At 66.7% G+C, this 56,133-nt stretch carries 57 protein-coding genes (2 of these 57 only partly in view); 21 read left to right on the top strand and 36 right to left on the bottom strand.

Going from position 1 to position 56,133, the window contains the following annotated elements; all coding sequences use genetic code 11:
- The 4 genes in view from HB681_RS19550 to HB681_RS19535 are tightly spaced (at most 1 nt apart) and all read left to right on the top strand, a layout consistent with a single transcriptional unit that may run on beyond the window.
- Positions 1-61, top strand: partial view of a branched-chain amino acid ABC transporter permease gene (locus tag HB681_RS19550; protein ID WP_213956537.1) — the 3' portion only. Its footprint begins 812 nt before the window's first position; only the last 61 of its 873 coding nucleotides appear in the window; its start codon lies beyond the left edge, outside the window; its stop codon occupies positions 59-61.
- Positions 61-1,011, top strand: coding sequence for a branched-chain amino acid ABC transporter permease (locus tag HB681_RS19545; protein WP_256735012.1), 951 nt, complete (start codon positions 61-63; stop codon positions 1,009-1,011). Before HB681_RS19550 ends, HB681_RS19545 begins: the two co-directional genes overlap by 1 nt.
- Positions 1,008-1,754: an ABC transporter ATP-binding protein gene (locus HB681_RS19540; protein ID WP_213956536.1), complete on the top strand. Its 747-nt coding sequence runs from the start codon at positions 1,008-1,010 to the stop codon at positions 1,752-1,754. The genes HB681_RS19545 and HB681_RS19540 overlap by 4 nt, the downstream gene beginning before the upstream one ends.
- Position 1,755: 1 nt before the next feature.
- Positions 1,756-2,457 carry an ABC transporter ATP-binding protein gene (locus HB681_RS19535; protein WP_213956535.1) on the top strand — a complete coding sequence of 234 codons (702 nt, stop codon included), beginning with the start codon at positions 1,756-1,758 and terminating at the stop codon, positions 2,455-2,457.
- 33 nt (positions 2,458-2,490) lie between these two features.
- Here HB681_RS19535 and HB681_RS19530 read toward each other — a convergent pair whose 3' ends face one another.
- Positions 2,491-3,777, bottom strand: coding sequence for an aminotransferase class V-fold PLP-dependent enzyme (locus HB681_RS19530; RefSeq protein ID WP_213956534.1), 1,287 nt, complete (start codon positions 3,775-3,777; stop codon positions 2,491-2,493).
- A gap of 108 nt (positions 3,778-3,885) precedes the next feature.
- On the opposite strand from HB681_RS19530, the gene HB681_RS19525 reads away from it, so the two are divergent.
- Positions 3,886-4,788, top strand: coding sequence for a LysR family transcriptional regulator (locus HB681_RS19525; RefSeq protein ID WP_213956634.1), 903 nt, complete (start codon positions 3,886-3,888; stop codon positions 4,786-4,788).
- Between the two features lie 4 nt (positions 4,789-4,792).
- Here HB681_RS19525 and HB681_RS19520 read toward each other — a convergent pair whose 3' ends face one another.
- From HB681_RS19520 to HB681_RS19495, 6 genes are all read right to left on the bottom strand, one after another.
- Positions 4,793-5,686, bottom strand: coding sequence for a transporter substrate-binding domain-containing protein (locus HB681_RS19520; protein WP_213956533.1), 894 nt, complete (start codon positions 5,684-5,686; stop codon positions 4,793-4,795).
- A gap of 122 nt (positions 5,687-5,808) precedes the next feature.
- Positions 5,809-6,144: a hypothetical protein gene (locus HB681_RS19515; protein ID WP_213956532.1), complete on the bottom strand. Its 336-nt coding sequence runs from the start codon at positions 6,142-6,144 to the stop codon at positions 5,809-5,811.
- A 128-nt stretch (positions 6,145-6,272) separates the two neighbouring features.
- Positions 6,273-7,379, bottom strand: coding sequence for an adenylate/guanylate cyclase domain-containing response regulator (locus HB681_RS19510; protein WP_213956531.1), 1,107 nt, complete (start codon positions 7,377-7,379; stop codon positions 6,273-6,275).
- Entirely contained in the window at positions 7,376-7,756 is a 381-nt protein-coding gene (locus HB681_RS19505) for a response regulator (protein WP_213956530.1), read from the bottom strand. The genes HB681_RS19510 and HB681_RS19505 overlap by 4 nt, the downstream gene beginning before the upstream one ends.
- Positions 7,756-10,644, bottom strand: a complete 2,889-nt coding sequence (locus HB681_RS19500) for an ATP-binding protein (protein ID WP_213956529.1) — start codon at positions 10,642-10,644, stop codon at positions 7,756-7,758. Before HB681_RS19500 ends, HB681_RS19505 begins: the two co-directional genes overlap by 1 nt.
- Positions 10,641-10,793 (bottom strand): hypothetical protein, encoded by a 153-nt coding sequence (locus HB681_RS19495; RefSeq protein ID WP_213956528.1) that lies wholly within the window; start codon positions 10,791-10,793, stop codon positions 10,641-10,643. Before HB681_RS19495 ends, HB681_RS19500 begins: the two co-directional genes overlap by 4 nt.
- A 174-nt stretch (positions 10,794-10,967) precedes the next feature.
- Here HB681_RS19495 and HB681_RS19490 point away from each other — a divergent pair, with 174 nt between their 5' ends.
- Entirely contained in the window at positions 10,968-11,246 is a 279-nt protein-coding gene (locus HB681_RS19490; RefSeq protein ID WP_213956527.1) for a hypothetical protein, read from the top strand.
- Positions 11,247-11,415: 169 nt separating this feature from the next.
- Here the strand turns inward: HB681_RS19490 and HB681_RS19485 are convergent, their stop codons facing one another.
- Entirely contained in the window at positions 11,416-13,656 is a 2,241-nt protein-coding gene (locus tag HB681_RS19485) for a beta-propeller fold lactonase family protein (RefSeq protein ID WP_213956526.1), read from the bottom strand.
- A 295-nt stretch (positions 13,657-13,951) separates the two neighbouring features.
- Between HB681_RS19485 and HB681_RS19480 the strand changes: the two genes are divergently transcribed.
- Positions 13,952-14,260, top strand: coding sequence for a hypothetical protein (locus tag HB681_RS19480; RefSeq protein ID WP_213956525.1), 309 nt, complete (start codon positions 13,952-13,954; stop codon positions 14,258-14,260).
- An 18-nt stretch (positions 14,261-14,278) separates the two neighbouring features.
- Here HB681_RS19480 and HB681_RS19475 read toward each other — a convergent pair whose 3' ends face one another.
- A complete protein-coding gene (locus tag HB681_RS19475) occupies positions 14,279-15,037 on the bottom strand; it encodes a slipin family protein (protein WP_213956524.1) in 759 nt (252 codons plus the stop codon).
- Positions 15,034-16,437, bottom strand: coding sequence for a nodulation protein NfeD (locus HB681_RS19470; RefSeq protein WP_213956523.1), 1,404 nt, complete (start codon positions 16,435-16,437; stop codon positions 15,034-15,036). Before HB681_RS19470 ends, HB681_RS19475 begins: the two co-directional genes overlap by 4 nt.
- Positions 16,438-16,789: 352 nt before the next feature.
- Between HB681_RS19470 and HB681_RS19465 the strand changes: the two genes are divergently transcribed.
- Genes HB681_RS19465 through HB681_RS19450 form a run of 4 tightly spaced genes read left to right on the top strand, consistent with a single transcriptional unit; the run spans position 16,790 to position 21,416 of the window.
- The gene (locus tag HB681_RS19465; protein WP_213956522.1) at positions 16,790-17,914 is read left to right on the top strand and encodes a sugar ABC transporter substrate-binding protein; all 1,125 of its coding nucleotides are present in this window, start codon (positions 16,790-16,792) and stop codon (positions 17,912-17,914) included.
- A 12-nt stretch (positions 17,915-17,926) separates the two neighbouring features.
- A complete protein-coding gene (locus tag HB681_RS19460) occupies positions 17,927-19,450 on the top strand; it encodes a sugar ABC transporter ATP-binding protein (RefSeq protein ID WP_213956521.1) in 1,524 nt (507 codons plus the stop codon).
- Entirely contained in the window at positions 19,450-20,451 is a 1,002-nt protein-coding gene (locus HB681_RS19455; protein ID WP_213956520.1) for an ABC transporter permease, read from the top strand. Before HB681_RS19460 ends, HB681_RS19455 begins: the two co-directional genes overlap by 1 nt.
- Entirely contained in the window at positions 20,448-21,416 is a 969-nt protein-coding gene (locus HB681_RS19450) for an ABC transporter permease (protein WP_213956519.1), read from the top strand. Before HB681_RS19455 ends, HB681_RS19450 begins: the two co-directional genes overlap by 4 nt.
- Positions 21,417-21,422: 6 nt before the next feature.
- On the opposite strand, the gene HB681_RS19445 is transcribed toward HB681_RS19450, so the two are convergent.
- The 5 genes from HB681_RS19445 to HB681_RS19425 all read right to left on the bottom strand — a co-directional run bounded on the left by HB681_RS19445 (position 21,423) and on the right by HB681_RS19425 (position 26,820).
- A complete protein-coding gene (locus HB681_RS19445; protein WP_213956518.1) occupies positions 21,423-21,980 on the bottom strand; it encodes a DedA family protein in 558 nt (185 codons plus the stop codon).
- Between the two features lie 518 nt (positions 21,981-22,498).
- On the bottom strand, positions 22,499-22,759 hold the full coding sequence (locus HB681_RS19440) for a hypothetical protein (RefSeq protein ID WP_213956643.1): 261 nt from the start codon (positions 22,757-22,759) through the stop codon (positions 22,499-22,501).
- Positions 22,760-23,035: 276 nt separating this feature from the next.
- Positions 23,036-24,349 carry a chromate efflux transporter gene (gene chrA, locus HB681_RS19435; protein WP_345944704.1) on the bottom strand — a complete coding sequence of 438 codons (1,314 nt, stop codon included), beginning with the start codon at positions 24,347-24,349 and terminating at the stop codon, positions 23,036-23,038.
- A 147-nt stretch (positions 24,350-24,496) separates the two neighbouring features.
- Entirely contained in the window at positions 24,497-25,747 is a 1,251-nt protein-coding gene (locus HB681_RS19430) for a divalent metal cation transporter (RefSeq protein WP_218628260.1), read from the bottom strand.
- Between the two features lie 215 nt (positions 25,748-25,962).
- Entirely contained in the window at positions 25,963-26,820 is an 858-nt protein-coding gene (locus HB681_RS19425; RefSeq protein WP_213956515.1) for a LysR substrate-binding domain-containing protein, read from the bottom strand.
- 87 nt (positions 26,821-26,907) lie between these two features.
- On the opposite strand from HB681_RS19425, the gene HB681_RS19420 reads away from it, so the two are divergent.
- Positions 26,908-27,876 (top strand): DMT family transporter, encoded by a 969-nt coding sequence (locus HB681_RS19420; RefSeq protein ID WP_213956514.1) that lies wholly within the window; start codon positions 26,908-26,910, stop codon positions 27,874-27,876.
- Between the two features lie 14 nt (positions 27,877-27,890).
- Here HB681_RS19420 and HB681_RS19415 read toward each other — a convergent pair whose 3' ends face one another.
- The 16 genes from HB681_RS19415 to HB681_RS19340 form a co-directional block, all read right to left on the bottom strand.
- Positions 27,891-28,754, bottom strand: a complete 864-nt coding sequence (locus tag HB681_RS19415; RefSeq protein ID WP_213956513.1) for an intradiol ring-cleavage dioxygenase — start codon at positions 28,752-28,754, stop codon at positions 27,891-27,893.
- Positions 28,738-29,811 carry a branched-chain amino acid ABC transporter permease gene (locus tag HB681_RS19410; protein WP_256735011.1) on the bottom strand — a complete coding sequence of 358 codons (1,074 nt, stop codon included), beginning with the start codon at positions 29,809-29,811 and terminating at the stop codon, positions 28,738-28,740. Before HB681_RS19410 ends, HB681_RS19415 begins: the two co-directional genes overlap by 17 nt.
- Entirely contained in the window at positions 29,808-30,668 is an 861-nt protein-coding gene (locus HB681_RS19405; protein WP_213956512.1) for a branched-chain amino acid ABC transporter permease, read from the bottom strand. The genes HB681_RS19410 and HB681_RS19405 overlap by 4 nt, the downstream gene beginning before the upstream one ends.
- Before the next feature lie 15 nt (positions 30,669-30,683).
- Positions 30,684-31,385 carry an ABC transporter ATP-binding protein gene (locus HB681_RS19400; protein ID WP_213956511.1) on the bottom strand — a complete coding sequence of 234 codons (702 nt, stop codon included), beginning with the start codon at positions 31,383-31,385 and terminating at the stop codon, positions 30,684-30,686.
- Positions 31,382-32,101, bottom strand: coding sequence for an ABC transporter ATP-binding protein (locus HB681_RS19395; protein WP_213956510.1), 720 nt, complete (start codon positions 32,099-32,101; stop codon positions 31,382-31,384). Before HB681_RS19395 ends, HB681_RS19400 begins: the two co-directional genes overlap by 4 nt.
- Positions 32,102-32,107: 6 nt before the next feature.
- Entirely contained in the window at positions 32,108-33,367 is a 1,260-nt protein-coding gene (locus tag HB681_RS19390) for an ABC transporter substrate-binding protein (RefSeq protein ID WP_213956509.1), read from the bottom strand.
- 23 nt (positions 33,368-33,390) lie between these two features.
- Complete coding sequence (locus tag HB681_RS19385; protein WP_213956631.1) at positions 33,391-34,458, bottom strand: iron-containing alcohol dehydrogenase; 1,068 nt, start codon at positions 34,456-34,458, stop codon at positions 33,391-33,393.
- An 8-nt stretch (positions 34,459-34,466) separates the two neighbouring features.
- A complete protein-coding gene (locus tag HB681_RS38140; protein WP_213956632.1) occupies positions 34,467-35,930 on the bottom strand; it encodes an aldehyde dehydrogenase family protein in 1,464 nt (487 codons plus the stop codon).
- Positions 35,931-35,971: 41 nt separating this feature from the next.
- Positions 35,972-36,433 (bottom strand): nuclear transport factor 2 family protein, encoded by a 462-nt coding sequence (locus HB681_RS19375; RefSeq protein WP_218628259.1) that lies wholly within the window; start codon positions 36,431-36,433, stop codon positions 35,972-35,974.
- A gap of 15 nt (positions 36,434-36,448) precedes the next feature.
- A complete protein-coding gene (locus HB681_RS19370) occupies positions 36,449-36,826 on the bottom strand; it encodes a c-type cytochrome (protein WP_213956508.1) in 378 nt (125 codons plus the stop codon).
- A complete protein-coding gene (locus tag HB681_RS19365) occupies positions 36,823-38,565 on the bottom strand; it encodes an FAD-dependent oxidoreductase (protein ID WP_213956507.1) in 1,743 nt (580 codons plus the stop codon). Before HB681_RS19365 ends, HB681_RS19370 begins: the two co-directional genes overlap by 4 nt.
- A 148-nt stretch (positions 38,566-38,713) precedes the next feature.
- Positions 38,714-39,721 (bottom strand): hydroxyquinol 1,2-dioxygenase, encoded by a 1,008-nt coding sequence (locus HB681_RS19360; RefSeq protein WP_213956506.1) that lies wholly within the window; start codon positions 39,719-39,721, stop codon positions 38,714-38,716.
- Between the two features lie 37 nt (positions 39,722-39,758).
- Positions 39,759-40,271: a hydroxyquinol 1,2-dioxygenase gene (locus HB681_RS19355; RefSeq protein WP_213956505.1), complete on the bottom strand. Its 513-nt coding sequence runs from the start codon at positions 40,269-40,271 to the stop codon at positions 39,759-39,761.
- A 128-nt stretch (positions 40,272-40,399) separates the two neighbouring features.
- Positions 40,400-40,987, bottom strand: a complete 588-nt coding sequence (locus HB681_RS19350) for a hypothetical protein (RefSeq protein ID WP_213956504.1) — start codon at positions 40,985-40,987, stop codon at positions 40,400-40,402.
- Positions 40,988-41,995: 1,008 nt separating this feature from the next.
- Positions 41,996-42,367 carry a hypothetical protein gene (locus tag HB681_RS19345; protein ID WP_213956503.1) on the bottom strand — a complete coding sequence of 124 codons (372 nt, stop codon included), beginning with the start codon at positions 42,365-42,367 and terminating at the stop codon, positions 41,996-41,998.
- A gap of 22 nt (positions 42,368-42,389) precedes the next feature.
- Entirely contained in the window at positions 42,390-42,707 is a 318-nt protein-coding gene (locus HB681_RS19340; RefSeq protein ID WP_213956502.1) for a hypothetical protein, read from the bottom strand.
- A gap of 123 nt (positions 42,708-42,830) precedes the next feature.
- Between HB681_RS19340 and HB681_RS19335 the strand changes: the two genes are divergently transcribed.
- The 3 genes from HB681_RS19335 to HB681_RS19325 are packed head-to-tail and all read left to right on the top strand — an operon-like array spanning position 42,831 to position 45,682.
- On the top strand, positions 42,831-43,760 hold the full coding sequence (locus tag HB681_RS19335) for a DUF6502 family protein (RefSeq protein WP_256353984.1): 930 nt from the start codon (positions 42,831-42,833) through the stop codon (positions 43,758-43,760).
- Positions 43,757-45,145 carry a DUF5666 domain-containing protein gene (locus tag HB681_RS19330; protein WP_213956501.1) on the top strand — a complete coding sequence of 463 codons (1,389 nt, stop codon included), beginning with the start codon at positions 43,757-43,759 and terminating at the stop codon, positions 45,143-45,145. The genes HB681_RS19335 and HB681_RS19330 overlap by 4 nt, the downstream gene beginning before the upstream one ends.
- 54 nt (positions 45,146-45,199) lie before the next feature.
- Positions 45,200-45,682 (top strand): cyclic nucleotide-binding domain-containing protein, encoded by a 483-nt coding sequence (locus HB681_RS19325; RefSeq protein ID WP_213956500.1) that lies wholly within the window; start codon positions 45,200-45,202, stop codon positions 45,680-45,682.
- Positions 45,683-45,709: 27 nt separating this feature from the next.
- Here HB681_RS19325 and HB681_RS19320 read toward each other — a convergent pair whose 3' ends face one another.
- Positions 45,710-46,477 (bottom strand): metallophosphoesterase, encoded by a 768-nt coding sequence (locus HB681_RS19320; RefSeq protein ID WP_213956499.1) that lies wholly within the window; start codon positions 46,475-46,477, stop codon positions 45,710-45,712.
- Positions 46,478-46,664: 187 nt separating this feature from the next.
- Here HB681_RS19320 and HB681_RS19315 point away from each other — a divergent pair, with 187 nt between their 5' ends.
- Positions 46,665-47,939 carry a cytochrome P450 gene (locus HB681_RS19315; protein ID WP_213956498.1) on the top strand — a complete coding sequence of 425 codons (1,275 nt, stop codon included), beginning with the start codon at positions 46,665-46,667 and terminating at the stop codon, positions 47,937-47,939.
- Positions 47,940-47,968: 29 nt separating this feature from the next.
- On the opposite strand, the gene HB681_RS19310 is transcribed toward HB681_RS19315, so the two are convergent.
- Genes HB681_RS19310 through HB681_RS19295 form a run of 4 tightly spaced genes read right to left on the bottom strand, consistent with a single transcriptional unit; the run spans position 47,969 to position 51,079 of the window.
- Positions 47,969-48,916, bottom strand: coding sequence for a LysR family transcriptional regulator (locus tag HB681_RS19310; RefSeq protein WP_213956497.1), 948 nt, complete (start codon positions 48,914-48,916; stop codon positions 47,969-47,971).
- Entirely contained in the window at positions 48,903-49,556 is a 654-nt protein-coding gene (locus HB681_RS19305) for a phosphoribosyltransferase (RefSeq protein WP_213956496.1), read from the bottom strand. Before HB681_RS19305 ends, HB681_RS19310 begins: the two co-directional genes overlap by 14 nt.
- On the bottom strand, positions 49,543-50,409 hold the full coding sequence (locus tag HB681_RS19300) for an alpha/beta hydrolase (protein WP_213956495.1): 867 nt from the start codon (positions 50,407-50,409) through the stop codon (positions 49,543-49,545). The genes HB681_RS19305 and HB681_RS19300 overlap by 14 nt, the downstream gene beginning before the upstream one ends.
- Before the next feature lies 1 nt (position 50,410).
- Positions 50,411-51,079 (bottom strand): TetR/AcrR family transcriptional regulator, encoded by a 669-nt coding sequence (locus HB681_RS19295; RefSeq protein ID WP_213956494.1) that lies wholly within the window; start codon positions 51,077-51,079, stop codon positions 50,411-50,413.
- A 181-nt stretch (positions 51,080-51,260) separates the two neighbouring features.
- Here HB681_RS19295 and HB681_RS19290 point away from each other — a divergent pair, with 181 nt between their 5' ends.
- The 5 genes from HB681_RS19290 to HB681_RS19270 all read left to right on the top strand — a co-directional run.
- Positions 51,261-52,127 (top strand): fumarylacetoacetate hydrolase family protein, encoded by an 867-nt coding sequence (locus HB681_RS19290; RefSeq protein ID WP_213956493.1) that lies wholly within the window; start codon positions 51,261-51,263, stop codon positions 52,125-52,127.
- A 2-nt stretch (positions 52,128-52,129) separates the two neighbouring features.
- The gene (locus HB681_RS19285) at positions 52,130-52,927 is read left to right on the top strand and encodes an alpha/beta hydrolase (RefSeq protein WP_213956492.1); all 798 of its coding nucleotides are present in this window, start codon (positions 52,130-52,132) and stop codon (positions 52,925-52,927) included.
- 2 nt (positions 52,928-52,929) lie between these two features.
- Entirely contained in the window at positions 52,930-54,219 is a 1,290-nt protein-coding gene (locus HB681_RS19280) for an amidohydrolase family protein (protein ID WP_213956491.1), read from the top strand.
- Positions 54,220-54,234: 15 nt separating this feature from the next.
- A complete protein-coding gene (locus HB681_RS19275; protein ID WP_213956490.1) occupies positions 54,235-55,518 on the top strand; it encodes an amidohydrolase family protein in 1,284 nt (427 codons plus the stop codon).
- Between the two features lie 85 nt (positions 55,519-55,603).
- Positions 55,604-56,133, top strand: the 5' portion of a protein-coding gene (locus HB681_RS19270) for a branched-chain amino acid ABC transporter permease (RefSeq protein ID WP_213956489.1). 412 nt of this gene lie beyond the right edge of the window; only the first 530 of its 942 coding nucleotides appear in the window; its start codon is at positions 55,604-55,606; its stop codon lies beyond the right edge, outside the window.

The following is a 56,133-nucleotide window of genomic DNA, read 5'->3' as shown; positions in this document are numbered from 1 at the left end:
CGTGCTCATGGCGATCGTGCTGATCTGGCGGCCCGAAGGCTTGATGGGGCGGAAGACATGATGAGTCGCCTCAATCACATCCTGCCGCTGGCCTGTGCGTTGCTGCTGGCCGTGATCGGGCCGATGTTGAGCCCGTATGCGTCGGACTTCATCGTCAAGGTGATGATCCTCTCGATCTTCGCGTTGAGCCTGGAACTGCTGGTCGGCATGACCGGGCTGGTGAGCCTCGGCCACGCGGCGTTCTATGGCATCGGCGCCTATGCCACGGTGCTCGCCTCCGGAAAGGACGGCGGCTCGATCGCGATGCTGCTGCCGCTGGCCATGGGAAGCGCCGCGGCCTATGCGCTGGTCGTGGGCGCGCTCAGCCTGCGCACGCGCGGCGTGTACTTCATCATGGTGACGCTGGCGTTCGCGCAGATGGCTTTCTTCGTCTTCCACGACACCAAGTTCGGCGGCGGCAGCGACGGCATCTACATGTACATCCGGCCTGCGCTGGGCTCGATCGACATGGACAACCGTTATGTGCAGTTCTATGCGGTGCTGGGCTCGCTGGTGTTCAGCTACGGCCTGCTGGCGCTGATCCGCCGCTCGCGCTTCGGCGCCGCGCTCGCCGGCATCCGCGTGAACGAGCAGCGCATGCGGGCGGCCGGGTTCCCGGTGTATGGCTACAAGCTCGCGGCCTTCGTGCTGGCCGGCGCGCTGGCCGGGCTGGCGGGTTTCCTCTTGGCCTCGCGCGATGGCGTGGTCAACCCCGAGCTGCTCGCCTGGCACAACTCGGGCGAAGTGCTGCTGATGATCATCCTGGGCGGCCTTGGCCACCTGCGCGGTGCGGTGATCGGCGCCGTGGCATTCACGCTGCTGAAGGAACTGCTGTCCACGCAAGCCTTCGTCGGGCCGCTGGCGGACCATTGGCAGCTGACGCTGGGCCTCGCGATCATCGCGTTCGTGGCCTTGCTGCCGAAGGGCATCGTCGGCATCGCTTCGCGGCTTTCCCCGAAGGCATCCACATGAGCGCATTGCTGGCCGTCGACAAACTCACGCGCCGCTTTGGCGGCCTGGTGGCGGTGAACGCGGTGAACATCGACCTGCATCGCGGCGAGGTGCATGCAGTGATCGGCACCAACGGCGCGGGCAAGTCGACGCTGATCAACATGCTCTCCGGCGAGATTGCCGCATCCGAAGGCCGCGTCACGCTCGAAGGCGAGGACATCACGACGCGCGCCCAGTCGCGCCGCGCACGAGAAGGCGTCGGCCGCAGCTACCAGCGCACGACGATCTTTCCGGAGTTCTCCGTGCACGAGAACTGCAGGCTGTCGGCGCAGGCGTCGGCGCCGCGTCCATGGGCCATCTGGGAAGCCTCTGCGCGCTGCGCCGCCAGCAATGCCGCCGCCGACGAAGCCCTGGCCGCGGCCGGCCTTGCAACCGACGCGCAACGCATCGCCGGCACGCTGAGCCACGGCGCCAAGCGACAGCTCGAAGTCGCGATGTGCCTCGCCACGCGACCACGCGTGTTGCTGCTGGACGAGCCGCTCGCCGGCATGGGCGCCGAGGAAACCGAACGCATGCTCGCGCTGCTGACCCAGCTGAAGTCCTCGCATGCGATCCTGCTGGTGGAGCACGACATGGATGCGGTGTTCCGCATTGCCGACCGCATCACGGTGATGGTCAACGGCGCCGTCATCGCGACGGGCGACCCGGATGCGATCCGCAACAACGCCGAGGTTCGCACCGCGTACCTGGGTGAGGACCATTGAGATGTTGCAAGTCACAGGCATCAACACCTACTACGGCGACAGCCACATCCTGCGCGGCGTCGATGTCGAGTTGCCGGCATCGACATCGGTCGGCCTGCTCGGACGCAATGGCATGGGCAAGACCACGCTGATCCGCACGCTGATGGGCTATGTGCGCCCTGCCTTTGGCCAAGTGAAGCTCGACGGCCAGGACGTGACCGGCTGGGTGCCGGAGAAGATGGCACGGCGCGGCATCGGCTATGTGCCCGAAGGCCGCGGCATCTTTCCGAACCTCTCCGTCAAGGAGAACCTGCTGATGAGCGCCCGCGCCGGCATCGACGGCCAGCGCGCGTGGACCTTCGACCGCGTGATGGCGACCTTCCCACGGCTCACCGAGCGACTGGGTCACGGCGGCCAGCAGCTTTCCGGCGGCGAGCAGCAGATGCTGTCGATCGGCCGCGCGCTCATGACCAACCCACGCCTGCTGATCCTCGACGAAGCCACCGAAGGCCTGGCGCCGCTGATCGTGGCCGAGATCTGGCGTGTGATCGCGGACATCCGCAGTACCGGCATCGCCACGCTGATCGTGGACCGCGACTGGCGCAAGGTGCTGGCGCATACGGATCGCGCGGTGGTGATGGAGAAAGGCCGGATCGTGCTGGCCTCGGAATCGGCTGCGTTGGTGGCTGCACCGGAGGCGCTGTCGACCTTGCTGGGCGTTTGACCCGCGCGTGCCCATGCGCTTGCCCGCCCTTGATCAAGCGGTGGCAAACACCTGGCTGATCTCCCTCGTTACTTGCAGGAAGCGATCGATGTCGGCCGCGGAATTGCAGTGCAGCGGAGACACGCGAATCGCGCCTTCAAGCCCGAAGGACTGCAGCATGCGCTTCGAATACAAGCTCGTCGCCACACGTTCATAGACGATCACGCCGCGCTTCTCGTACTCCCGCACCGCCTGCGCGTGCTCCAGGTTGTCGATGCCGATCGCGAGGATCAGGTCGCGCTTCGTGAGGTCTTCGTAGTCGAGGAAGACCTGCACGTTGTCCATGCGGCGCAAGCCAGGGTTGTTGTCGTCGCCATCGAGCAAGCGGGCGAGCAATGCACGCTCATGCAGCTCGATGCCATGGATGCCCGCGGCGAACAGTTCGCGCCGGTCCTGGCTCTGGCTGAACTGCCCGCCGAGCCAGCAGACGTAGTTGACGATCTCGGTGACCACCGCGAACTGCCAGGGCGCCGCGCTGCCCAGGTCCCAGAAGTCCTTCTTCTTGCCGGCCAGCTTGTGATGCGGCAGCACCGACGCACGATCCGACACCCACGACATGCCCGAGCCCCTGCAGCCGAAGAACTTGTACGGCGCGATGTTGATGCCGTCCACCGGCGTCTTCTGCAGGTCGATCAACCCATGCGGCGCGTGCTGCACCGCGTCCACGATGATGTAGAGGTCGGGCTTGATGGCGCGTGTGCGCTTCACGATCTGCTCGATGTCCAGCTTGGCGCCCGAAATGTTGGACGCGTAGATCACGCTCAGCAGCGACGTATCCTGGTCGACCAGGCCCACGATCTCGTCGACATCGACGCCGCCTGTCACCGGGTTGGACTGCGCGACCCGCAGCGTCTTGCCGAGGCGCTCGGCATACAGCGACATCGCGTCGAAGGACGAGGGATGTTCGAGCACGGTGGTCACCATGTTCGTGCCGGGCACGTTCTCGGCCACCGCGCGCACCATGTCGAACATGCCGCCGGACGCGGTGAGCGAAGCGTAGACGCTGCCGCCTTTCGCGTTGAGGATTGTCCGAACGTCGTCTGTGCCCTGGGCCTGCACGCGCTGCAGGAAGATCGCGAGCTCATGGATGCGCTCGGGGCAGTCGGGCAACGCGTCGATGCGCCCCATCTGCTCGACCGCGGCCTTCAACCGGAACGAGCCGCCGGCGTTGTCGAAGAAGAGTCGTTGCCGCCCGTTCATATCGTGGTCGACATAGTGAAACCGGCTCTTGATCTCGTGCATCAGCGCATCGGCGAAGAGCGCGCCTTGATCGGTGTTCATGCTGGATTTCCAGAAAAAATATTGATGAATAGGATTGGGGAGACCCTGATCGCGGCGACGTGATCAGGGAGACTCTCCAGCTGAAGAAATGAACGCGCCTCGGCCATGATGACTTTCAAGCAACTCGAAGCGCTCTACTGGATCGGCCAGCTCGGCAGCTTCGCACTCGCGGCCAACAAGCTGCACACCTCGCAGTCGGCCGTGTCCAAGCGCGTGCACGAGCTGGAGATGGTGTTCGACACCGAGCTGTTCGACCGCACGCAGCGATCCGCCCGCCTCACCGACAAGGGCGAGGAGATGTTCATGCTGGCCAAGAGCCTGCTCGCGCAGCGCGATGCGGCCGTCGAGCAGTTCGGCCGGCAGGACGTGCTCGAGCGCCGTGTTCGCATCGGCGTGACCGAACTCACCGCGATGACCTGGTTCCCGCGCTGGGTCGAGCGGATCCAGTCGCACTACCCGAAGGTCACCCTGGAGCCGGACGTCGACAGCAGCGTCAACCTGCGCGAGAAGGTGCTGGCCGACGAGCTCGACCTCATCGTGGTGCCCGACGCCTTCGCCGACACGCGCATCCCCAGCAAGGCCGTCGGCGCCGTCGAAAGCGCGTGGATGTGCAAGCCCGGGCTCATCCCGCAAGGTGAGCCGGTGCGCCTCCATGAACTGGCGCGCCAGCGCATGCTGATCCAGGGCTCGAAGTCGGGCACCGGCCTGCTCTACGACAGCTGGATGAAGGAGCTCGGCATCCAGCCCGCCAACACGATCGTCATCCACAACCTCGTCGCGCTGATCGGCCTGACCGTCTCCGGCCTGGGCGTGAGCTACCTGCCTCGCCATGCACTGCAGCAGATGGTCGACCAGGGACTGCTCGCACCCATCGACGTCACGCCCGCGCTGCCGCCGGTGACCTACGTGGCGATGTACAAGGGCGAGCATCGGAGTTCGCTGGTGGCTTCGATCGTGATGCTGGCGCAGGAATGCTGCGATTTCACGCAGATGTTCCAGGCGGCGCGTTGACAACTCACACACCCTTGTTGTTCGGGTTCCTGTAGATCTCCTTGACGGCATCCGTCATCGGGAAATTGAGGTTGGCGTTGGTCGGCGGAATCGGCCTGGTGAACCACCTGGCGTAGAGCTGCTCGATGGCGCCCGACTTCATGAGGTCCGTCACCGTCTTGTCGACCATTTCCTTGAACGCCGGATCGTCCTTGCGGTACATGATCCCGTAGGGCTCCTGGCGCAGCGACTCGCCCGTCAGGATCTTGAAGTCGCCCGGCTTCGTCGACGTTGCGATGAGGCCGGCCAGTTGCACGTCGTCGAGGATGTAGGCCACGCTGCGGTCCGACGCCAGCAGCAGGAAGCCGTCCGCCGTGTCCTTGGCCGCCAGTTCCTGCACCTCGACGTTGCCTGCCTTGCGGTACTGGCGCAGGAGCTGGATGCCCGTGCTGCCGGACACGGTCGACACGGTCTTGCCGTTCAAATCGGCCAGGGTGTTGATGCCGGAGTTCTTCTTCACCGCAGCGGTGATGTGGGTGACGAAATGGCTCGGCGCGAATGCGACCTGCTGCTGGCGCTGCACGGTGTTCGTGGTGGTGGCGCAGTCGAGGTCGACGGTGCCGTTGGTCAGCAACGGAATGCGGTTCGTCGAGGTCAGGACCGTGTAGTGCACTTCCAGGTTGGGCATGCCCAGCCTGGCCTTCACCGCCTCGACGATCTTCAGGCAGATGTCGTTGGTGAAGCCGACCGGATCGCCGCCGCCGGCGGGCTTGTACGAGAAGGGGACCTGGCTGTCGCGTCCGCCGATCTGGATGCTGCCGCTGGCCTTGATCTTGGCGAGCGTGTCGCTTTGCGCGAGTACGGGCGAGCACAGGAGGGCTGCGGCCAGGCCGAGCGCCAGGGAGAGACGGGATTGCATTCTGGAAGCCTTCGAGGTGGTGGTGAACGCGATTCTGCGAGCCCCGAAGATCTTCTAAAAGCGATTAATTTTCAGTCGACTGCATTCCTGAAAGAGATATGACGCGATGTCCTGGCGACGTACTAAATTGCCGCCCGCGCTCGGAGCCCGATCGAAAAGCGGAAGGACACCCCGCTCGGCTGCGGCTTTCTTGCGCTCGGCTGCTGCACGGTGACCGGCAGCGTGGCGATAGGCTGATCGACCAGCGTACCTTCGAGTGCCTCCAACTCGATATGTCCCGCCGCGGTCAGGCGCATCAAGGAACGCGGGTCGTTCTCGTCGATTGGCGTGCCGAATTCATAGTCGACCCATTCGGCCCAGCCTTCACTGATCAGCATCTGGCTGGTGGTGGGCGCCATGCCGTTGCACTGTTGGGCATCGAGCAAGGCACCTTTGAGCAGGGAGGGCGACAGGTTCATTGGGTGTCTGAAAATCAGGCCAGTCGTGGATCGGATGTAAGAAATTGTATGTAACACCAACGTGAGCACAATACAACTTAGGTGGTAACTGGTTACGTCGAGTATCAACACCACCCGCCCGTCCCTTGTCAGCCAAATACCAACCGAAATGTCGGCACGGGCCGCTGGAATCCCTTCAGCATCAGCTCACCCGCCGCCTCCGCGTTCAGACGACCGTCGAGCGCGCCCACCACGCGCCGCGACATCAGGATCTCGCCGCCCGCCGCCTCGCCGCAGAGACGTGCCGCGAGGTTGGTCACGGTGCCGATCGCGCCGTAGTCGATGCGGCCCGGGAAGCCGATGCCACCGATGGTGGCAAAGCCCTGCGCCACGCCAACGCCCATCGTCAGGTCGTAGCCGTGCTTCTTCCATGCGGCGCTGAGGACGGCAACCTCCTGCTGCATGGCCAGCGCCATTTCGACGGCGCGCAGGCTGGGGTCCGCGATCGGCACCGGGTCATTGAAGAAGACCATGATCCCGTCCCCCGAAAAGCGCTCCAGCGTGCCTTCGTACTGCAGGATCAGCCGGCCCATGGCGGCGTGGTATTCGGCCAGCACGCCCATCACCTCCTCCGGCTCGGCGGTCTCGGTGAAAGCGGTGAAGCCGCGCAGGTCGAGGAACACGACGGTGATCTCGCGTCGATGGCTTTTCAGTGGGTCGTCGGCGCCCCCGGCCACGATCAGTTCGGCCAGTTGCGGGGAGAAGAAGCGTTTCAGCCGCCCCAGGTTTTCCAGTTCGCGCACGCCCTTGGCAACGCGCTCTTCCAACTGGCGATTCCACTCGGCCAGTTCGGCGCTCTGTCGCTGCACCTGGTCGTACAGGTGCTTGATGCGCAGCAGCGAGCGCACGCGCGCCAGCAGTTCGGCCTGGCTCACGGGCTTGGTCAGGAAGTCGTCGGCGCCCGCTTCGAGGCCCTTGATGCGTTCCTTGCCGGGGTCCAGCGCGGTCACCAGCACCACGGGCAGCATCGCGTGCGCCGGGTCCGCACGGATCGCGGCGCAAACCTCGTAGCCGCTCATGCCGGGCATCATCACGTCGAGCAGCACGAGGTCTGGCTTCTCGGCGGGCAGCAGCGCCAGCGCCTGCGGACCCGACGACGCGGTGACCACCGCGTAGCCCTTGACCGCCAGGATGTCGGCGAGCAGCTTGACGTTGACCGGAACGTCATCGACGACGAGCACCTTGGAAACGCTCATGGCCCTTGCCTCCCCTGGGCCAGGAAACGCTTCACCGTCGCGCGGAACAGCTTCAGGTCGATCGGCTTGGTGATGAAGGCATCGAAACCCGAGTTGATGACCTTCTGCTGCTCGTCCGGCATGACGGATGCGGATACCGCGAGGATCGGGATTGCGTCGAGCGCGGAGTTGGTGCGGATGCGCCGCAGGGCCTCGGCGCCGTCGAAGTCCGGCAGCTGGATGTCCATGAGGATCAGGTCGGGCAGCCTGCCGGTCGCCAGGGCCACGCCCTCGGCGGCGGTGGTCGCCTCCAGCGTGGCATGGCCTTCGAACTGAAGGATGTCGCGCACCAGCTTCATGTTCTTGTCGTTGTCTTCGACGATCAATATGGTGGGCATCAAACAGCCTCCAGTTCGCGTTCAGGCAAATCGAACGCAAAGGTCGATCCCTGGCCCGGCGCGCTTTCGAGGCGCATCGTGCCGCCGTGCAGCTCGACGAAGCGCTTGGCCAGCGCGAGGCCGAGGCCGGTGCCTTCGGCCTTGCGCAGGTATTCGCCGGTGGCCTGCCGGAACTCCTCGAACACCAGCGCCTGCTGATCCGCCGCAATGCCCACCCCGGTATCGACCACGGCGATTTCCACCGCATGGTCGAGCCTGCGCGCGCGCAGGGTCACGCTGCCACCGGCCGGCGTGAACTTGACCGCGTTCGACAGCAGGTTGACCAGCACCTGCTTGAGCTTGCGCTGGTCGGCCACCCATTCGCCGAGGCCTTCGTCGACGTCCAGCGTCAGCGTCAGGCCCTGCCGCAGGGCGCGCTCGCGCACCAGCGTCGTGCTGTTGTCGAGCAGCATGCCCAGGTCGAAGGACGACAGGTCGAGTTCCATGCGCCCGGCCTCGATCTTCGACAGGTCCAGGATGTCGTTGATGAGGGACAGCAGGTGGTGCCCCGAGGTGTTGATGTCATTGAGGTATTCCAGTTGCTTGTCGTTGACATCGCCGAACATCTTTTCCGACAGCACCTCGGAGAAGCCGATGATCGCGTTGAGCGGCGTGCGCAACTCGTGCGACATGTTGGCCAGGAACTCCGACTTGTGCTGGTTGGCCTGCGCCAGCTCGCGGCTGGTGCTGCGGATCTCCTGGATCAGCCGCGCATTGCGGATGGCGATCACCGCCTGGTCGGCAAAGGTCAGCAGCATCGCCGTCTCCTTGGCGCTGAACGGCTCGCGGGTGTGGCGCCCGACCAGGATGGTGCCCAGGCGCCCTTCCTCCGACAGCATCGGCACGATCGCGAGCGACTTGCAGCCGACCAGTTCGCAGCCGCGCCGCAGCGTCTCGGACATGTTGGTCGCGGTGGCCACGTCCGGGAAGTGCGTGACCTTGCGCACCATCAACTCGGACTGCCTGCGCGTCGCCGCTTCGGCTGGCGCCGGATACATCGCCGCCAGCTCTTCGGGATGCGGGCCGGCATAGGCGGCCAGGTGCCAGGCGTTGTCGCTGCCGAGCTGGTCGATCACCACATGCGAGTTGTCGAACAGCCGCTCGCAGCTCAGCAGGATGCTGTCGAACACGGGCTGCGCATCGGCCACCGAACGGCCTATGACGCTGAGCACCTCCGCCGATGCGCGCTGCTGCTCCAGCGCCTCGCGGGTGTCGTTGAACAGGCGCGCATTCTGGATCGCAATGACGGACTGGTCGGCGAAGGTCTTCAGCAGCGCCACGTCCTTCTCGGAGAACGGCCCCGGCTCCGGCCGGCCGATGAAGATCACGCCGATGGCGCGTCCCTCCCAGAGCAAGGGCGCGAGCACCACGGCGCGCGTGCCCACCGCCTCGCTGCTGCGCCGCACGAACAGCGGTACATCCGGCCCGGCTACATCGGGGTATTGCACGACGCGGCGCTGCAGGATGGCCTGGCCCGAGCCGGACTCGGCCGTGAGCGGCACCGGGAAGGTGCTTGCGAAGGCCTCGCGGTTGGCCGAGCCGTGCTGCGCCGCGAGGTGCACCAGCCCGTCCTCGCCGGCCATCGAGATGCCCATGTGCACCGCACCGAACAGCCGCTCGCAACTGCGCAGCACCGCATCGAAGACCGGCTGCGCATCAGTGGGTGATTCGCTGATCACGCGCAGGATCTCGCTGGTCGCGGTCTGGTAGGCGAGCGACACGGTGAGTTCGCTGGTGCGTTCGTCGACCTTGCGCTCCAGGCCGGCGTAGGAGGCGCGCAGGTCGGCGCCCATCTGGTTGAACTGCGCGGCAAGGGTCTCGAGTTCGTCGCCGGTGTGGACGTCGATGCGGTGCTCCAGCTCGCCGGCGCCGAGCCGTGCGGCGCCTTCCTGCAGCGCCTGGATCGGGCGCACGAGCGCGCGGGCGAGAAAGAAGCTCAAGGCTGTCGCCACCAGCAGGCCGGCCAGCAGCAACAGCCCGGTGCGCAGGATGGTCGCGTACAGCGGCGCATAGGCCTCGGCGCGCGGCGACTCGACGAACACGGTCCAGCCCAATGCAGGAATGCGCGCATGCGCCGCGAACACCTCGGCACCCGACAGGTCGCGCGCCACGGGCTGCGCCTGGCCCTCCGGCGCATCGCGCGCGGCCACTTGCGGCAAGGGGCTGAGATCGCTCTTCTTCAGCACCAGGCTGATGTCCGGATGCGCAATCAGCGTGCCGCCCGCATCGACCACGTAGGCCAGCCCGGCTCGGCCGATCTTGATGCGCGAGACCACGTCCCAGACGAACTTCAGGTTCACTTCCGCCGCCGTCACGCCGCCCCCGCTGCCGGCGGCGCGCGCGATCGTCATGTAGGGCTCGGTGCCCTTCAGGAAGTACACCGGGCCGTAGTAGGTCTTGCCGGCCGCGGCCTCGGTGAAGCGCGGGTCGCGCGACATGTCGGCGCCGGTGGCGATCGAGTCCATGCCCAGGCGCGACACGCGCAGTTGCTCCAGTCCGGCAGGGTCCATCCAGACCACTTCGGTGATGGCGGGCGTCTGGCGCAGCAGCTTGAGGTATTCGATGCGGCGCTGCTCCAGCGGGTCGCCGCCGGATTCGACGCGCGGCAGCGCCGTCCAGCTCAACTGGTGCTCGATGTCGAGCATGTACTGCTCGATGCGGGTGGCCGCGCCCTGGGCCTTCTCGAACTGCAACGCGACCAGTTGCGTGCGCGTTTCCCGGTACGAGAAATAGATGCTGATGGCGCCGCTCACCAACAGCACGCCGGCCACCACGGCAATGATCAGCGTCGCGTACTTGGGGAACAGCCGCCAATGCGGGGCGGTCACGTGGGCCAGCGCCGTCCTCATTCGATCACCCTGTGAGCGCGCGTCAGCACCCCGCCTGGCAGGGCCGACACCGCACGCATGGCCGCCAGCAGGCCACCGCCCAGGGTGATCAGGAGGAACCGGCGCTTGTTCACCGGCCGGAATGCTACGCCGGTGGCGGCTTTTCGCAAGCCGCGCACCGTTGTGGTGAGAACGGGCCGTCCACCCTCCGCGCGACCTCACCTACGCCGTTCGGATTGACGCAAGTCACACGAAACCCACGTAACGGGGCTTGACCCGCAGGCCCGTGCACTCGAAGAATGTGATCGTGCGAAGTTGTTCGTCTACCTTGCAAGGAGATCGCAATGTTCAACCTGTTTTCCGGGCCCAAGCAGCACATACGACGAGCCGTCGTGCTGCTGGAGGAAGCACACATGGCGCGCCTGGAACACCAGGCCGCGGCGGAGCATCACAGCGCCCTGGCCAAGATGTATGCCGAACGGGCCAAGCGGCTCGAACGCGAGATCCAGCAGACCCAGATGGTCGCCGCCCCGCCGGGCTCGCTCGGCGATGTCGTCATCGAGCAGCCGGCGCTCTATGCGCTGAACGGCAAACGCGCGAAGAACACCGCGCTGCCCAATTGATCTGAATTCCGGCTTCGTCCGACGCACGGACGAGGCTATCGAAGCGGGCCGCGGCATCCCTTCTCTGCCCTGCGTCGGCCCCAACGCAAACGGTGCGGGAAAGCCCGAAGGCTCGCCCGCACCGTCAAGTGCAATCCACCGGCTGCCCCGCAAGGCAGCCGTTTTTGCTTCAGAGGCCCAGGGCCATCGAGGTGACTGCCGAGGTGGCCAACGTGGACACGGAGGTCAGCGCGCCATTGGCACCGACCGAGTAGGTCGTGACACCCGTTGCCGTTGCGGCAAACAGGAACTTGCCCGACGGATCGATGCTGACGCGCAGCACCGGGCCGCTCAGCGCCGTCGTGTCGCCCAGTGCGGCCAAGGCGCCGGTGCCGGTGTCGACCGAGTAGCGACGCACAGCGCCGTTGGTCATCGCAACGTAGGCGAACTTGCCTGCCGGATGCGCCACCAGCGAGGTCGCCATCTTGCCGCCGATGCCCACCGTGGACACGGACTTCAGCGAACCGTTGGCCTGGATCTTGAAGGCCTGGATCGAGCTGGATGCGATGTTGGCGAGGCTGCTCACGCTGGTGACCGAGTTGAAGTCGATATCGCCGATGAGTGCGAAGACGAAGGTTCCGGTCGGATCGGCGGTCAGCGCCGTCACGAAATCACCCCCAGCCACCGAAGCGATCGAGGTCAGCGTGTCGGCCTTGTATGCCGTGATGCGCGAGCCGATGTCCGGCTGCTTGCCTTCGAACGAGCCGAAGTTGCCCACGTACACGAAACGACCCGACGGCTCAGCGGCCAGTGCCAGCGGGGCCAGGCCCGTAGACACCTTGACAACCGTACCGAGCGCGCCGGTGCTGCTGCCGACCGGGAACGCGTTCAGCGTGCCGTTCGGGAAACCGTCGAACGTGTTCAGCGCAAAGACGTAGCGGCCCCTGGAATCGAGCGCCAGCACGGTCGCCACGTTGTTGCCGTTCACCTTGCCTGGAGACATCGCAGAGACGGCGCCGGTGTTGGCGACGTTGTACTGGTCGATGCCGCTGAACGTGGAGACATAGCCGTGCGTACCGGTCGCGTCCACAGCGATCGAGAGCGGACCGTTGTCGGTGTTGGCTGAGCCTGCGACGAGAGTCAGTTGCCCGGTGACGCCGATGGCGTAGGGCACGACCTTGTTCGCACCGGTCGTCAGGTAGGCATAGCGCGCCTTCTGGCTCGTGCAAGCCACGTTGACGTCCGTCACATCGGCGCTGCCGATGTTGGCCGCACCATTCGTGACGACGCAGTTCTGCGTGACCAGCGTCGGCTGCGTCTTGACCGTCACTGCGTAACCCGTGCCGCTGGCCACCGAGGTGGCGAAGCTGAACGTGCCGTTGGCCGCGATCGTCAGTTCGTCAACACCGTTGTTGAGCAGCTTGAGGCCCACGCCGTCCAGGCCGGACACGGTGCCCTTGACCTTGAAGCTGTTGGCCGCGCAGTTCACGACGACATTGCTGACAGCGCTGTCGACGATGGTGCCGGTGGCGTTGGTGACCGTGCAGGCCTGGCTCGTGCCCGTCGCCGGCGCCACCGCAGATACGGTGTAGGTCGCGTTGCTTGCGACCTTTGCGGGGAACGTGAACGCGCCGTTGGCATTGACGGTGATGGCATCGCCGCCGTTGTTCTTCAGTACCAGGCCGGTGCCTTGCAGGCCCGCCACGGTGCCGCTGACGCTGTAGCTGTTGGTCGAGCAGATCACGGCGACGTCGCTGATCGCCACGTCGCTGACCGTGCCGGTGCCGTTGTTGACCGAACAGGTCTGGAGCGGGTTGGACGGCTGCGTCTTGACGGTGACCGCGTAGTTTGCGCCGCTGGCGATCTCGCCGAAGTCGACCAGGCCACTTGCTGCGACCGGGATGTTATCGCCCGCATTGTTCTGGAGCACCAGGCCGCTGCCTTCCAGGCCCGTCACGGAACCGCTGACATTGAAGCTGGAGGTGGAGCAGACGACGGCGACGTCGACGACGTCGTCCTTGCCGACGGTGCCGCTGCCGCCATTGACCGTGCAGAGTTGCGCCGGGTTGGCGGGCTGCGACTTGACGGTCACGTTGTAGCTGAGGCCTTCAGGCAGGGCCAGGGCGACGGTGATGCTGCCGTTTTCAGACACGGCGAGTTCGTCGGAACCGTTCTGGAGCACCAGGCCGCTGCCGGCCAGGCCGGTGACGGAACCGGTGACCTTGTGCGTCGTGGGGGTGGTCGTGTCGGTCGGGGGCGTCGTCGTGTCGGTCGGGGGGGTGGTCGTGTCGGTCGGCTTCGACGTGCTCGACGGGGTGCCGAAGCTCAACGGGAAGCCACCGCCTCCTCCGCCACCACCGCCGCAAGCGGCGAGCGACAGGACCAGCGCACTGGCTGCCCACGGCGCAATGGCGCGACGGACGCGGCTCATGCGCGAAGGGGTGTTGGATGAACATCCAGCGTCGGCGGTGCCGGCTGGGGCGGATGCACGGAGGAGTGATAAAGTAAGCATGGGTCACAATCGTAACCATTAAGTAACATTATTGTTTCTCTGAGATACACTTTCGTTGTAGGAGAGATACAACTAAAGTCACACTTCGCGGGTGCCTACAGCGCGAAACGGGCTTCGCCGTAGAAGCCTTGGAGCCTCGGCGTACATACCGGGGGCTTCAAAAATCGGAGGCTGATGCCATGGGGTTCAGCGTGGCCCCGTCGAAAGGCCCGATATGAATCCGCTCCTGAAACTCCAGCTCGATGTCGCCTTCGCGGAACGCGCGGCGCGGTATGTGACCTATGCCTATGCCCAGGAGCGCCTGGCGCGCGCCTTCGCGGCGGAGTTGAGCGGCTATGGCGACGGACCTTCGGAGGCCGAGTTCGAACAGCTCGCCACGGCGCTCACGTATTCGCACAACGCCGACGTTGCCTACCTGGCCTTGCTCGGCCAGGCAGCGCGGGAATTGATCGAGCACGTCAAGGCCCCACCGGCGGAGCGCATCACCAACCGGCGCGGCTGGTTCCTGACCCGATACGGCTGACGTTCGGGCTGAAGGCGCCTACTTCCGCTTCAGGGCCTCGATCAGCGGGGCAACGATGTCCATCGGCAACGGGAACACGATGGTCGAGTTCTTGTCGGCGGCGATCACGGTCAGCGTCTCGAGGTACCGAAGCTGGATGGCTTGCGGCTGCTTCGCCAGGATTTCCGCGGCCTGCGCGAGCTTTTCGGAGGCCTGCAACTCGCCCTCCGCATGGATCACCTTGGCGCGCCGCTCGCGTTCCGCCTCCGCCTGGCGGGCGATGGCACGGATCATCGTGTCGTTGAGGTCGACGTGCTTGATCTCGACGTTGGTCACCTTGATGCCCCAGGCGTCGGTCTGGCTGTCGAGGATCTTCTGCAGGTCGAGGTTCAGGCGCTCGCGCTCCGACAGCATCTCGTCGAGCGTGTGCTTGCCGAGCACGGCACGCAGCGTGGTCTGCGCCAGTTGACTGGTGGCGGCCAGGAAATTCTCCACCTGGATCACCGCCTTTTCCGGGTCGACCACGCGGAAGTAGAGCACCGCGTTGACCTTGAGCGTGACGTTGTCGCGCGAGATCACGTCCTGCGACGGCACGTCGAGCACGACGATGCGCAGGTCGATGCGCACCATCTGCTGCACGCCGGGAATGAGGAGCACCAACCCCGGCCCCTTGACGCGCCAGAAGCGCCCCAGCTGGAACACCACCCCGCGCTGGTATTCGCGCAGGATACGCAGCGAACTGGCCGCGACGAGGGCCAGCAAGACCAGCACGGCTGGCAATACGAAGAGTGAAATCATGCGGGGCTCGCTTCCGTGGATGAACTGCCAAGCACAGGCCCGACATGCAGCGTGAGGCCTTCGGCGCGCGAGACACGCACCTGCTGGCCCGGTTGCAAGGGCTGCGTCGCGGTGATGCGCCAGCGTTCGCCGTCCACCAGCGCCCAGCCCTCGCCGCCGCCGAATTCGAGCACCTCGGCCGTCGCGCCGACCATGCGCTGCAGGCCAGCGCGCGCCGGTCGCGCACGCGCCTTGACGGCCATGCGCGCCACGCCGATCACGAAGGCGGCCGAGATCAGCGTCAACACCGCGATCAGCGAGAGCGGAATGCCGAAGCCGGGCACGTCGCTGTCGATCAGCAGCAGCGCGCCGAATGCGAATGCCGTCACGCCGCCAAGCCCGAGCGCGCCGTAGCTCGGCACGAAAGCCTCCGCAGCGAAGAAGGCCAGGCCAAGAAGGATCAAGCCGACGCCCGCGTAGTTGATGGGCATCATCTGCAGCGCCCACAACGCCAGCAGCAGCGCGACGCCGCCGATCACACCGGGCGCGATGAAGCCCGGGTTCATGAACTCGAACAGCAGCCCGTAGACGCCGATCATCATGAGGATCAGCGCCAGCCCCGGATCGCTGATCACCCCGAGCAGCCGCGCACGCCAGTCCGCTTCGATCCTGACGACGGTGGCGCCCGCCGTGGCCAGCTTCACCGCCACTGCGCCGGGGTTGCCGGGCGTCAACTCTCGACCGTCCAGTTGGCGCAGCAGGTCGGCGGTGTCCGTGGCAACCAGGTCGATGACCTTCCGCGCGAGCGCTTCGTTGGCCGCCAGGCTCACAGACTCACGCACCGCCTGCTCGGCCCAGGCGGCGTTGCGACCGCGCAATTGCGCCAAGCTGCGCAGATAGGCGCTCGCGTCGTTGACGCGCTTCGCGGCCATGGTGTCGTCGTGCTCGGCAGGTGCGGAGGCGGCGCCCGTCGGCGGGGCTGCCGGCGCCCTGCCCCCGCCCGTGCCGGGCATGCCGATCTCCACCGGCGTCGCCGCACCCAGGTTGGTGGCCGGCGCCATCGCGGCGACATGGCAGGCATAGAGCAGGTAGGTGCCGGCGCTGGCCGCTCGCGCACCCGAGGGCGCCACATAGCCGGCCACGGGAACCGGCGAGGCGAGGATGTCCTGCACGATGTCGCGCATGGCGTTGTCGAGGCCGCCGGGCGTGTCCATCTCCAGCACGACAAGCTGCGCATGCTCTTGCGCGGCGCGCTGCAGCGAACGCTTGACCTCGGCCGCCGTCGCCGGGCCGATGCCACCCTGGATGCGAACGAGGAACACGGGCGGCACGGCGGCCTGCACAGCGCCGCCGGCAGTTGGCTGCAAGGCAACGGCCAGCAGCAGCGCCAGTACGCACAGCCAGCGGCGGCACATCGTCATGGCGGACTCCGGTGCGGGCTGAAAACAGGGTTGGCGAACAGGCAGAAACGGCTCGGCATTTCGCGCTCCACGTGAGGTATTGCGCTCCCTGGAACAGGGTACACCTGCGCGCCGCGGCGCGCATCGGGCGAGGCCTCTTGAGTCGATGTGTGGGCTCTCGCGGCCCACGCGCAAGCGAAGGCACGCAGGGTATACCCGCAACCCACACCAAACCCGATTTGTATGATGATCCTGCAACTTTGTTAACTGACTGACGGGGCCCGAGCGAGGGGCAGAGTCCCGGCAGCGTGGTCAGGCCCCTCGGCGTGCGCAGCCCTTGCGTCGCGCCGCATCCCACCGAGGAGACAAGGAAATGAGCCATCGCGTTCGTGTTGCCGCTGCCGTCGCAGCGCTCGTGGCGTCTGCCGCAGTGAATGCCGCGGGGCCGGCCGTGGTCAACGGGCCGGGCGAGAACCCCGGCTGCTTCAAGCCCTGGGATGCCAGCACCAAGTACTTCCAGTGGCCGGCCAAGAAGGGGCCGTATCGCGTCGCGCTGGCCAACGGGTTCGTGGGCAACACCTGGCGCATCCAGATGATCAAGATGGCCAAGGCCTATGCGGCCACGCCGGAAATGAAGGAGAACCTCAAGGAGTTCAAGATCGTCTCGACCGGCACCGACGTGGCGGCGCAGATCGCGGCCATCGACAACTTCATCAACTCTGGCTATGACGCGATCGTCACCATCGCGGTGAATCCGACGGCGTTCGCGCCGGTCATCAAGCGTGCCAACGCGGCCGGCGTGGTGGTGGTGCCCTTCGACAACGTGCTCGACAGCACCGAGGTGATGATGGTCAACGAAGACCAGACCGCGATGGGCACGCAATCCGGCGAATGGCTGGTGAAGAACATCCCCAGCAAGAGCGGCAAGCTGCTCGAGGTGCGCGGCGTGCCCGGCAACTCGGTGGACCGCGACCGGCACCTGGGCTTCCGCAAGGTGGTCGAGGCACCGGGCAACAAGTTCGAAGTCGTCGAGGTGGTCGGCAACTGGGACGACGGCACGGCGCAGAAGGCGGTGGCCGATGCGGTCGCCGTGCACAAGAACTTCGACGGCATGTTCACGCAGGGCGGCTCGACGGGCTCGGTGCGCGCGCTGATCGACGCCAAGCACAAGATGATCCCGGTGGCCGGCGAAGCGGAGAACGGCTTCCGCAAGCTGTGTGCCGAACGGGCCAAGGACGGGCTGGTGTGCACCTCGCTCGGGCAGTCGCCGGGGCTGGTGGCGATCTCGATGAAGGCGGCCGTGGCCGCGCTGCAGGGCAAGGTGATGCCGCAGTTGATCTCCGTGCCGATCCCGACGGCAACGCACCCGAACTTCAAGGCCGGCGAGAACTACTTCCCCGACCTGACTGACAACTTCTTCACCACCAACGACTTCCCGCCGTGCGGCGTGAACCTGAAGGCCACCGACATCATGTCGAAGGACGAGAAGAATAATTGACGGCAAAACAGATTGGATCCGATCCTCCAACTGGTCGACGTCTCGAAGCGCTATGGCGGCGTGCGCGCACTTGAACGCGCGCAGTTCGCCTGCGCGCCCGGGCGCATCCATGCGCTGCTGGGCGAGAACGGCGCGGGCAAGTCGACGCTCATCAAGATGATGGCCGGCGTGGTGCAGCCCGACGAGGGGCGCATCGTGCTGCAGGGGACGGAGCGCCGCTTCGCACATCCGCAGGAGGCCGTGTCGGCGGGCATCGCGTGCATCTTCCAGGAGTTGTCGCTGATGCCGGACCTGAGCGTTGCGGACAACATCTGCATCACCAATCCGCCGCGCAAGTTCGGGCTGATCGACCGCAAGGCGCAGCGGCGCATTGCCGAGGCGGCACTGGCGCGCGCGGGCGCGGAAGGCATTCACCCGCTGGCGCCGGTGGGGAGCTTGTCGTTGTCGCGGCGGCAGATGGTGGAGATTGCGAAAGCCCTCGCCCGCGAGCCGCGCATATTGATCCTCGACGAGGCCACATCGGCATTGACCGCCGCCGACGTTGAGCGCGTCTACACGTTGCTCAAGCGGTTGCGCAACGAAGGCCTGGCGATCGTCTACATCTCGCATCGCATGAAGGAGATCGCGGACCTGGCCGATGACTGCTCGGTGTTCCGCAACGGGAAGCATGTGGCGACTTTCGCGGCCGGCACCCAGACCGATGCGCAGACGGTGGAGATGATGATCGGCCGCGACATCGAGCATGCATTTCCGCCCAAGCCCCCGCCGCGGCCGGCCGTGGAGACGGCCGCACCCTCGCTCGACGTGCGCGGCCTGTCATGGAACGGGCGGCTGCATGACATTGCGCTGAGCGCGCGGCCCGGCGAGATCGTCGGCCTCGGCGGGCTGGATGGGCAGGGCCAGCGCGAGTTCTTTCTCGCCCTGTTCGGCGTGCTGCGCGGCGTGGATGGCGAGGTGCGCCTCGACGGCGAACTGGTCGACGTGAAAAGCCCGCGCATGGCCAAGCGCAAGGACGTCGGCATCGCGCTGGTGCCGGAGGACCGCAAGACCGATGGGCTGATGCTGCCGATGTCGGTGCGCGACAACCTGAGCTTCGCGGCGCTGGAGCGCCTGAGCCGCGCGGGCGTTGTCATCGCATCGGAGGAAGAGCGCGCGACCAGCGAGATGGTGCGCAAGCTCTCGATCAAGGCGCCGGAGCTGGGCGATGCGGTCGGCACGCTGTCGGGCGGCAACCAGCAGAAGGTGGTGATCGCCAAGTGGCTGATGACCACGCCGCGCATCATCCTGCTGAGCGACCCGACGCGCGGCATCGACGTGGGCACCAAGCAGGAGATGTACGTGCTGCTGCGCCGCCTCGCGGACGAAGGCGCGGCGGTACTGCTCTACTCCACCGACTACGCGGAGCTGATCGGCTGCTGCGACCGCGTCGCGGTGTTCTTCGATGGCCGCATCGTGCGCTGGCTGGCCGGCGCCGAGTTGACGGAGCACGCGCTGGTGTCCAGCGCGCTCAACCTCACGACGGAGGCCTTGCACTGATGGCGGCATCGACGACGCGGCAATCGGACTGGCGCTTCCACCTCCGCGAGCACTTCGGCGCCTATGCCGCGCTGGCGATGTTCATCGTGATCTTCGCGCTTTACATCACCAAGCACCAGACCGGCTGGACCGTGCCGGTGCTCACGACCGCGGCCAACAAGGGCGTGCTGCTGGCGGTCGTCGCGATGGCGCAGACGCTGCCGGTGCTGACCTCGGGCATCGACCTGTCGGTGGGCATGGTGTTCGTGCTGGCCAACTGCGTGGCCTCGCACCTGGTGGTGGGAACGCCCTTGCAGGCTGCGATGGGCGTGGTGGTGGTGCTCGGCGTGGGTGCGCTGTGCGGCTGGATCAACGGCGCGATCATCGTCTACGGGCGGCTGCAGCCGATCATCACGACGCTGGCGACCGGCACGATCTACTTCGGCATCGCGCTGGGCCTGCGGCCCGTGCCGGGCGGCGACGTTTATGCCGGCCTGGCGGACCCCTTGACGGGCGCCCTGCCCGGCGGCGTGCCGGCCATGCTCGTGGTGCTGCTGGCCGTGGTGCTGCTGGTCTGGGTGCCGTTCCGGCGCTCGGCGGTCGGGCGCGCGGCACTGGCCATCGGCTCGGCGGAAGGCGCGGCCTACATGTCGGGCGTGAACATCGGGCGCACCAAGCTCGTGACGTACACGCTGGCCGGCTTGCTCGCGGCCATCGGCGGGCTGCTGCTGACCTTCGTGACCTACTCGGGCGAGGCTTCGTCGGCCATCGGCGGCGTGTACACGCTGAACTCGATCGCGGCGGTGGTGATCGGCGGCACCTCGCTGGCGGGCGGCGCGGGCACGGCGATAGGGTCGGTGTTCGGTGCGCTGGTGCTGCGCACGATCGGCGACCTGCTCTTCGTGTTCGACCTGGAGCCTTTGTGGCAGCCGCTGTTCCAGGGCGTGATCCTGCTCACAGCCGTGAGCCTGGGCGCGCTGCAGTTGCTCAAGGTGAGCAACCGGCTGGACCTGTTCAAGTGAGCGAGCTTGCGATCCGCCTGAAGCGCTCCGGCCAGCTGCCGGTGCTTGCGGCCGCGGCCTGCACGGTGGGGCTGCTGCTGATCGGCAGCCTCTATTCGAAGAACTTCCTGTCGGCCGAATACTTGCTGCTGCAGTTGCAGATCGCGTCCTTCCTCGGCATCGTCGCGACGGGCGCGATGGTGGTGATCCTGCTCGGCGGCATCGATCTGTCGGTGCCGTGGATCGTGACGGTGGGCGGCGTGATGTCGGCGGCCGCGGCGGGCTGGTGGGGACAGACGGGCGAACTCATCGCCATCCCGTTCGGCATCGCCTGCGGCTGCGTGCTGGGCGCGATCAACGGCATCGGCGTGGCCTACCTGCGCGTGCCCTCGATGATCTTCACGCTCGGCATCAATGCGGTGGCGCAGGGGCTGATCGTGGTGCAGACCGGCGGCTTCGCGCCGCAGGACCGGTCCACGCCGGCCATGCACCTGATCGCCACCGGACGCTCGCTGCTCGGCATTCCCAACGCGCTGCTGGTGTGGCTGGTGGTCGGCGCCGCGACCATGTTCATGCTCCACCGCACCACGCTGGGCCGCGCGATCTACGCGGTGGGCAATCGCGAGCGGGCCGCGTACCTGTCCGGCATCAACACGCGCCTGGTCACGCTGCTGTGCTTCACGATTGCCGGCGCCTGCTCGGCGGCGGCGGGCGTGCTGCTCACCGGCTATTCGACCAAGGCCTACCAGGCGATGGGCGACGCCTACCTGCTGCCCGCCATCGCGGCGGTGGTGCTGGGCGGCACCAACATCCTGGGTGGGCGCGGGTCGTACCTCGGCACGGTCGTCGGGGTGATGCTCATCACGCTGCTGCAATCGATCCTGTCGGTGATGCAGATACCGGAGATGGGACGGCAGGTGACCTACGGCGTGGTGATCATCGCGATGCTGCTGGTGTATGGCAGGGGGCAGCGGATGTCGCAATGACAGGCCCTACCCGCGTCGCGACCGCAGCCAGCGCACGACAAGGACTGCCGCCACGACCGCCGCGACCGACAGCAAGGCCAGCGCCTCATAGCGTCCCAGATCGGTGATCAACCATTTGAGCGCGTGCCCGAACAGGTACCCGACCCCAGTGACCAGCGGCGCCCAGATCGCGGCGCCGAGCGCGTTGAGCAGCGCGAAACGCTTGGCGGACACCTCGCTCATGCCGATCGCGAACGGTCCCACCAGGCGCAAGCCATACATGAATCGAACACCCACGATCAGCCAGTTCTGATGTCGCCGGATCAAGCGCGCCACCGGCTCGGCACGCGCCGACATCGCCGGGAATTGGCGCAGCACCGCGCCGCCGTGTCGCCGGCCGACATGAAATAGCACCTGGTCGCCCAGCGTGCCGCCGCAGAAGGCAATGGCCACCACCACCGGCCACGAGAGGTAGCCCTCATGCGCAGCCATGCCGGCCAGCAGCAACACTGTCTCGCCTTCGAGGAGGCTGCCGATGAAGACCGCCGTGTAGCCATAGTCGCTAACCAGTTGGGCAAGGTGCATGCCGCGAGTTCTCCAATATGAACAATGGAATGGCGCAGGGAGAATTTTCGCGATTCGCAGCAGAAACTCAACGGCATAGTCAGTTTTGAGGTAGACATTTCGGTGCGAAAGTCTTAGGACGAATGACGCTTGTTGCCGAAGGTGGCATGGCTAACACTGGCCGCCAAGGTAGCCACTGTGACACTCACCACCCTCAGCCCCCTCCAGATCGTCCGCAATGCACTGGGAGACTCGCTCTTCCGGCCCACGCTCATGCGCCAGAGCCGCGAGCGCTTCCTTTCGCCCGTGGGGATGGGCAGTCATTTCGGCGTGTTCGAATCCTTCGCCGCCGCGCGCGAGTGGCTGCCGCCGAGCCCGGAGTTCGACCTGGACGTGCTCGCCGTCGAATACATACGCGTCCGCATGAAGAAGGTCTATGCCTACGACTACCCCGTGATGTGGTGGCTCGAGCGCGCGATGCGCAACGGCTCGACGCGCATCCTCGATATCGGTGGCTCGGTGGGGGTGCACTACTACGCCTATCGCCGCCACATCGCGATGCCCGACGACCTGGCCTGGCACGTGGTGGAAGTGCCGTCCATCGCCGCCATCGGCGAGAGCATGGCCGCCCGCAAGGGCGCAAGGCCCCTCACGTTCTCGACGCAACTCCAGCCGGCGCTCGCCGCCAGCCGCGACGACGTATGGCTGGCCGCCGGCGTGATCCAGTACCTCGACGAAGGACGGCCGGACCGGTTGCTGAAGTCGGGCACTGCGCGGCCGACGCACTTGCTGCTCAACAAGGTGCCGCTCTACAACGGCGAGGACTTCGTCACCGCGCAGAACATCGGCGGCGGCGCCTTCGCGCCGGTGCAGGTCTACAACCGCGACAACTTCATCCAGGACATCGAGGCGATGGGCTACACCCTGATGGACGAAGGTGGCCGATCGATCGATGAACCTGCCCGGTCATGCGTACCGGTCGTTCCCGAATTTCACGGGCCTGTACTTCGTCGCCATTTCAGGCGCACAGCGGATCGAGCCACCTGCCGCGCGGATTCAGTGAAGGCGACTTGCGATCAGCGCAGGTACGTCGCGGCCAGACCCACCGCCGCACAAGCACCGAGCAGCGGCATCACGCCGAGCCTGAAGCGAAACAACGCAACGATCGCCGCCACGGCAATCACGGCAGACAGCCCGTCGAAGCGACCGCCGAAGCCCTCCGGCCACAGCACGTGGTACGCGAAGAACAAGGCCAGGTTGAGGATCACACCGACCACCGCCGCGGTCACCGCCGACAGCGGCGCGGTGAAGCCCAGCCGGCCATGCGTCGCCTCGACCAGCGGGCCGCCCGCGAGGATGAAGATGAAGGACGGCAGGAATGTGACGAAGGTGACGACTGTGGCCGCGAGCGCTCCACCGAGGAACAGCGACGACGGCCCCAGCACCTGGTTCGCCCAACCACCGACAAAGCCCACGAAGGCCACCACCATGATCAGCGGCCCGGGCGTGGTCTCGCCGAGCGCGAGGCCGTCGATCATCTGCGGCGCGGTGAGCCAGTGATGCTGCTCGACCGCGCCCTGGAACACATACGGCAGCACCGCATAGGCACCGCCGAAGGTCAGCAGCGCAGCCTTGCTGAAAAACCAGCCCATCTGCGTCAGCGCGCCGTCCAGGCCATGGGTCGAAACCAGCGCGCCCATCGCCAGCGCCCAGGCGCCGATCCCGACAACCAGCAATCGCGCGAGGCGCTTGCGGGAGAAGCGCGCGTGCACCGGCGTCGGCGTGTCGTCGTCGATCAGCGCCGGGCCATAGGTCGATGGCGCGCCACCATGTCCGCCGCCGGGCGCGAACACCCTGGGCGCCCAGCGCGCGCCGAGCCAGCCGATCAGCGCGGCGGCACCGACGATCGCCGGGAACGGCGCCCCGAAGACAAAGATGGCCACGAAGGCCAGCGCCGCAATGCCCCACATCCACCCGTTCTTCAGCGCGCGGGTGCCGATCCGGTGCGCCGCATGCAGCACCAGTGCCGTCACCGCGGGCTTGATGCCGTAGAAGATCCCTGCAACCACAGGCACGCTGCCGAAACGCATGTAGATCCACGAAAGCGCGACCAGGATGAACAGCGACGGCAAGACGAACAATGCGCCCGCGACGATGCCGCCCCGGGTGCGATGCATGAGCCAGCCGATATAGGTGGCCAGTTGCTGGGCTTCAGGGCCCGGCAGCAGCATGCAGTAATTCAGCGCATGCAGAAAACGCTTTTCGCTGATCCAGCGGCGTCGCTCGACCAGCTCGGTGTGCATGATCGCGATCTGCCCGGCCGGGCCGCCGAAGCTGATGAAGCCGAGCTTGAGCCAGAAGCGCAATGCCTCGCCGAAGCTGATGGCGATCGGTACGGCAGGCGACGCGTCCGCGTCCGGTGTGGCGTGGACGTCGGCGTCAGGGGCTGAGTTCAAGTCGGGGTTTCAGGCGGGATCGGACCCGCACCATACAGGCTGCCCTGCCCCGCCGCAATCTCGGAGCCGGAAGGGTGAAGATCACCCCGGCGCGGCCACCATGGTCCAGAACATCGCCACCACCGCGATCGCCATCGCACCCGTGGCAACCCATCCGATGGCCTTGAGCCGCATCGGCGGCGTCAGCCTGCCCATGACATCGCGCCGCGAGGCCAGCAACATCATGACGACCATGATCGGCACCGAGATCACGCCGTTGATCACGGCGCTCCAGAACAGCGCCTTGATCGGGTCGATCGGCATGAAGTTGATGGCGACCCCGACCAGCGTAGAGATCGCGATGATTCCGTAGAAGCGCTTGGCGGCCATCGGCCGCATTTCGAGGCTGTTCTTCCAGCGGAAGGTGCCGGCCATCGCGTAGGCTGCCGAACCCGCGAGCACCGGTACCGCCAGCAGCCCGGTTCCGATGATGCCCAGGCTGAACAGCAGGAAGGCGAATTCACCGGCAATGGGCCGCAGCGCGTCGGCCGCCTGCGCCGAGGTCTCGATCTGGGTCACGCCATGCGCGTTGAGCGTTATGGCTGTCGTCAGGATGATGAAGAACGCAACCAGGTTGGAGAAGCCCATGCCGATGAAGGTATCGGACTTGATGCGGTTCAACACCTTGCGCGCATAGGCCATGGGCGCGCCCTTGAGCTTGCGTGCGCTGGCGTCGGCCTTCTGGTCTTCGACCTCCTGCGATGCCTGCCAGAAGAACAGGTAGGGACTGATCGTCGTACCGAAGATGGCGACGATCATGGTGATGGCGTCGGCGTTCAGGTTCAGGCTGGGAACGAAGGCATGGACCAGCACCTGGCCCCAGGGAATCTTGATGACGAAGACGGTGGCGACATAGGCCAGCAAGGCCAGCGTGAGCCACTTCAGGATCTTGACGTAGCGCGAGTACGGGATGAAGACTTGCAGCACGATCGACAGCACGCCGAAGAACACCACGTACGCATGCCGCATGCCGCCGACGAGCAGCCGCGCCGCATCGGCCATCGCCGCAATGTCCGCGGCAATGTTGATCGCGTTGGCAATCACCAGGAGCAGGACCAGGCTGTAGAGCAGCCAGGCCGGATAGTGTCGGCGGATGTTGGTGGCAAGGCCGTGCCCGGTGACCTGGCCGATCCTCGCCGCGATCAACTGGATCGACACCATCAGCGGGTAGGTGAAGACGATGGTCCACAGGAGCCCGAGCCCGAACTTCGCGCCGGCCTGGGAATAGGTGGCGATGCCGCTGGGGTCATCGTCGGCTGCGCCTGTGACGAGGCCGGGGCCGAGCTTCTTCAACCAGGAATCGTCGTCTGCATGCACTGTCGCTGCCGGTTGTGCCGCAGTTGCAAATACAGGTTGCCGGTCTGGAGCCACGGGTTGCCTCTTTGGTTCAAACGCAAGAGAGCATGCGTGCCGGTCGCGCGCCGGAACGTAGGCCGGTGAGCCAGAAGCTTGAACGTGAACGGCGCGCAGCGCGAAGTCGTCACGCAGCCAAGCTGTCCGCCGCGCGCCTACTGCCTCAAGGTCTGCACCAGGAGGCGCTGCAGGCTGTCCACCGCCTTGGACGTGCGCGAAGCACGGCTGCGGTAGACGGCCACTTCCATCGGTTGCAGCGGCCCCAGCCCGTGTTCGCTTCCAAGCACCTGCAGGTGGCCCGGCGCGCTGCACTGGGTGAGCACGGCGACCGCCAATCCGCTTTCGACCGCGGCGATCTGGCCGGCGAGGCTGGAACTGTTGTAGACCACGCGGTAGCGACGCCCCTGCTGGGCCAACGCGGTGAGCGCGCCGGTCCGGGCCAGGCTTGTGTCCTCGTAGACGGCAACAGGCAGCGGGTCATTGCGCCAGAGTTCGAACTGAGTGGACCCGACCCAGACCACCGGCTCGTGGAACAACAAGGTGCCGCGCTGCGGATGGTCGCGCGAGATCAGCGCCAGGTCGAGGTCGCCACGCGCGATGCGTGGAATGAGCGAGGTCGATTGCTCGCAATCCAACTCGATCTGCACGCCTCCGTGACGGGGTGCGAATCGCTTGAGCACGGGTGTCAGGTATTTCGCCGCGTAGTCGTCGGGGACACCCAGGCGCACGCGGCCCGTGAGAACGTCGCCCTGGAGCGCCGCTTGCGCCTCGGCATGCAGGTCGAGGATGCGTCGCGCGTAGCCCAGCAGCACTTGGCCGTCGGCCGTGAGTTGCAGGCGGCGCGGGCCCCGGACGAAGAGGCTTCGGCCCACGGCGCCTTCCAGCTTCTTGATCTGGATGCTCACCGCCGATTGCGAGCGATGGACCTCCGGCGCAGCACCCGAGATCGAGCCCGCATCGACCGCTGCGACAAAGCAGGTGAGCCAGTCCAACTGCAGGTCGCTGGTGTTCATGGCTTTGTTTTTGGTATTCGATTAGCGGATGGCATCTACCCGAAGTATCCGCTTTTCGACAAGGCAGGGAGCAGCCAGACTCACGGCATGGATCACACGCAACGCACATCTCCTGCCGCATCGAATCGCGGATTGCTCGCCTTCGTGTCGGGCGGCGTCCTGCTCGGCACCCTGGGCGTCTTCGTGCAGGAAGCACACGCGCATCCGCTGACCACCACATGGTTCCGCTGCGCCTTTGGCCTGCTCGGGCTGACGCTCTGGTCGGCTGCACGCGGGCAACTCGGCACGCTCCTGCCACCCCGGAAGGCGTGGGTGCCTGTGCTGGCCGCTGCGGGGCTGATGGTGGCGGGCTGGGTCCTGTTCTTCGCAGCGATCGAGCGGACGTCGATCGGCGTGGCCACGGTGCTGTTCCACATCCAGCCGCTTTGGGTGCTGGTGCTGGGTGCGTGGTGGCTGGGTGAGGCGGTTGCGCCTGGGCGGCTGGCGGCGGTGCTGGTCGCGATGGCAGGGTTGACGATGGCCACCGGCCTGCTGGACCCCGCTTTCGGGTCGGGTCATGCCGGTGGCGAGGTTGTCTCGACGGACTATTGGGTGGGCGTGGGCCTGTGCCTGATCGGCGCCTTCCTCACGGCTTGCGTCACCGTCATTGCGCGCCGACTGCGCGATCTCGGTCCGATCACCCTTGCATGGTGGCAATGCGCGGTTGGCACCGTCGCTTTCGCGGCCTGGCCGATGATCCACGGCTGGCCAGCCTTTGGGACGGCATGGGGATGGCTGATCGGCCTGGGCATCATCCACACCGGCCTGGCCTATGTGCTGCTCTATGGCGGCATGGCGCACCTGGCCACGGACCGCATCGCCGTGCTTCAGTTCATCTACCCGGCGGTGGCCATCGGCATCGACTGGCTTGTGTACGGCCATGCGCTGGGCCCCGTGCAGTTGGCCGGCGTTGCGTTGATGGCCGGCGCATTGTGGTTCGCAGCGAACCCGCAGGCCGGGCATTCGAGGTGGCGCATTCGCCGGCGCGTCCCCAGCCTTTCGTCAAGCGCCGATTGAGCCTCGACAGAGCATCAGGCGGCCGGCTCCAGCACGAAGTCAAACGCCAACGTATGGAACGGCGCGGACTGCGTCGACCCGTCCGGCGCGGTCCCTGCCGGATGCGACTGGAAGTCCCCGATTAGGGAGCTGCGCACGCCGAATACCGCGTCGCTGTCAAGGTAGTCATCGCCGTCCTTGAAGACGTGCGTGATCAACGTCTCATAGCCCGGCGCCTGGATGATGAAGTGGACGTGCGCGGGGCGCCACGGATGGCGCTTCGTGGCCTCCAGCATCGCGCCGACCGGCCCATCGGTCGGGATCGGGTAGGCCACGGGCAGCACGGCCTTGAAGTAGACGCGCCCTTCCCCGTCGGTGTGGAAGACGGCGCGGCCCTCGGGGTGGTCCATGTCCGGGCGCTGCAGGTCGTAGAAGCCTTCGGCATCGGCCTCCCACACATCGACAACCGCGCCAGCCACGGGCTTGCCGTCCGTCCCGCGCACCGTGGCGTTCACGAACAGCGGCTCGCCCTTCGCGCCATTCGCGATATCGCTGCCCAAGGCCAGCATCGGCGCCCCCGGCACATGGAAGGGGCCGAACACCGTGGCCTCGGTCGCCTGCGCGCTCTTCGAATGGTTGAGCGCGACCGTGAGCATCGACAGGCCCAGCGTGTCCGACAGCAGGATGAACTCCTGCCGCTTGTCGGTGCATTTCTGCCCCGTCGCGGTGAGGAACTCGATGCCCTGCATCCACTCCTCTTCCGTCAGCTTCACCTCGCGCGCGAAGTCGTGCAGGTGCTGCACGAGGGCCGACATGATCTCCTTCAGACGCGGGCTGGGCGTGTCTTCCAGGCGGGCGAGCACGGCGCCCGTGATGGTGTCTTCATTGATGTTTCGCATGGGCAGGAATCTCCAGGTGGGGCGCTGAGGATACGGGCGCCGAGCGTTTTTCGTTGGACGGCGCGGACAAGACCAGCCGCCGCTGCGTCGGGAACAGCGACCATCCCCAGCGCTGCTGCGCAAATCCCCACAGCCCCTGCTTGAAGAAGATCGTGACGACGATGGCCAGCAGGCCCAACCCGAGCAGGTACCAGGTGCCGAAGTCGCTGAGGAACTTGTTCATCGCCCAGAAGATGAGCGCACCGACCAGCGGCCCCTCGATGCGGCCGATGCCGCCGATGACCACCATGAAGATCGCGAACGCCGTCCAGTTGACGCTGAAGGCTGCGTCGGGGCTGATGCGCAGGTTGCCGACGAAATACAGCGCGCCGGCCATGCCCGCGCCGAAGGCAGCCACCACGTAGACCGCGAGCTTCATGCGGGCGACCGGGATGCCTTGCGACTCGGCAGCGACTTCGTTGTCCCGAATGGCCAGCAATGCGAGGCCGCGCTTGCTGCGCAGGAAAAGATAGACCAGCGCGATCGCGGCGACCACACAGGCCAGGGCCATCCAGTAGGTCGTGCTTTCGCGCGTGGCCTTGTCGATGCCACGCAGCGCGGTCAGCGTGGTGCCCGAACCGCCGCCCACCGCCGACACGTTGGCAAAGCTGAGCCTGAAGACTTCCGCGATCACCCAGGTGCCGATCGCGAAGTAGCCGCCCGAGAGCCGGAACGCCACGAACGACACCGGCACCGCGATCAATGCGGCCGCGGCCGCACCCAGCGGGATCGCCAGGAACGGGTTGAGCCCGAGGAAGTTGCCCAGCATCAGCATCACGTAGCCGCCAAACCCGAAGAAGGCCTGTTGCCCGATGCTGACCATGCCACCGTACCCGGCCAGCAGGTTCCACATCATCGCGAAGATCAGGTAGCAGGCGATCTCGACGAACTCGCGCATCCAGCTCGATTCGCCCCAGAAGGGAAGGCTGGCGGCCAGCGCGATGAGCAGCATGGCGGCGACCAGCGCGGACCGGCTCGCGGCGCTGCCGCGCACGACGTCGAAGGTGGAGGAGGTCATGAGCGTGTCTTCGGAAAAAGCCCTTGCGGCCGGAACACCAGCACGAGCAGGAAAACGATGTGGCCGAACCAGATGCCCCAGCCCGGGTCGAGACGAAAGCCGACCTGCTGCGTGATGCCGAGGATCATCGCGCCGGCCAGCGTGCCCCAGAACGAGCCCATGCCGCCGATGATCACGGCCTCGAAGGCGAACAGCAGCAACAGCGGGCCGTCAGAGGGCGACACTGTCGTGCGCATCCCCTGCAGCGCGCCGGCGATGGCGATCAGCACGAAGGCGATGGCGGTCGCGAAGGCGTAGACCTTCTTCGCGTCCAGGCCCATGAGTTCGGCGATCTCGCGGTCGTCGGACACGGCGCGAAAGGACCGCCCCAGCGCCGTGCGCGCAAAGAGCCATTGCAGTGCAGCCGTGGCCACGAGCGCAATCGCCAGCACGATCAGCGGCAACACACCCAGCGACAGCGACTCGCCGATCTGCAAGCCCTGCGTGTTGAGCCCGCCGGTCTCGATGGAGCGCGGATCAGCCGAGAACAGTTCGAGCAGCAGGTTCTGGATGACGATCGACAGCCCGAAGGTCACGACCAGCGATGGCAACGGGTCCTTGCCCAGCGTGCCGTTCAGCACATAGCGCTGCAGCGCATAGCCGAAGCCGAATGCGACCGGCAGCACCGCGAGCGCGGCCAGTAGCGGCGCGCCGCCGAAGAGCGTCACGCTGGCGATCACGGCGAACGCACCGAGGATGATGAAGTCGCCCTGCGCCGTGTTGGTGAGCCGCATGACGCCGAACATCAGCGACTGGCCCAGCGCGAACAAGGTGTAGAGGCCGCCGAGCAGGATGCCCTGGAGAACGGTTTCGATCACGCGATGTCTCCCGTGTCAGAGGCCGAAATAGGCCTGCGAGATCTGGTCCCGCGTGAGTTGGTCGGAGCGTCCCTCCAGCGACACGCGCCCTTCCTGCAGGCAGTAGATGCGGCGCGACACGCGCTGCGCCATCGTCACGTCCTGCTCCACGATCACGACCGTCATGCCTTCGCGCGTGATGTCCGGCATGGCCGCGTAGATCTCGCGGATCACGATGGGTGCGAGGCCGAGCGAGAGTTCATCGCACAGCAGCACCTCCGGGTTGCTCATGAGCGAACGGCCGAGCGCCACCATCTGCTGCTGGCCGCCGGAGAGCGAGGTGCCGGGGTTGTTGCGCTTCTCGGCCAGGATGGGGAACAGCTTGTAGAGGCGCTGAAGGTTCCACGGGCCCTTGCGTTGCGAGAGGCCGCCGATGAGCAGGTTCTCCTCGACGCTCAGGCTCGGAAAGAGGCGGCGGCCTTCCGGCACCATCGCCAGGCCACGCTTCACGATTTCGCCGGGCGGCAGGCCGCCGATGGCCTCGCCCTTGAAGTGGATGGCTTCGCGCGGCGCCCGCACCAGGCCGGTCAGGCATTTGAGCAGCGTCGACTTGCCCGCGCCGTTGGCGCCGATGACGGCGACAAGCTCTCCTTGCGCCAACGTGAAGTCGATGCCGAAGAGAGCTTGGGCATCGCCATAGAAGGCTTGCAGGCCGTGGGTCGCGATCAATGCGGTCATGCTTCCATCCCCATGTAGACGCGCCGGACTTCCGCGTCGTTCATCACCGCCAGCGGCTCGCCCTCCGCCAGCTTCTGCCCGAAGTTGATGACGAACAGCCGGTCCGCCAGCGACAGCAAGGCATGCACCACATGCTCGATCCAGATCATCGTCACGCCTTTCGCCTTGATGCGTTTCAGCTCCTCGACGAGTTGCTTCGCTTCATGCTCGGTCAGGCCGCCCGCGATCTCGTCCAGCAGCAACAGCTTCGGCCGCGTCGCCAGCGCCCGCGCCAGTTCCAGTCGCTTGCGGTTCAGCAAGGTCAACCCACCGGCGGGCTTGTTCGCGTGCGGCATGAGCCCGGTCTGCGCCAGCACCTCATGCGCCGTCTCCCACGCCTCGTGCTCCGTCTGCCGCGCCCCGAAGCAGGCGGCGGTGACCAGGTTCTCGAACACGCTCATGTTCCCGAAGGGCTGCGGCACCTGGTAGCTGCGGCCGATGCCCGCGTGACAGCGCTGGTGCGGCTTCAGCGCGGTCACGTCGTGTCCTTCGTACTCCACGCGACCCGCGTCGACGCGCACGTCACCCGAGATCAGGTTGAACAGCGTGGTCTTGCCCGCGCCGTTCGGACCGAGGATGCCGAGCGTCTCGCCCTCATTCACGGCGAGCGAGATGTCGTCGGTCACCTTGAGGGCGCCGTACGCCTTGCTCACCGCATGCAACACGAGGAGTGACATGGCGGATCAGCCCGGCATCGGTCGCAGCGCACCGCCGACCGGAATGTTCTTCGCCGCCTCATCGCTGACGATGGTCAGCTCGTACTTGTACTTCTTGCCCTTGCCCCACTGGCCCAGCACGAGCGGCGTCTTGCTGACGTTCTTGAAGGGCCCTGCCCCGCCCCACTTCACCGGGCCGACCACCGAGTTGATCGACGTCGCCGCCACCGCGTCGCGCACATCCGACGCCTTCTGCGACTTGGCGCGCGACAACGCATCGGCGGCCACTTCGAAGAGCGCATGCGCAAAGCCGATCGGCTGCGTCCACTGCTTCTTCGCGCCGCTCTCGTACGCGTCCGCCAATGCCCTGGCACTCTGCTTCGTCAGGCTCGACGTGAACGGATGCGACGGGCTCCACCACACTTCGGTCGACAGGCCATCGCCCAGGTCACCCAACGCCTCGATCGCGCCAGGGAAGAGCAAGGCCTTGCCGAGCGTGATGACCTTGGGCTTGAAGCCCTGCTGCCGCGCCTGCGTCAGGAAGGTCTTGGCATCGGGCGGAATGACCACGCCGGTGACGATCTCCACACCCTCCTTCTTGAACGCCGCGATCTGCGCGCTGAAGTCCTGCGTGCCGTTCTGGAAGCGGCCGGGATCGGTCAGCGAGAAGCCCATCTGCGACAGCGGCTTCGGAAAGCCCAGTTCCTTGTCGCCCCAGGCATTGCCGTCGCCGTCGTTCGGGAACAGGCCGCCGACCTTCTTGTTGGTCTGCAACGTCTTCCAGCCGTCGGTGTAGTTGGCGATGACGTCTTCCAGGCCCCAGAACATGTGATACGTCCAGTTGAAGCCCTTGGCCGGATCACCCTTGCGACCGAAGAACCACGGCTGCCACGGCACCACGCTGGAGATGCAGGGCACCTCGTTGAGTTCGCAGGCATCGCTAACCGGGTTGGCCGTCTCGGGCGTGCCGGCCGTCAGCACCAGCGCGACCTTGTCCTTGAGGATCAGGTCGTTGGCCACCTCGCCCGCGCGATTGGGGTTGGACTGGCTGTCCTTCAGCACGATCTGCACGTCGTATTTCTTGCCACCGACGGAGATGCCGTCCTTGAACGCCGTCTTCATCTGGTCGATGACCCACTTGTCGGCCTCGCCGAACGGCGCCAGCGGCCCGGTCTGCGGGGAGACGTAGCCGATCTTGATCGTGTCTGCCGCGAACACCAGCGGCGTGGCGCCGGCGGCTGCGAGTGCGGCCGCGGCCTGGGTGAACTGCCTGCGATTGAATGCCATGGTCGATGTCTCCTTCTTGTGGTCTAAACCGGGGGTGCGCCTTCCCAGGCGCGTTGCAGCAACTCGCGGATCAGGCCCCGCTCGGCCTGTCCGATGGGGCGCGGATTCCAGTAGGGGTTGCTCACTGCGATGTCAGCCGCGCGGTCCAGGTCCTGCTCGCGCATGCCGATGTCACGCAGCGCGACGGCTGCGCCGTTGTCCTTGGCCAGTGCATACAGGCCGAGCGGCGCCGACGGCGTGCCCAGCGCACGTGCAATCGCTTCCATCGCCCTGGGGGCCACGCCGGCATTGAACGCAATGGCATGCGGCAACACGACGGTGTGCACTTCGGAATGCGGCAGGTTGAAGCTGCCGCCGAGGGTGTGGCACAGCTTGTGGTGCAAGGCAACGCCGACGCAGCCCAGCACCGTGCCGCAAAGCCAGGTGCCGTAAAGCGCATCGGTACGCGCCTCCATGTCACCGGGATCACGGTGGATCGCCGGGATCGCACGCGCCAGCGCCGCGATCCCTTGTTCCGCCATCAGGTCCATCACCGGATTGCCGTCCTGCGCATACAGCCCTTCCGCTGCGTGTGCGATCGCGTTGATGCCGCTGGTCACACTGAGAGCGACCGGCAGGCCGCGCGACAACTCGGGGTCGTAGATCACGGCGCGCGGCAGCACGCGCGAATCCTTGCCGGTGGTCTTCAGGCCGGCTTCGGTCAATCCGTAGATCGGCGTCATCTCGCTGCCTGCGTAGGTCGTCGGGATCGCCAGGATCGGCAGGCCCGAGTCCAGCGCAATCGCCTTGCCGAGCCCGATCGTCGAACCGCCGCCGATGGCGATCGCGCAATCGGCGCCCAACTCGCGCGCCATCGTGCGCACCTCGCGCGCCGACTCGATCGGCACATGCATCACTGCACCGTCGAAGATGCCGGCCGCCTGCGCGCCCAGCATCGCGGCCACGCGCTCGGCCTTGTCACGCTGGCCCGTCGTGCACAGCACCAGCGCGCGCTTGGCACCCAGCGCATCGATCTCGCGGCCGAGGTGCTGCAGCGAGCCCGTCCCGAACACCACGCGTTGCGGCAGGCTCGTGTAAGTGAAGTCGCGGATCACGCTGCTTACCTCGCGAAGTGCGGCGGAATCTGCGCGTCGACATTGACCCACACGCTCTTCACCTGCGTGTATTCGCGCATCGCGTCGAAGCCCATCTCGCGGCCATAGCCGCTCTGCCCCACGCCGCCGAACGGCGAGCCGGGGTTGACGCGCTTGTAGCTGTTGATCCAGACCATGCCGGCATGCAGTTCGCGCGCGAACTTGTGGGCGCGCTGGAGGTTGGCCGTCCACAAGCCGCTGCCCAGGCCGTAGTCGGTGCCGTTGGCGATCTGCAGGGCTTCCTCGTCGGTCTTGAAGGTGAGCACGGTGACGAACGGGCCGAACACTTCTTCCTGCGCCACGCGATCCAGGTACGAGGCGGCCCGCACGATGGTGGGCTCCACATAGCAACCGTTCGCCAGGTCACCACCCGGCGACTTGCCCCCGGCCAGCACCTCGCCGCCCTGCGCACGGGCCACATCGACGTAGCTCAACACGCGCTCGCGATGCAACGCGCTCGTGAGCGGCCCCATCTCCGTCGACGCATCGAGCGGATTGCCCAGCCGCACCGACTTGGCCAGCGGGATGAACTTCTCGAGGAAGGCGTCCGCGATCTTCTCGTGCAGGACCAGTCGCGAGCCGGCGATGCAGGCCTGCCCCTGGTTGTGAAAGATCGCCCAGGCGCTGCCATTGACCGCGGCCACCAGGTTCGCGTCCTCGAACACGATGTTGGCGCCCTTGCCGCCCAGTTCCAGCTGCACCTTCTTCAGGTTGCCGGCGCTCGCCTGGATCACGCGCCGGCCGGTGGCGGTGCTGCCGGTGAACGCGACCTTCGCGATGTCCATGTGCTCCGCGATGTACTGCCCCGCCACGCTGCCCAGGCCCGGCACCATGTTGACCACGCCATCGGGCAGGCCGGCCTCGGCCATCAGCTCGGCGATGCGCAGCGAACTCAGCGGCGTGATCTCCGCGGGCTTCATCACGATGGTGTTGCCAGCCGCCAGCGCGGGCGCCATCTTCCAGCTCGTGAACATCAGCGGGAAGTTCCACGGCACCACCTGCCCGACCACGCCGACCGGCTCGCGCAGCGTGTAGTTCAGGAAGCCGGCTTCGACGGGAATCGTCTCGCCCTGGAACTTGTCGGCCATGCCGCCAAAGTAGCGGAAGCACGCCGCCGTGCGCGGCACGTCGAGGTTGCGCGAGTCGCGGATCGGATGGCCGGTGTCGAGCGATTCGAGCCGCGCAAGTTCCTCGCCGTTCGCCTCGATCAGGTCGGCCAGCCGCAGCAGGATGCGCCCGCGGTCGGCGGCGGCCAGGCGGCTCCACTTCGGGAAGGCGCGCTGTGCGGCGGCCACCGCCTTGTCGACGTCGGCCTTGCCCGCCAGCGCCACCTCGGCGATCGTCGAGTTGTCGTGCGGATTGAGCGTGGCCAGCGTCTCGCCGGATTCGGCGTCGACGAACTGGCCGTCGATGAAGAGCTGGTGGCGGATCGGCTTTTCGAGGCCCGCGGCCTGCTGGATGTCTGTGAGGTTCATTTGGCCAACCATGGGTAGCGTGCGGTGTCCTTGCCGGCGTAGTCGGGGTCGAGGTAGATGAAGCAGCGCTGGATCAGCCAGTCGCGCACCTCGAACACATCGCACCACCGCCCCGCCGCCCATTCGGGGACGCCCGCGCGCCACGGGCCATCGACGTGCTCGCCGTGGCTGGTGCCTTCGCAGGCGAACAGGTCGCTGCCGCTCATGATCCAGTTGAAGCCCGAATAGTCATGCGTGATCGACTTGCCGCGCCCGCCGAGGTCGCCGAACATGCGGCCGATCTCTTCCTTGCCGTTGGCCAGGCCCCACTTGGGAAAGTAGACCTGCGCATCGTCCGCGAACAGGTCGAGGATCGAGCCGCCGGTCGACGTCACGCCGCCGTGGTCGTAGGCCTTGAGGTATTCGAGCGCGACCGACTTGCGCTGCTCGTCGGTCATGGTGAGTCGTGTGAGTGCCATGGTGTGTCTCCTCGTTTACTTCAGCGATTGCAGGTACTCGATGAGCGCCGCGCGCTTCTTCGGGTCGTCCTGGAAATAGACCATCGTGCTGCCCGGCGCGACGGCCTGCGTGTCGGTCAGCCAGCGCTGCAGCAGCGCGGCGTCCCATGTCTTGCCCTTCATGGCCTCGACGTATTGCTTCGAATACGTGAAGCCCGGGCTGCTGGCGGCCTGCTTGCCGAGCAAGCCGTACAGGTTGGGGCCGACGCCGTTCGGCTCGCCCTTGCCGAAGCTGTGGCATTGCGCGCAACTGTTCTGGGCCAGGCGCTCGCCGGGCGACTGGGCTTGCGCGCTGCACAGGACGCCGGCCAGTGCCATGCCCTGCACCCACCTCGATGCGAGCAGGCCGGTCATGCCGCGCTCCCCCCATCCGCGCTCGCCGCGTTGGCAGTGCGATACGAGAAGGCGATGATCGGCCCGAGCGTCGCGCCGCCCGCCCAGTACGCGCGGCCCGACGCCGAAGCGACGCAGTTGCCGACGCCATAGAGCCCGGCGATTGGCTTGTCGTTGCCATCGAGTACGCGCCCATGCGTGTCGGTCTTCGGCCCGCCCTTGGTGTCCAGCGTGCCGGAGACCACCAGCGCGGCGTAGTACGGCCCGGTGTCCGACAGCGGCCACATCGTCGGGTTGGCGCGCCCCGGCTCGTCCTTCACATCGCCGTTGAACAGCAGTTCCACGTTGCGCTCGCCGCGCTTGAAGTCGAGGTCCTTGCCGCTTTTGGCGAAGCCGTTGAAGCGCGTGATCGACGCCTGCAGGTTCTGCAGGAAGTCCGTCGATGGCCGCGCGCCGCCGATCACGCCGGCGTACTTGGCGAAGCGCTCGTCGATGGCACGGGCCAGTTCGGCCAGCGTGTTGCCCTTGATGACGTGGCGGTCATCCGTGCCCGGCGGCACGATCAGCCGGCCGTACTCGGCACTGGCCGAGTTCTGCTGCGAGCGCTGGTCCCACACCGCGACGCGGACCAGGTTGGGATACTCCGCCTTCGCGCCGTCCCACTCGAAGAAGGTCTGCGCCAGCTCGTTGTATTGCAGCTTCTCGTTGACGGTGCGCTTGCCGTACTTGTTGACGAACAGCATCGAGTCGCCGGCCACCGAGAACATGCCCGACATCGAGCCGTCACGCGCCACCGCCTTCTCCAGCGGGATCGGGCAGCTCCATGCGTAGTTCATGTTGCGCAGTTGCGCACCGAGCGGGCCGGCCATCTTCACGAAGTCGCCTTCGTTGCTCGGCGCGGCGCAGCCGCCGTAGATCGGGCCGTTGAGGAAGTTCTTGCGCAACTCGACGTTGTGCGTGAAGCCACCGGTGGCGAAGATCACCGCCTTGCGTGCACGCAGCCGCACCGTCGCGCCCAGCTCGTCCTGCGCCTCGACACCGATCACGCGGCCCGCAGGGTTCTGGATGATCTTGACGACGCGCATGCCGGTGCGGATCGGGATGCCGTCCTGGCGCGCCTTGGTCGACATGGTGCGCACCGCCACCAGGCCGCCGTCGGACATGCTGGGAATCGCACCGGCGGGCACCAGGACGCGGCCCTTGGGCGCCTTGTCCTCGGGCAATTCGGAAAAGTAATCCGGCACGTCCGGGCAATGGCGGTAAGGCAGCGCGCCCTTGGCGGCCAGCAGTTCGGCGGCCGGCGAGGCACTGTCGTAGATAGCCTCGCACATCTCGTATTCCCACTGCGTGAGACCGAAGCGCGAATGCGCCGCGTCATAGCCCTGCGGGTTCGACAGGCGGGCCACGTACTTGAGGAAGTCGGGCTTGGGGTCGGCGATGCCGGCCTTCTTCATGGCCTCGTTGTTCGGCACCCAGTACCAGAAGGCCGCCTTGGCCGTGGTGCCGCCGATGCTGCCGGCCTTCTCGAGGATCACGGCGCTGTTGCCCTGCCATTTCGCGAATAGCGCGGAAGCCAGGCCGCCACACCCGCTGCCGCAGACCACCATGTCGAAGGTCTCGTCGAACTTCTGCGCGGGCTCCGCGGCCTCCACGGAAAGCCCCAGGGTCGCCGCCGCGGCGACCGCCGAGGTTGCACCTGCGTGTTGCATGAAACGTCGGCGCGAAGCTGCGCCGGCACCGGACCGAATGAGGTCTGCCATGTCTGTCTCCTTGTGGGCGTGATGCCCGTCTCGGCACGCGCCGTCAAAGGCGCACTGAATTCCAGAAACACCGCGGAACCGGCTTCGCCGGGCCGCTGGTGTTGCCCCCGGCAGGGGTGGGCGGAGCGAAGCGGAGCCTGGGGGCGAGCTAGAACTCGACGGGGATCTCGGGGCTTTCGCCCTTCTGGATCTCGTACACCAGCGTCGGCGAGCCGTTCTCCCAGACCAGCAGCATCGATCGCTTGGGGCTGAAGCCCTGGTGGCGGCAGTAGGCGGGCATGGCGGACATGTCGCCGGCCTTCATGATCACGCGGGCCATCGGCTTGCCGGTGTTCTTGTCGCCGCAATCCCAGTGGATCTCGTCGGTCATCTGGAAGAACCACTCGACGCGGTCGTTGCCATGGATGATCGGGAGGATGTGCTCCTCGGTGGTCGGGCACATGTAGCTGTGCTTGACGACCGAGGTGAAGCTCGGGTTCCACGTCACCTGCGAGCGGCTCAGGAAGCCGAACAGGTTGAAGGCATGCACCTCGTTCTCGAAGCCAGGCTCGGGGTGCAGTTCGGGCTGTTCCTGCGGCACGTCGGCGAAGGCGCGATTGATCTTGGCGCCGGTGGCGTCGCTGCGCAGGTCGAGGTCTCCCTTGAGGCCGACGCAGCGCGTGGCCAACTCGCGGGCCCGGGTGATCTTGGCCGTACTGTTGCCGTTCTTGCGGCCATAGGGCGTCCCGGTTTCCTGCGGAGCCGAGAACGGGTCGAAGGTCTCGTTGGTCCAGTCGTCGAGCATGGCTTCGAAAGTGGCGCGGATCTGCGCGGTCGGGAAGTTCTCCAGAAGGTCGATGCCCGCTTCCTTCATCGTGCCGTTGTAGCTGCCCGCATACATGTCGACCGACTGGTAGTGGTTGACCGTGCCGATCACGTCGTCGAAGTTGACCCAGCCATAGAAGAAGCCCCAGGCCACGTCGCGCATCAGGGCGCGCAGGTAGTTGCCGATGTCCAGCGTGTGGCTCATCGGGCGGCCGTCGCGCGTCTTCCAGGTGATGTGTGCGAAATACTCGTCGCGGCGGAAGCCGAAGCTGCCGAGCGAGAAATCCTTGTAGCCGAGCGAGGCGTCGGGCTGCGACGCGATCACCTTGGCGAGTTCTGCGGGTGCGTTCATGGTGTGTGTGCTCCTGAAGATGTGGATGTCGTGAAGGTCATTGCACCTGGCAGATCTCGGACCACTTCTCGACGGAGAGGTCGCCCTTGCAGCTTTGCAGCACGATCACGCCGGGGTCGCCCTGCGTGCGGAACTGGTAGGCGGTGTTCTTCGGCAGCAGGCCCTGGTGGCCGCGCGACAGCTTCATCCAGCCCATCTTCCTGCCCTTGGGCTCGCCCTGGACGAGCACGGCGCCGTTCTTCTCGACGTCGGCCACGACCTGCGTTGCATCGAGCTGCACCAGGTGCACCTCGATGTCGCCGTCCATCACGAGCGCGAACTCGTCATGCGCGCAGGTGTACCAGGGCGATGCGCCTTCGGCACGCAGCGTCTCCAGCACGTAGATCTGGTTCTGTCCGAACACGACCTTCTCGTAGGGCTTGCTGCGGCTAGCGATGTCGAAGCAATTGGAGAAGGCGTAGTGGCGCACGTCGTCGGCGATCGGCTCGACGCGGCCCTTCTCGAAGTTCTTCAGGGACCCGAAGCGGGTTTGGTAGGCGGTGGCTGGCATGCAGTTGTCTCCTGGGGTTCGACGGTGCAGCGGCGCTGCGGATGGCCGAACTGTAGGGAGGTCATGCGCCGGGCGGTAGGCGCTAAATGCGGACCGCATTGTTCGGGAAAATCGTCCAATCGGCAGGGTTATCCCGAGCTACCGACTGCGGGGCTAGCGGCCGGCGCCTCCGCCGCCTCCTCCGCCAGGGCCACCACCTCCGGGTCCACCTCCGGGGCCACCACCGCCGGGGCCACCGCCGCCCGGTCCACCACCTCCGCCGGGTCCACCGCCCGCTCCGCCAGCACCACCCGGTCCGCCGCCAGGCCCACCGCCGCCCGCTCCACCAGCGCCGGCTCCGCCGGAACCCCCGCCTCCAGATCCGCCGCCACCCGCACCGGATCCGCCCCCCGGGCCAGCGCCGCCGGATCCTCCACCGCCTGCGCCTGCGCTGCCACTGCCACCGCCACCGCCACCGCCACCGCCACCGCCACCGCCACTGCCACCTGCACCAGCACCAGCACCAGCACCCGCACCCGCACCTGTGCCTGCTGCACCGCTACCCGCGCCGGGACCAGCACCCGCGCCAGGACCCGCCCCCGAACCAGCACCCGAACCTGAACTCCCGCCACTCGCAGCTGACGCGGCGGTGCCACCGCTTGCAACGCCAACAGCGCCCGAAGCGCCCGGCGAGCCCACAGCCGAAGCAGCACCAACAGAGCCGCCACCGCCCGCATCGTGACCTGTGTTGGCGACCGCAGCGACGCCCACGGACGCCTTCGAGTTCAGCGCTCCGACAGTCGCAAATCCCGGCGTGGTGCCTGCATTCGCCGCCCCCGCCGTTGCGCCCGGCATGGGGCTTGTGGACGAAGCCGCGGACACGCAGACCGCATCGCCGAAAGGATTCTGAGGATTGCAGCGATTGAAGTTCGCCGCTGAAGCTGGGGCCTGCGTCGCCTGGCGCAGCGGAGGCCTCGCATTGCCCTCCTGGAGATTGCGCGCCTCCTGGTGGATCGCATCGACCGGGCGCCGGGTTGGAAAGCCAGGCACTGCGCTGGCGCTTCGGCCCGGCACCTGCAAGCTCACCTCCGCCTTGCTCGGGAACCGGCTTGTGACCCGGGGCCGGGCATCTGCTTCGCGGCGAGGCAGCGCGCGCTGCCCGTCCGCGTTTGCGGGCACTGGGCCTGTCGGCGGCACGCTCGCATCCTCCAGCGCCGCGGGTTCCGGGCCTGGCTCTCCTTGCACCTCGACGGGCGGACCATGTTCTTCGTCCGGGCCGACCGCCGGCGGTGGCGGCTCGACACGCGCATTCGCGGATAGGAGTTCGCTCGTGGCCGATGCCTCGGCTGCAGCAGACGTCTGCAACGGTACCGGGGCCGATTCCGTGGCGGTGTGAACCCAGTACCAAGTGACGAACGCCCCCGACGCCACGAGCACCCACGACAGCACCAACGCCACGGGTGCGTCGGCGCGCCCGAACGGGGGCAGCCAGGCCCGGAGCGTTGGCGTTGGTGGCGCATCGCGACGGGAACGAGCCGCGGTCGCCACCGCTTGCGTGACGATCGAACTCGGGTCCCAGATGCGCATGTCGGGCCCTTGGGGCAATGCAGCCGATGCAGCCTCGGCAGGCACCGTGGGCACAAAGGCATTCGCAGCGAAGCGAGCGCCCGAAAACCGGCCTGCACACCCACGGCAGAAGCGCGCCTTGTCCCTGTTGGGCGTGTGGCAGCTCTCGCAGTACTTGGTCACTTTGAAGGGCCCTTGGCAGCCGGCCCCATCACGAGAATGGACTGGGCCCCCACCACTTTGAGCGCATCGATCAGGAAGCACAAGGTCGTGGCGAGCGCCGCCCATCGCGGCCCGGCCAAAACGCGGAGCTTCCGCCGCGGCACCTTCGAACAGTCGTTGCGTTCACGGCTTCGTCCCCGCAAGCCATAGAACGCGGGGAGCCTGTGCGCGCAGCACTTGCAGACGCACGCGTGCTGCAGGTTGAGGGTGTTGCAGGCATCGCAGGTCTCTGCCGAGGCTCCGCCCATTCGAAGTCTTGCAAGATCCAGGAAGCTTCCGAAGGAGACGGAATCGATGGTGCCTTCGAAGAAGTATTCAGCGGCTGTCATGGAGAGACTCCTCGATGTGCGGTCAACGCCTGCGAGTTGCGAACGTCGACCGTGCCCTGGCGAGCGCGAGTGCCATGCGCTGTTCCGCAACGGCAGCCTGTGCGAACAGTGCGAGATCGGCCTCCGCGGGGCCCGGGCCGCCGGCTTCCACGTGATCGCGGAAGGCATACACGATGCGCGCCTGGAGCGTCTCCCTCTCGCGTACCGCGATGGTCCAGGCCAAGCGCGCTTCGGCTTCGCGCGTGCGGATTTCGCCACTTGTCGATCGCATCGAACGGATGGCGGACCACTTCGCAGTGCGCCCGATGCCCGATGGCCGGCGCGGGGTTCTGTCAGTCATCACATTGCCCTCAGGGTCGAATGTGAAAAATTCACATTCAACGCCAGTTCTCGTATAGTTGGTTGGGTTTTTTTGTCAGACAGCGGCTGAAATCCTTGTCCCGCTGTAACCGCCGGACCTTGAATGGCCTCCAGAACGGCTGGATCGCAGAATGTTGAGCGTGGACGGAGCCTGCATCGCGCCCTTCGCGAGTCGCTGGTCCAGACCCGCGAAGGTCAGCTGGCCTGGGTCCTGGGTGCCTGCGAACGCGTGCTGCGCCCACTGGTCCGGCTGGCACTCGCATTCGGCGTGAAGCACACGCACCTGGACGAACTGCTGCGCGACATCCTCGTCGACGAAGCGCGCCGCGCGTGGCTCGAGAAGGGCACCGAACCCAACATCAGCCAGATCTCCGTCACGACCGGGTTGAATCGCAAGGTCGTCACGACAAAGGTGCGGGACTCGGCCAGCCTGCCGCGGACCGAGTCGTCGGCAGAAGCCAAGGCCTTGACGTTGTGGCTTCAGATGGTTGCCGACAATCCGAAGAACCGCTCGCTGCCGATCCTTGCGCAGGGACGCAAGCCGTCCTTCGAAGCCCTGGCGCGGCGAGCGAGTCGCGGCAACGTCCACCACCGCGTCATCCTGGACGAGTTGGTGCGGCTGAAGATGGCAACCGAGCTTGAAGGGCGCACCGAACTTGCAGCGGCCGGCTTCGTGCCTTCGGGCGATCTCAGGGGAATGCTGGCGTTCCTTGGCGACAACGCTCGCGATCACTTGCTCGCGAGCGTGTCGAACACCTTGGGCGCCGCACCGCCCTTGCTCGAACGCTCGGTGTTCGCCTCCGGCCTGTCGCTCGACGACTGCGAACGCATTCACCGGTTCGCCCGCGAGCGCTGGGACGGCCTGCACCATGCGTTGACGCAGGAAATGCGGCAAGCCTACGAAGCGGCCGACGAAAAGGCCTCGGGTCGCATTCGTGTCGGCATCTACACGTACTACGAGGACGCCGCCGTCGAACGCGACGCAGCGGCCGAAGCCGCGCCCTCGAATCCACCTGGACGAAAGACAACATGAACCTGCTCCGCCTTGGCCTGCTGTCCATGTCCATCGCCGTCGTGCTCTCTTGCGGAGGAGGCGGAGGTGGTGGCAGTGGCGGGATCGCGCCACCCGGATTTGCCGGTGCTACGACCGGCAACGCCAGCCCCACTCCCCCTGCGAGCACGGGTGGCAGCAGCCTCCTTGCAGCCACGGATGCGCCTACCACTGCGACCGCGACCGCAACCGCAACCGGCGTTGGAAACCAGGGCCTCGGAGGCATTGCCGCGACCCCGGACAGCAGCACGACGACAACCGCGGTGAGCGGCGACGATGGTTCGGGCGTGGGCTCCGGGGGCACCGGCATCACCGCCGACGCGACAGGGGTGGGCGCGGTCGATGGCGCCGGCAGCATCATCGTGAACGGCTTGCGCTATTCGACCGATTCGACTGTCGCGAACATCGAGGATGCCTCGGGGCTTCAACTCGGCATGAGCGTGAAAGTCACAGGCCCGGTCGACGCCGGCTTCACGAGCGGCATCGCCCGTCGTGTCGACTCCGCCGCGGACCTGCGCGGCCCGCTGGCCTCGGTCGACCTGAAGCAAGGCAGCTTCGTGGTGCTGGGCACCACCGTGACCACGGACGAAGCCACGGTCTGGGCCGACGCGTCCGGGCTTGCAGCGCTCACGACGGGGCGGACCCTGCAGGTATGGGGATTGCCGGGCGCACCTGGCGTGATGCGCGCGACGCGCATCGAACAGCGTGACGCCACCACGCTGATCCTCACGGGCACGGTGCAGAACCTCGACGCTGCGTCATCGACATTCAAGCTCGGAGCCCTGGCTGTCGACTACCGCAACGCGAGTCTGAGCGGCAGCCTCGACGGCCGGCCACTCGTCGATGGGATGCTGGTGCGCGTCCGCGCCAATGCAGCGAGCGCCGGTGGCCTCGTCGCCACATCGGTGCAGTGGTGGTATCCGGTGCCGATGTCAGACGGTACGACGGCACAGATCGCCGGCGTCGTGACGGGCTACTCGGGCATGGGGTCGTTCAGTCTCATCGGCATACCTGTCGACGCGTCTTCGACCCAGGTTACCGGCGGGCCGGCTGGCTCCATCGGCAACGGCGTGAAGCTGGAGGTCGGCGGCGTGTTCCGCGGCGGCATCCTGCGCGTCGCGAAGCTCAAGATCCGGCATGTGCCTGGCACGGGCGGGCCCGCCTCCTTCAACCTGATTGGTACCGTGGGCGCCTTCAAGTCGCCTGCGGACTTCAAGGTCCGCGGCCAGCCAGTGGATGCCAGCGGACCGGGCGTTGCGTTTCACAACGGCACCGCGGCGAACCTCGGCAACGGCGTAAAGGTCAACGTCCAGGGCGCGGAGGTCGTGAATGGCGTGTTGAAGGCGTCGGATGTCGCGTTCGAGTGACGGCCTCGCAGATTGCCACCTGAAAGAAACTGCCGATTCGCCTACCATGGGCGCATGCATGAACTCCTGCAACGCACCGCCGGCCTGCCTGAAATCACGCTGGCGCCAGGCGACACATTGGTGCGCGAAGGCGACTCGGGCGACGGCCTCTGGATCCTCATTTCAGGCACGTTGCAGGTCAGCAAGGCAGGGACCGCGATCAGTTCCGTCAGCCATCCGGGCGCGGCGATCGGCGAGATCTCGCTCCTGCTGAATTCGCCCTTCAGCGCCACGGTCGTGGCGAGCGAGCCGAGCGTACTTCGCTACGCAGCCGACGGCCGCGCCCTGCTGATGGGCAACCCCGCCATCACGCACCTGATTGCCGTCGGCCTGGCCGAACGCCTGGCCTTCGTCACGACCTATCTCGCCGACCTGAAGAACCAGTACGGCGATGCGCCGGGCCTCGCGATGGTGTCCGAGGTGCTGAATCACCTGGCTCACCGCCAAGGCCCACCGGCGCGCTCCGGTTCGGCCCGGGAGCCCAACCCCGACTACTGAGCGCGGCGCCGCGGGCGCCTTGGCGGCTCAGAACACGGACCGTGCGGGCGCGCGCTCTGCTCCCAGCGACAACGCCTCCTCGCCCATCATCGAGCGCCACGAGGCGGTGCCCTCCGCCAGGTCGATCACGATGTGGGCGGGCACCGGGCCGATCTGCCTTCCGGCGTTGAACACCCAGGTCGTGCCCATGCGATCCGCCCAGGCGCCTGCCGGCTTGAACGGCGGCTCGTGGACATGTCCGGTCAGCACCAGGTCGGGGCTGAATCTGGCGATCCAGGCCGCAAGATCCGCGTCGCCGTACTCGCGCTTGCCCGTCCAGCAGGTGGGCGAACCGACCGGCGGCCAGTGATAGACCCAGATCCAGCGCGCGGGGCGTCGTTGCGCATCCGCGGCCAGTCGGAGCTCCAGCGCGGCCCGGCCCTCCGGGCCGTCCCACCACGGGCAGATCGTGATGAGCGTGTCGTCGATCGTCAGCGAGTCGCCGTCCGTATAGACGCCGGCACGGCGGCTGCCGGGCAACCACAGGGCCGCCTTCTCTCCGTGATGATCCGGGCCCGTGAGGTCGTGGTTACCAGAAGCGAGCACCAGCGAGTGGCCCGGCTTCATCAGCGAGAAGTAACGCAGCAGGACGATCGACTGCGCATCCAGCGACACCGGCGAACTCACGTCGAGGTGATCGCCGGCGAGCACCACGAGGTCGAAGGACGGCGCCGACCGGACGACCCAATCGAGCTGGGGCAAGGTGTAGTGGAGGTCGGAGGCGAGGAGGATGCGCACTGGGTCAGGTGACAGCAAGGTTCGCACCAGCGCCGGCAGTGACTTGCGAGCGGCTGTTGATCGACCTGCACCATCACGGAGCAGATTCCGGCAGCCCTCGGGCACGAAACCGATGCACGGTGCGGCGCCCGACATCCGGAGCAGCCATCTTGCGGGCCAGCCCATCCAGCGCCAGACTCAAAGCCCCCACGAGGATTTCCCCGCCATGCAATCGACCCTTTTGACCGAAGCAGCCGCCCCGCCCTCACGCACGCAGATCGAATCGCTGTCGCTCGAAGGCGTCAACCCCGCCGACCCGCAATGGTTTGTCGACGACACCATCGGCGACTTGCTGGGGCGCCTGCGCCGGGAGGATCCGGTCCACCGCTCGCACAGCCCGGTCCCGGGCATCGGCGACTACTGGTCGGTATTGCGCTACCGGGACATCATGCATGTGGAGATGCACCCCGACATCTTCTCCTCCGACTGGAGCCGGGGCGGCATCACGCTGATGGACTTCCCGCCCGGTGAGCAGCAGTTGCAGATGTTCATCGCGATGGACCCGCCCAAGCACGACGAGCAGCGCAAGGTGGTGAGCCCGATCGCGGCGCAGGCCAACCTCGACGGATGGGAAAGCCTGATCCGCGAACGCACCTGCAAGGTGCTCGACGGCCTGCCGCGCGGCGAGACCTTCGACTGGGTCGACCGGGTGTCGATCGAACTGACTGCCATGATGCTGGCCACGCTGTTCGACTTTCCGCAGGAAGAGCGGCGCCGACTGACCTTCTGGTCGGACATCGCCACGAGCAACAAGCTCACCAATCCCGATGCGCCGGAGCCCGAGGTCCGCATGGCCGCGCTGCGCGAGATGCTCGGTTTTTTCACCAAGCTGTGGAACGAGCGCGTCAACGCACCGCCGCGCCCCGACCTGGTGTCGATGTTGGCGCACAGCCCGACCACCCGCAACATGTCGCCGCTGGAGTACATGGGCAACCTGGTGCTGCTGATCGTCGGCGGCAACGACACCACGCGCAGCACGATGACCGGTGGCCTGCTCGCAATGCTGAACAACCCCGGCGAGATGAAGAAGTTGCGCGCCGACCCGTCGCTGATCGGCAGCATGATCACCGAGGTCATCCGCTGGCAGACGCCACTGGCCTACATGCGCCGCACCGCCACGCAGGACACCGAACTCGGCGGCAAGAAGATCCGCCAAGGCGACAAGCTGGCGCTGTGGTACCTCTCGGCCAACCGCGACGACGCGATGATCAAGCAGCCCGATGAATTCATCATCGACCGGCCGATGCCGCGCCTGCACCTGTCCTTCGGCTTCGGCATCCACCGCTGCGTGGGCAACCGGATCGCCGATCTGCAGTTGCGGGTGCTGTGGGAGGAGCTGCTGCGGCGCGGCATGCAGATCGAACTCATGAGCGAGCCGAAGCGGGTGCGCTCGTCCTTCGTGCATGGCTTTACGCAGATGCCGGTGCGGATCGTCGGCTGATCTCAAGAGGACCAGGAATCCCGGGGCCTTCAGCCCGAGATCAGCTCGGCGGGGATCAGGCCCTTCTCGATCATCGCCGCATCCCACGGCGGCACCTTCGCGAAAGCGGCCCCGATGCGCTCGATGAACAGCTTCAGCTTGAACGCGTTGCGCGAGGTGCCCGCGTACACCGCACTCAGCGAGAACGACGACAGCGCATGGTCCGCGAGGACCACCTCCAGGTCACCGCGCAGGATGGCGTCGCCCGCCACCATGGTCGGCAGGCAGACGATGCCCGCATGGTCCAGCGCGTACTCGCGCAGCAGGTGCACGCTGTTGGTCAGGAGCGCGGCGCTCATGTAGATCGTGACCTGTTCGCCCTGGTGGTGGAAGGTCCAGCGGTCGCGGGTCGGATAACCGGAGTAGAGCCCCAGCGAGTGCTTGTGCAACTCGCGCGGGGTCTCCGGCCGGCCATGCGCCTTGAGGTAATCCGGCGTGGCGCAGAACACGCGGCGCACGGGAAACAGCGGCCGCGAGATCAGTTCGGTCGAGGCGGCCGGGAAGATCTGCAGGGCGCAATCGACGCCCGCCTTCACCGGATCGACCACCGCGTCGCTGACGATCAGTTCCAGGTGGATGTCCGGATAGTTGGCCTGGAACTCGCGCAGCAGCGCGGCGAAATGGCCCAGCACGAAGCCGGTCAGCGCATGGATGCGCAGCGTGCCCGTGGGGCCGGCGCGGGCGTCGCGCATCTGGTCGAACACGTTGTTGGCACGACCGACGAGTTCGATGCAGTCGCGCAGGAAGGCCTGACCCACATCGCTGAGCCGCACCACCCGCGTACTGCGGTGAAACAGCGGCGCGCCGACATGGTCCTCGAGTTGCTTGATGCGGCTGGTGATGACCGACTTGGCCACGCGCAACTGACGGCCGGCCTCGGCAAAGCTCTGCGTCTGCGCGACGCGCACGAAAGTCTCGATGTTCTCAAGCCGGTCCATGCGCGCGATCCAGCAGTTGCATGACTTCCTCGTCGGTGGTCTGGGAGAAATCCGTGTACCACGCGCCGACGGCATGGAAGTGCGGCGGCGTGAGGAGGCAGGTCACTTCGTCCGCCTCGCCACGCAACAGCGCCTCGGCCTGGACCGAGGCGACCGGGCTGCACACGACCACGCGTGCCGGCTGCAGCAGCCGCAGTGCCCGCACGGCGGCGCGCATCGTCGAGCCGGTCGCCAGGCCGTCGTCGACCAGCAGCACCTTGCAGCCGTCCACGTCCAGCGCGGGTCGGCCGCTGCGGTAGCACTGCTCGCGCCGTTGCAGCTCGGCGCGCTCCGCTTCGGCCACGCGGGCGATGGCTGCCTCGCCGATGCCGAGCTGGCGTACCACGTCGTCGTCGAGGACCTGCACTTGCCCGGTCGCGATCGCGCCCATCGCGTACTCCTCCTGACCGGGCACGCCGAGCTTGCGGACGACGAACACATCGAGCGGCGCATGCAGTGCCCGAGCCACCTCGAAGGCCACCGGAACACCGCCGCGTGGCAGCGCCAGCACGCGCACGTCCGCCTGGTCGGCGTACGCGGCCAGCGCTTGCGCCAGCGCTCGCCCTGCGGCGCGCCGGTCCCGGAACTCATGGACTGCCATGGCCAAGGCCCAGCAACACCACTGCGCGCCTGTACGTTGCGGACTTCGGATTCGCCAGCTCGTTGAGCACGTTCATGTGATTGCGGCCGGCCTCGGTCTCCGCGGCGGTGACGATGCCTGGGCCCCAGGCATGCGATATCAAGGCAGCCTGCCGATGGAACTCCTCGCTCTCGTCGCCGCCCACCACCGTCACCAGCGAACCGCGCGAAGGCGCAGGCATCGCGGCGGGGCTCAGGCGCAGGGCCGATTCCGCAGTCAGGCCGATGTCGGGCGCCAGGAAGGGCGCATGACGCAGCGGCTCCAGCTCGTAAAGGCCCGAGATCGACAGCGCCGACTTCACCAGGTCCGCCGGCAGGTCCGGCGCCACCGCTTGCCAGTCACAGGCCAGCAGCATCGTCGCCAGGTGCCCGCCCGCGGAATGGCCCGCCACGACGATGCGATTACGGTCGCAGCAGAGGTCCCTCGCATTGCGCCAGACCCAGGTCAGCGCGCGCACCAGTTGCAGCACGATGTGCTCGATGCCCACCGCCGGGCACAGCGCGTAGTTCAGCAGCACGACCTCGGCGCCGGCATCGGACAGCGGCGGCGCGACGAAGGCATGGTCGCGCTTGTCGAGCGCGCGCCAGTAGCCGCCGTGGATGTAGACGAACAGGGGCGCATTCGGGCGCGGCGCGGGCAGGATGTCGAGTTGCTCGCTGGGGTCGTCGCCATAGGCCAGGTCGAACAGCCATTCCGGCCGCTGCAATGCGCGCGCCGATGCATCGGCCCAATGCTGGAGGATGGCAGGATGCTCCGGGATGCGGGCGCGGTTGTTGTATTGCGAGTCGTACCAGGCGGGCGATTGAAGGGGCATGTCAGGTCGTCCTGCTTTTCGTCTTGAGTGGCTTGGCCTCGGAATCACGCAGCGCGGCGTCGATCAGCGCATCGGCCATCCACAGCGCGGTCTTCTCGACCTCGCGGTCGCGCAGGCCCCAGATGTCCTTGAGGATCACATAGGGCTCGATGCCGTAGACGACCGACAGCGCATGGTGCAGCCGGTCGCGAACGGCGGGCCGCAGGAGCGGCGCGAGCGGCTCGATCGCATGCTCCAGGATGCGCACGCGATGGCCGCGCCGGTAAGGCTCCTCCTCCAGCAGGCCGGCGCGCTCCAGCCCCCACTGCTCCAGCGAAAGCTGCGCGGCGGCGCGCAATTGCGCCTCGAATTCCTTGAAGCGCGGGAAGGTCTGCACGAAGAGTTCGTGCACCCGCTCGCGGCCGTTCGGGTTGTCCGACGCCAGCTTGCGCACCGGGCCGAGCGAGCTGTCGATCACCGCCGTGACCAGCGCGCTGCGGCTCGGAAAGTAGCGGTAGGCCGTGGCCCGCGACACCTTAGAGCGTGCCGCGCATTCGGCCACCGAGGGGATGTGGCCGCTCTCCTTGATGATGGTCATCGCCGTGTCGAGCAGCAGCTTGAACGTGGCCGCGCGCACGCCGCGCTCGGGAGGCACGGGGGGCTCGCTCAGCTTGTGTTTCAGTCTCGCCATCGGGTTTGTCCGGAGCGCGGGAGGCCCCTCGGTCTCTTGTGGTTTTTCGATCTCGAACCGTATGATGCAGCCATCCCAGTTTGAGACGCAAGTCTCAAACGAGACTTCCGAAAGACTTCCGAGACTTCGAGGCAGCCGGCACCCGCCAGCACGACCACGGGGCGCCATGGAGACAAAGTCAATGCGTTTGGCCAGCTGGAATTGGGGTGGTCGCGACTGCGTGGGCACGATCTCGCCGGACGGGCGGGAGGCCACGCCGCTGGGCGTGCGCGATGCGTCACGCGGCGTTTTGCCGCTGATCCAGGGACTGGCCAATGGGGAGTCGCTTCCCTCGCCATCGGGCACGCGGATTCCGGTCGAACTCATCACCCTGCGCTCACCACTGCCGCGCCCGTTGCGCAGCCTGTTCTGCGTCGGGCGCAACTACCACGCGCATGCGGCCGAGCTGGCCGGCACGGTGTTCCGCGCGACCATGCCCGAGAGCGACCCCTGGCCGATCGTGTTCGGCAAGCTCGGCGAATGCGTGATCGGGCCGCACGACGTGGTGCGGCTGCCCTCGCCTTCCGTTTCGGCGCAGATCGACTACGAATCGGAACTGGCGGTGGTCATCGGCCGCGGCGGGCGCGACATCCCGGCCTCGCACGCGATGGACCACATCTTCGGCTACACGGTGGTCAACGACGTGACCGCGCGCGACGTGCAGATGCGCCACCAGCAATGGGACCTGGGCAAGAGCTTCGACACCTTCTGCCCGATGGGCCCCTGGATCGTGACGGCCGACGAACTCGACGGCCGCGCCACGCGCGTGCGCGGCTGGGTCAACGGCGCGCTGCGGCAGGACGGGCAGACGCGCGACATGATCTTCGACATCCCCACGCTCATCGAGACCTGCTCGCGCGGCATCACGCTGCACCCCGGCGACGTGATCGCGACGGGGACGCCCTCGGGTGTCGGCATGGGGCAGAACCCGCCGCAATGGCTCAAGTCCGGCGACGTGGTGCGCGTCGAGATCGACGGCGTCGGCGTCATCGAGAACAGGTTCGAATAACCATGCGCTTCCAGATGATCGACCGCATCGCGGTGGAAGAAGAAGGCGAAGGCCCGGCCATCGTATGCGTGCACGGGCTGGGCGGCAGCTCCAACACCTTCACGCCCCTGATGCCGGCCATGGCGCGGCATCGCGTGATCCGGCTGGACCTGCCGGGCAGCGGGCGATCCCAGCGGGCCGAAGGCGGCCTGACGATCGAGCGCTACGTCGCCACCACCCTCGACGTGTGCGACCGGCTGAACGTCCTGCGGGCGCATTGGGTGGGGCACTCCATGGGCAACATCGTGCTGCAGCACATCGCGGCGGCGCATCCGAAGCGGGTCGCGAGCCTCACGATGTTCGGGCCACTGATCACGCCGCCCGATGCCGCGCGCACCGCCATCCAGGCGCGGGCGGCCAAGGCGCGCGAAGGTGCCAGCGGCATGCAGGACATCACGCTGGCGCTGCTGCAAGCCTCGATTTCCGCCGACACGCGCGAGCGCCTGCCGATCGCCGTGGCCTACGTGCGCGAGAGCCTGATGCGGCAGGATGGCGAGAACTACGCACGCAGTTGCGAGGCGCTGGCAGCGGCGCAACCCGCGGCGATCGAGAACATCGAGGCGCCCGTGCTGCTCGTGACCGGCGACGAGGACGGCGTGGCGCCCCCGCAAGCCGTGCGCGCCATGGCCGACAAGCTGCACCGCGCCGCCAGCAAGCGCGTCGTGGTGCTGCCGCGCTGCGGCCACTGGACGCCCATCGAACGGCCGGAAGAATGCCAGCGAGAGCTGCGCGACTTCCTCGCTGCAAACGCAAGGAGCTGAACATGGCCGATGTGATGTTCACCAACGTGAAGATCTTCGATGGCGGCGGTGAAGCGCCGTTCATGGGCGACGTGCTGGTGCAGGGCAACCGCATCTCGCGCGTCGTGAAGACGGCCTACGGCGCACGCTCGACACCCGTGAGCGGCGCACAGGTCATCGACGGCGCGGGCGCCTTCCTGATGCCGGGCATGGTCGAGGCGCACACGCATTTCTCGTGGAACGACCAGCCCAGCCTCGACGCCATCCAGCGCATGCCGCCGGAGGAGCACATCCTCTGGTGCGCCGAGGTGGCCAAGCGCTACCTCGACATGGGCTGGACCAGTTGCGTGGGCGCGGCCACCGCCAAGCCGCGGCTGGACGTGGTGATCCGTAATGCGATCAACGACGGCACCATCATCGGCCCGCGCTATCTCGCGGCCAGCCAGGAGATCACCGTGCCCGGCGGCCTCGGCGACACCACGCAGCCGCACCTGCCGCAACCGGAATTCGCCTTTGGCGCGATCGTCAGCGGCGCCGAAGAAATGCGGCGCTGCGTGCGCATGTTCTGCAAGTACGGCGTGGATTCGCTGAAGATCAATCTCTCGGGCGAGTCGATCACCGGCATGCCGAGTGAATCGAGCCAGTTCACCGAAGAGGAAGTGCGCGTCTGCGTCGAGGAGGCCAAGAACTGGGGCAAGCGCGTCGCGGCGCATGCGCGCTCCACCTGGTCGATCAAGCAATGCGTGAAGCAAGGCATCGAGGTGATCTACCACGCCAGCTTCACCGACACGGAAGCGCTCGACATGCTCGAGGCGCACAAGACCGAGCACTTCATTGCCCCCGGCCTGGCCTGGCTCATCAACACCTCCTATCACGCGAGCCAGTGGGGCCTGACGCCGGAGGTGACGCGCAAGATGGGCTACCACCGCGAACTGGACGCGGCGGTCGAGAGCATGCGCGCCATGCGCAAGCGCGGCATCCGCATCCTGCCCGGCGGCGACTACGGCTTCGCCTGGACGCCGCACGGCACCAATGCAAAGGACCTGGAGTACTTCGTCAAGTACGTGGGCATGAGCACGATGGAGGCGCTGCTGTCGGCCACCGCATGGGGCGGGCCGATGATGCGGATGGGGAAGGTGCTGGGCTACATCCGCGAGGGGTACCTGGCGGACATCCTGCTGGTGGATGGGGATCCGCTGGCCGACATCACGGTGCTGCAGGACAAGGCGCGCATCCTGGCGGTGATGAAGGATGGCGAGTTCCATCGGGCGCCGCCGGTGCGGCGGTCGCAGATGCAGCGGTGGGCGGCTTGAACACAGGAGAAGCACATGGCTGATGTCGTCTTCACCAACGTCCGCATCCTCGATGGCACGGGCCAGAACCCGTACAGCGGCAGCGTCCTCGTCCGCGGCAACCGCATCCGCCAGGTCGGCCGCAGCACGGCGCCGATCTCGCCGGGCGGCGCCCAGATCATCGACGGCGCCGGCGCCACGCTCATGCCCGGCATGTGCGAGGCCCACACGCACTTCTCCTGGAATGACGCAGCCACGCTCGCCGCCATCCAGACCATGCCGCTGGAAGAGCACGTACTGTGGTGCGCCAAGGTCGCGAAACGCTATCTGGAGGCCGGGTTTACGTCCTGCGTCGGCGCGGCCTGCGCCAAGGCGCGGCTCGACGTGGTGATCCGCAATGCGATCAATGCCGGCCAGATCCCGGGACCGCGCTATCTCGCGGCCAGCCAGGAGATCACCGTGCTCGGCGCGCTGGGCGACGAGACCTTGCCCCACCTGCCCTTCCCCGAGTTCAGCTTCGGCGTCAACGTCAGCGGCGCGGACGAGATGCGCAAGGCCGTGCGCCTGTTCCTCAAGTACGGCGTCGATTCGATCAAGCTGAATCTCTCGGGCGACAACTTCACGCCGCAGTCGCCCTCGGAAACCGCCTGGATGCTCGACGAGGAAGTCGCCGCCGCCATGCGCGAAGTCAAGATCCGCGGCAAGCGCGGCGTGGCGCATGCGCGCTCGTCCGAGAGCGTGAAGCAGGCGCTGCGCCATGGCATCGACCTGATCTACCACGCGAGCTTCGTCGACGACGAGGCGCTCGACATGCTCGAAGCCGCGAAGGACCATGTCTTCGTCGCACCCGGCATCGCCATCCTCTACGCGATGCTGTACGAGGCCGAGCCCTGGGGCGTCACGCACGCGATGGCCTGCGACATGGGCTACCAGACCGAATGGGACGCTGCCTGCGTTTCCCTCTCGAAGATGCACAAGAGGGGCATCCGCGTGCTGCCGGGCGGCGACTACGGCTTTGCTTTCACGCCCCATTGCCAGAATGCGCGCGACCTGGAATTCTTCGTCAAGTACCTCGGCTTCACGCCGATGGAGGCGATCCGCTGCACCACGCTTTACGGCGGGCAGATCATGATGAAGCCGGATGAACTTGGCGTCATCAAGGATGGCTATCTGGCCGACATGCTGCTGGTCGACGGCGACCCGCTCGCCAATCTGTCGATCCTGCGCGATCCGAAGCGCATCCTGGCGGTGATGAAGGACGGCGAGTTCGCGAAATCGCCGGAGATCGCGTCGCAGCGGCAGTGGGAGCGCGCCGCATGATCGCCGCCCGGCCTACCGTAGGCGATCACGCGATCCCGAAAGCGCCACGCGAAGCCCATGAAGCGGCAAGCCGCGGGAGTGCCCGTTGAGCAAGAAGAGCTGGGGCCTCTGGTTGCTGTTCGGCGTGCCGATCACCGTGTTCGTGGTCTGGGCGCTGTGGGACAACTACACCTTGTTCCTCAAGACCTTCCTCAACGGCCTCACGCTTGCGTCGCTGTACTTCCTGGTCGCGAGCGGCTTCACGCTGGTGTTCGGGCTGATGCGCAACGTCAACCTGGCGCATGGCTCGCTCTACCTGATCGGCGCCTACGTCGGCTGGTACGTTGGCGAGCACACCGGGTCTTGGGTGCTGGCGGTCATGGCCGGCTTCCTGGCGGCCGCCATCCTGGGCCTGCTGATGCAGTTGCTGATCTTCCGCCACATGCAGGGCCAGGATTTGCGGCAGACACTGGTGACGATCGGCCTGTCGATCGTGATGGCCGACATCGCACTGTGGATCTGGGGCGCGGAGATCTACACCTTCGATCCGCCCTCGTGGATCTATGGCTCGACCACGCTGCCGCTGGTCAACAAGTTTCCGACTTACCGCATCTTCGTGTTCGTCGCCTCGGTGGT

It is taken from the genome of Variovorax sp. dw_954 (genome assembly GCF_018449755.1).
Lineage (GTDB): Bacteria > Pseudomonadota > Gammaproteobacteria > Burkholderiales > Burkholderiaceae_C > Variovorax.
The sequence above is the reverse complement of the archived record's forward strand: the minus strand, read 5'-3'. Positions and strand labels throughout refer to the sequence as shown.

Coding starts and splice junctions, on each gene's coding strand:
- HB681_RS19290 (WP_213956493.1), top strand. CDS start 51,261: ATGCGTTTGGCCAGCTGGAATTGGGGTGGTCGCGACTGCGTGGGCACG.
- HB681_RS19525 (WP_213956634.1), top strand. CDS start 3,886: ATGACTTTCAAGCAACTCGAAGCGCTCTACTGGATCGGCCAGCTCGGC.
- HB681_RS19345 (WP_213956503.1), bottom strand. CDS start 42,367: ATGACAGCCGCTGAATACTTCTTCGAAGGCACCATCGATTCCGTCTCC.
- HB681_RS19410 (WP_256735011.1), bottom strand. CDS start 29,811: ATGACCTCCTCCACCTTCGACGTCGTGCGCGGCAGCGCCGCGAGCCGG.
- HB681_RS19390 (WP_213956509.1), bottom strand. CDS start 33,367: ATGGCATTCAATCGCAGGCAGTTCACCCAGGCCGCGGCCGCACTCGCA.
- HB681_RS19335 (WP_256353984.1), top strand. CDS start 42,831: ATGGCCTCCAGAACGGCTGGATCGCAGAATGTTGAGCGTGGACGGAGC.
- HB681_RS19470 (WP_213956523.1), bottom strand. CDS start 16,437: ATGACGATGTGCCGCCGCTGGCTGTGCGTACTGGCGCTGCTGCTGGCC.
- HB681_RS19330 (WP_213956501.1), top strand. CDS start 43,757: ATGAACCTGCTCCGCCTTGGCCTGCTGTCCATGTCCATCGCCGTCGTG.
- HB681_RS19315 (WP_213956498.1), top strand. CDS start 46,665: ATGCAATCGACCCTTTTGACCGAAGCAGCCGCCCCGCCCTCACGCACG.
- HB681_RS19455 (WP_213956520.1), top strand. CDS start 19,450: ATGGCGGCATCGACGACGCGGCAATCGGACTGGCGCTTCCACCTCCGC.
- HB681_RS19415 (WP_213956513.1), bottom strand. CDS start 28,754: ATGCGAAACATCAATGAAGACACCATCACGGGCGCCGTGCTCGCCCGC.
- HB681_RS19530 (WP_213956534.1), bottom strand. CDS start 3,777: ATGAACACCGATCAAGGCGCGCTCTTCGCCGATGCGCTGATGCACGAG.
- HB681_RS19485 (WP_213956526.1), bottom strand. CDS start 13,656: ATGAGCCGCGTCCGTCGCGCCATTGCGCCGTGGGCAGCCAGTGCGCTG.
- HB681_RS19370 (WP_213956508.1), bottom strand. CDS start 36,826: ATGACCGGCCTGCTCGCATCGAGGTGGGTGCAGGGCATGGCACTGGCC.
- HB681_RS19540 (WP_213956536.1), top strand. CDS start 1,008: ATGAGCGCATTGCTGGCCGTCGACAAACTCACGCGCCGCTTTGGCGGC.
- HB681_RS19505 (WP_213956530.1), bottom strand. CDS start 7,756: ATGCCCACCATATTGATCGTCGAAGACAACGACAAGAACATGAAGCTG.
- HB681_RS19510 (WP_213956531.1), bottom strand. CDS start 7,379: ATGAGCGTTTCCAAGGTGCTCGTCGTCGATGACGTTCCGGTCAACGTC.
- HB681_RS19360 (WP_213956506.1), bottom strand. CDS start 39,721: ATGAACGCACCCGCAGAACTCGCCAAGGTGATCGCGTCGCAGCCCGAC.
- HB681_RS19305 (WP_213956496.1), bottom strand. CDS start 49,556: ATGGCAGTCCATGAGTTCCGGGACCGGCGCGCCGCAGGGCGAGCGCTG.
- HB681_RS19520 (WP_213956533.1), bottom strand. CDS start 5,686: ATGCAATCCCGTCTCTCCCTGGCGCTCGGCCTGGCCGCAGCCCTCCTG.
- HB681_RS19365 (WP_213956507.1), bottom strand. CDS start 38,565: ATGGCAGACCTCATTCGGTCCGGTGCCGGCGCAGCTTCGCGCCGACGT.
- HB681_RS19475 (WP_213956524.1), bottom strand. CDS start 15,037: ATGATTTCACTCTTCGTATTGCCAGCCGTGCTGGTCTTGCTGGCCCTC.
- HB681_RS19395 (WP_213956510.1), bottom strand. CDS start 32,101: ATGTCACTCCTCGTGTTGCATGCGGTGAGCAAGGCGTACGGCGCCCTC.
- HB681_RS19340 (WP_213956502.1), bottom strand. CDS start 42,707: ATGACTGACAGAACCCCGCGCCGGCCATCGGGCATCGGGCGCACTGCG.
- HB681_RS19400 (WP_213956511.1), bottom strand. CDS start 31,385: ATGACCGCATTGATCGCGACCCACGGCCTGCAAGCCTTCTATGGCGAT.
- HB681_RS19310 (WP_213956497.1), bottom strand. CDS start 48,916: ATGGACCGGCTTGAGAACATCGAGACTTTCGTGCGCGTCGCGCAGACG.
- HB681_RS19545 (WP_256735012.1), top strand. CDS start 61: ATGAGTCGCCTCAATCACATCCTGCCGCTGGCCTGTGCGTTGCTGCTG.
- HB681_RS19515 (WP_213956532.1), bottom strand. CDS start 6,144: ATGAACCTGTCGCCCTCCCTGCTCAAAGGTGCCTTGCTCGATGCCCAA.
- HB681_RS19295 (WP_213956494.1), bottom strand. CDS start 51,079: ATGGCGAGACTGAAACACAAGCTGAGCGAGCCCCCCGTGCCTCCCGAG.
- HB681_RS19325 (WP_213956500.1), top strand. CDS start 45,200: ATGCATGAACTCCTGCAACGCACCGCCGGCCTGCCTGAAATCACGCTG.
- HB681_RS19280 (WP_213956491.1), top strand. CDS start 52,930: ATGGCCGATGTGATGTTCACCAACGTGAAGATCTTCGATGGCGGCGGT.
- HB681_RS19375 (WP_218628259.1), bottom strand. CDS start 36,433: ATGGCACTCACACGACTCACCATGACCGACGAGCAGCGCAAGTCGGTC.
- HB681_RS19420 (WP_213956514.1), top strand. CDS start 26,908: ATGGATCACACGCAACGCACATCTCCTGCCGCATCGAATCGCGGATTG.
- HB681_RS19300 (WP_213956495.1), bottom strand. CDS start 50,409: ATGCCCCTTCAATCGCCCGCCTGGTACGACTCGCAATACAACAACCGC.
- HB681_RS19465 (WP_213956522.1), top strand. CDS start 16,790: ATGAGCCATCGCGTTCGTGTTGCCGCTGCCGTCGCAGCGCTCGTGGCG.
- HB681_RS19445 (WP_213956518.1), bottom strand. CDS start 21,980: ATGCACCTTGCCCAACTGGTTAGCGACTATGGCTACACGGCGGTCTTC.
- HB681_RS19350 (WP_213956504.1), bottom strand. CDS start 40,987: ATGCGGGCGGTGGCGGCTCTGTTGGTGCTGCTTCGGCTGTGGGCTCGC.
- HB681_RS19355 (WP_213956505.1), bottom strand. CDS start 40,271: ATGCCAGCCACCGCCTACCAAACCCGCTTCGGGTCCCTGAAGAACTTC.
- HB681_RS19490 (WP_213956527.1), top strand. CDS start 10,968: ATGTTCAACCTGTTTTCCGGGCCCAAGCAGCACATACGACGAGCCGTC.
- HB681_RS19535 (WP_213956535.1), top strand. CDS start 1,756: ATGTTGCAAGTCACAGGCATCAACACCTACTACGGCGACAGCCACATC.
- HB681_RS19275 (WP_213956490.1), top strand. CDS start 54,235: ATGGCTGATGTCGTCTTCACCAACGTCCGCATCCTCGATGGCACGGGC.
- HB681_RS19480 (WP_213956525.1), top strand. CDS start 13,952: ATGAATCCGCTCCTGAAACTCCAGCTCGATGTCGCCTTCGCGGAACGC.
- HB681_RS19285 (WP_213956492.1), top strand. CDS start 52,130: ATGCGCTTCCAGATGATCGACCGCATCGCGGTGGAAGAAGAAGGCGAA.
- HB681_RS19425 (WP_213956515.1), bottom strand. CDS start 26,820: ATGAACACCAGCGACCTGCAGTTGGACTGGCTCACCTGCTTTGTCGCA.
- HB681_RS19500 (WP_213956529.1), bottom strand. CDS start 10,644: ATGAGGACGGCGCTGGCCCACGTGACCGCCCCGCATTGGCGGCTGTTC.